A 57671-nucleotide genomic window follows, 5' to 3' on the forward strand; every position below is an offset into this window, starting at 1 on the left:
CGCCACGTGCCCCGTGTCGGGACCGGGCGGGGCGGGTTGCTGCGACTTCTCCTTCGCGACGCCGCGTGCCCAGCGTGCGCTGAAAGCGGCCGTGGTCGCCGAGCAGCTGCGCCGCGTAGCAGGGTGGGAGACCGAGGTCGAGGTCGAGCCGATCCCGTGGGGGGATGGTGCGGTCCCAGATGTGCAGGGCGGCTGGCGGACTCGGGTCCGGCTGGTTGTCGATGCGGAGGGGCGGGCCGGTGTGCATCGGTATCGCAGCACCGAGGTGATCGCGGATCTGCGGTGTCCGCAACCGGTTTCGGGTGCGGTTGACGGGATCGGCGAGCGGGCGTGGACGCCCGGTGCCGAGCTGGTCGTGGCCGTGGACGGGGACGGGTTGCGGCACATCGTGGAATTGGCGCCGTCGCGGCAAGGTGGGCGGCGCGGTGGCGATCGGCGCGACACGGCCGCGCGGCGGGCGGCGGCGCACGCGCCCCGGGCGGAGCGGGTCGTCGAGGGCAGCGGCCGGGCCGTGCAGTATGTCGCGGGCCGCCGCTGGGAGGTGTCGGCGACCGGGTTCTGGCAGCCGCATCGCGGTGCGGCGCAACGTTATTCGGATGTCGTCGCGGAATGGTCCGGGGCGTCGCCGGGCGCCACGGCGTGGGATCTCTACAGCGGCGCGGGCGTGTTCGCCGCCCGCCTCGCCGACCAGGTCGGTGCGACAGGTGCCGTACACGGCGTCGAGTCCGCCCGCTCGGCGGTCGCCGACGGCGCGGCCGCGCTACGCGATCTGCCCTGGGTGGACCTGCGCGCCCAGCGCGTGGAACGCTGGCTCGACGAGCGAACCCGTTCCGCCGCACCGGAAGTCGTCGTCCTCGACCCGCCCCGCGCGGGAGCCGGGAAGGACGTGGTCGCCGCCCTCGCGGCCGCCGAACCCGCCCGCATCATCCACATCGGCTGCGACCCGGCCTCTTTCGCCCGCGACATCGGCCTCTACCGCAACGCCGGCTACACCGTCACCCACCTCCGCGCCTTCGACGCCTTCCCCGCCACCCACCACGTCGAATGCCTCGCCCTCCTGGAGCGCGCCCGGCCCTGATCGCTGGTTCGGCCGCGTGCCACGTCGACAGCCCGCGGATTCACCTGCCCCGCCGTCACGGCGTGTGCCTTCACCGTGGCGTCCGGATGTCTCTGACGCCCCTGGCCGCGTTGATGGCGCGCTGTCCATTACGACGATCGCCTTGCTCCTGACGCGCGGGCAGTCCTGGCTCGTCGATGCAGGCCATGGCCCGCCGCGTGGGACCGATGTGGCGTAGTTGTCTTGGGCGCGCCGGAGGTTCGCTCACGCGGGCGGGTAGGCGGGGCTTGGCGCGTGGGGGGAGTTCAGTCGAGTAGCCAGGTGGCGCGGAGGGTCGCGGTGAGTTCGGACTCGCCGTATTCGATGGGGACGGGGGAGGCGGGCGCGGCCAGGGCTACGGCCTTGAACGCGGTGGGGCGGGGCGGCGCGGGGGAGGTGCTGGTGTCCTCGGTGATCTGGAGGACGCGGCCGAGGGCGCGGCCGGCGCGGGCGGCGTAGCGGGTGGCCTTGGCGTGGGCGTCGTCCCAGGCGGCGTCGCGGGCTCGGGCCAGCAGAGCCTCGGTGTCGGCGAAGGCGAGGTTGAGGCCGCCGAGGCGGACGTCGTCGCCGCCCGCTTCCACCGCGTGCACGACGACCGTAGCCGGATCGGGGTGGCCCGCGTCGACTCGATCGGTGCGCAGCGACACGGTCAGGGCGGTGGTGGCCACATATCCGGTGATGCGGGTGCCGCTGCCCTCGGTCCAGGTGGTCTCGGTCTGCACCGACAGCCCGCTGGTGCCGATGTCGGCCGAACCCACGCCGTCGGCCCGCAGCGCGGCGGTGACGGCCGCGGTCCGCTCCCCGGCCTGTCCGTACGCGAGCGCGACCGTGCTCGCCCGCGTCTCGACGGAGATCGACACCCGCATGAGATCCGGAGTCCCTTGCGCGGTCCCGTGCCCGAAGGTGGTCACCGTGGCGGGCTGTGGGCGTTCCTCGGTCATGCAAGCCTCCTGCGTCGCGTCTCGATGCGGCCCGGCCCCGTGCGCCACCGGCCCGCACTTCCGATACTGCCTGCCCCCACGGCCCCGGAGGCCGATCCCGGCCCGGCGCGCCGGAACGGCACGCCGGGTGAATAGTGCGCGCGTAGCGCCGAGCCTGCGCTTGCCGTCGCCGTCCGGATGGACGGCGATCGGTCGGCGAGGCTCTGGCGGAGGAGGCGAGTCGGCTGTGTGGTCGCCGCTCTGTCGCGGTAGCGGCGTTGTGTCCGTTCGGCCGGGTGGCGCTTTGCGTGTTCGGGCCAACGTGGCTGGGTGGGCGGGTGACCGGGTGGGTGGTCCGGGCGTCCTCGGGGGTTGGCGTTGCTGTGAGAGTGCTTGGGGCACAGGGGAGGCGGGGTGGGGTGGGGTGGTTCGGGGGTATGTCGAGGCTCACAACGTGCCGAGGTGAACAGGGGTGGGTCGCCATTCTGGTCATCAGGGCCCTGGACGGCTCCGTAGACTGTTCGAAACAGACGAGCCATCCAGAGGGAGTAATAGCGGTGGGAGTTCTTTCCCGGGTCGATACGCCCGAGGACCTGCGCCGGCTGACGGTACCGGAGCTCGAGGAACTCGCGGAGGAGATTCGCGAGTTCCTGGTCCGCAAGGTCGCGGTGACGGGTGGTCACCTGGGACCGAACCTCGGAGTGGTGGAGCTGACGATCGCGCTGCATCGCAGCTTCGACTCGCCGGCCGATCCCATCCTCTTCGACACCGGCCATCAGGCCTACGTGCACAAGATCCTCACCGGCCGCCAGGACGGCTTCGACACGCTGCGCAAGCAGGGCGGCCTGTCCGGCTACCCGAGCCGCGCGGAGAGCGAGCACGACTGGGTGGAGTCCTCGCACGCCTCGGCCGCGCTGTCCTACGCCGACGGGCTGGCCAAGGCGTTCGCGCTGACCGGCCAGCGGCGGCACGTGGTCGCCGTGGTCGGCGACGGCGCGCTCACCGGCGGCATGTGCTGGGAGGCGCTGAACAACATCGCCGCCGGGCCGGACCGTTCGCTGATCGTGGTCGTCAACGACAACGGCCGCTCGTACTCGCCCACCATCGGCGGCCTGGCCGACCGGCTCAGCGCGCTGCGCATGCAACCGGCCTACGAGCAGGCGCTCGACGCCACCAAGCGGTTCGTGCAGGGCATCCCGGGCGTCGGCAGCTCGGCGTATTCGATGCTGCACGCGCTCAAGGCGGGCATCAAGGACGCGGTGGCGCCGCAGGAGCTGTTCAGTGACCTCGGCCTGAAATACCTGGGCCCGGTCGACGGGCACGACACGGTCGCGCTCGAGGCCGCGCTGCGCCGCGCCAAGGACTTCGGCGGCCCGGCCATCGTGCACGTGGTCACCCAGAAGGGTCACGGGTACCGGCACGCCGAGGACCATGAGGCCGACCAGATGCACTCCATCGGCGCCATCGACCCCGAGACCGGCCTGCCGCGCGGCGGCAAGTCCGTCGGCTGGACGTCGGTGTTCTCCGACGAGCTGATCCGCCAGGGCGAGCAGCGCGACGACATCGTCGCGATCACCGCCGCCATGCCCGGCCCCACCGGCCTGACCCCGTTCGGGAAGCGCTTCCCGGACCGCATGTTCGACGTCGGCATCGCCGAACAGCACGCCATGACCTCGGCCGCGGGCCTCGCGCTGGGCGGCCTGCACCCGGTGGTGGCGATCTACTCGACCTTCCTGAACCGCGCCTTCGACCAGCTGCTGATGGATGTGGCGCTGCTGCGGCTGCCGGTGACCCTGGTGCTCGACCGCGCGGGCGTCACCGGCGACGACGGCGCGAGCCACAACGGCATGTGGGACCTGTCGGTGCTGGGCATCGTGCCCGGCATCCGGGTCGCGGCCCCGCGCGACGCGGCGACGCTGCGCGAGGAACTGGCCGAGGCGCTGGCCGTGTCCGACGGCCCGACGGCCGTCCGCTTCCCGAAAGGCGCGGTCCCCGAGGACCTCTCGGCGGTGGAGCGGCTGGACGGCGTCGACGTGCTGCGGATGCCCGAGGGCGGCGCCGCGCAGACCGTGCGGGGCGACGTGCTGCTGGTCGCGGTCGGGCCCTTCGCCCAGCACGCCGTGCAGGCCGCGGAACTGCTGGGCGCGGAAGGCATCTCGGTCACCGTGGTCGATCCGCGCTGGGTGCTGCCCATCTCGGACACGGTCGTGAAGCTGGCCGAGAACTACCGCATGGTCGTCACCGTCGAGGACGGCGGCATGCACGGCGGCATCGGCTGCACGCTGTCGTCGCGGCTGCGCGCGGCGGGGATGGATGTGCCGACTCGCGATCTCGGTGTGCCGCAACAATTCCTGGACCACGCCTCGCGGGCGCAGATTCACGAGGGCCTGGGGCTCACCGCCGCCGACATCGCGCGGCGGGTCACCGGCTGGCTCGCGGGGATCTGAGCGGGCCCGGTTCCGAACCGGTCGTCTCGGGCGATCGGGAGTGCGGGCGTTCGCGCGTCGCGTAGATTCTGTAACAGGTTACATTTTCTGTCGTCGTCGCCGGTAGGAGTCCGCATGTCGTTCGTGCTCGTCGAGAAGCCGCGCCCGCAGGTCGCGCTGGTCACCCTGAACCGCCCCGAGCGGATGAACGCCATGGCCTTCGACGTGATGATCCCGCTGCGCGAGACCCTGGAGGCGGTCGCCGCCGACAACGAGGTGCGCGTGGTCGTGCTCACCGGCGCGGGTGCGGGCTTCTGCTCGGGCGCCGATCTGCAAGGTGCGGGCAAGGTGCCGAATATCGGCGGGCTCACCCGAACCACCATCGCGCACCGCTCGATGGATCTGCTCAACGACGTGATGCTCGCGCTGCGCCGCATGCACCAGCCGGTGATCGCCGCGGTCAACGGCGCGGCCATCGGCGGCGGGTTCTGCCTGAGCGTCGGCGCGGACATCCGGCTGGCCGCCGAGGGCGCGTACTTCCGCGCGGCGGGCATCAACAACGGACTCACCTCGACCGAACTCGGCATGAGCTATCTGCTGCCGCGCGCCGTCGGCGCCTCCCGCGCCTTCGAGATCATGCTGTCCGGCCGCGACGTGGACGCCGCCGAGGCCGAGCGCATCGGCCTGGTCTCGCGCACGGTGCCCGCGGACGAACTGCTCGACGCCTGCTACGACCTGGCTGAACGCATCATCGGATACAGCCGTGTGGGCACCGAGCTCACCAAGCGCATGCTGTGGAGCGGGATGGAGGCGGGCAGCTTCGAATCGCACATGCAGCACGAGGGCACCGCGCAGCTCTACGTGCGGCTGACCACCGAGAACTTCGACGAGGCGATCCGCGCTCGCCGGGACCGGCGCACTCCGGTCTTCGAGGACTGACTCGGCCGTCGCCGGGCGAGTCGGCTGGTCGAACAACGCGGACCGACCCGTCCGCCGCCGGGGCGAACCGGCTAGTCGAACAGCGCGGCGGCCAGGCTCGGCACGGCGAGTTCCCGCTGCCACGGGCGGGCGCCGCCGGCCTTCAGGTAGTCGTCGATCGCCTGGGCCGGGTCCTGCGGGACGGCGCCGGAACGGAATTCCGGCAGCCCGTCCCAGCACAACCGGCGCAGCAGGTCGGGGGTCAGCAGATTCTCCACCGGGACCGCGTGCTGCTCCGACAGTTCCGACATGGCGGCGCGGGCCCGGCTCAGGCGGGCGGCCGCGGCCGGGTCGCGCCGTTCCCAGCGGTTCACCGGCGGAGGACCGTCGTAGGGCTGGGTCAGTGCCGGAAGTTCCGAATCCGGCAGTGCCCGGGCACGATCCACCGCGGCCAGCCACTCCCGCGAATACCGGCGCTGGCGCGGACCGCCGAAGACCGGCAGGGCGCGCAGCTGGCCGATGGATCGCGGATCGGCCTGTGCCGCCGCGATGATCGCCGAATCCGGCAGTACACGGGCGGGGGCCACGTCGCGGTGCCGGGCCAATTGGTCACGCGCGGTCCACAATTCGCGAACGATCGCGAGCTGACGGGTCTTGCGCAGGGCGTGGATGCCGGAGGTGCGCCGCCACCGGTCGGCCTTCGGCGCCGCCGGCTCGAGGGTGCGCACATGCTCGAATTCCTGTGCCGCCCAATCGGTTTTGCCCTGCTTGTCGAGCGAGGCGGCCACCTCCTCGCGTAACTCGAGCAGCAGCTCCACATCGAGGGCGGCGTAATTGAGCCATTCCGCCGGCAATGGGCGTGTCGACCAATCCGCCGCACCGTGCCCCTTGCGTAGCTCGCGGCCGAGCAGCTTCTCGACCATGGCCGCTAGACCAACCCGTTCGAACCCCGCCAGCCGTCCGCCCAGCTCGGTGTCGAACAGCCGCGCCGGCCGCAGGCCGAGTTCGGTCAGGCCCGGCAGATCCTGGTCGGCCGAGTGCAGCACCCACTCCAGTTCGTTGATCGCCTCGGCCAGCGGCGCGAGCGCGTCGGTCACCGGGATCGGGTCGATCAGGAAGGTGCCCGCGCCGTGTCGCCGCAGCTGGATGAGGTAGGCGCGGTTGGAGTAGCGGAAACCCGAGGCGCGCTCGGCGTCCACGGCCAGCGGCCCGCTGCCCGCGGCGAGGCGGGCCGCGGCGTCGGCGACGGCCGCGGCCGTGTCCAGCACCGGTGGCACACCGTCCACGGGCGCCAGCAGGGGCACGGCGGTTTCGTCGTTTCCCCCGACCCGTGTGGGATTTTCGGACTCGTCGGCTACGGGCATAGCCCAGAACTTTACGTGGCGGTCAGAACTGGTCGTCGGCAATCTGCGGACGCGGGCGCAAATGAGTGATGCCGGCGGGCGGCAAACCGGCCGCGTAGGCCAGTACTTCGCAGAAGGCCTCGACGTGCGGTCCGAGTTCGGTGGAACCCACCGTCCACGAGGCCCGCAGCTCCAATTGGTAGGCCCGCGGCGGTCCGGCGATGTCGCCGTAGCGGACCGAGCTGGTGGAGGTGACGGTGCCGCCGAGCGCGGTGAACGGCTCCGCCCGCGATTCCAGCGCGTCCACCAGCCAGCTCCAGGCCACCTCGGGCAGCAGCGGGTCGCCGGCCAGCGCGGCGTCGATGTCGGCCTGGATGTAGGCCACGAGACGGAACACGCCGTGCCAGGCCTCGTGGCCATTGGGGTCGTGTAGCAGGATCAGCCGCCCGAACGCGTCGCCCTCGGAATCGACCGGAACCACGGTCGCGTCGGCATGTTTGACTTCGGCTCCGATGGCGTATGAATAAGGTGCCAGGCGTTGCGGCGGCCGGATCGGTGCAAGCTCGATCCTGGGGTGCACGGATGCGCTGCCCATCGCATCGACCGCGGCGCGAAACTGGGCTGGTTCGCTGTCGGGGCCCGGGGTCGGTGCGGCGCCGTCGCGGAAGTCGAGCGGTGTCACGAATGTGACGGTAGACCGGAACCACCCGGTGCAGCGGGAGGCGCGCCGGATCGCGCCTGTCGCGGGGCGCATACGATAGCCCGTGATGAGCACTCCAACTCGCCGCCGGTTGTCCGAAGCGCCTTTCCTCGCGGCCGCCACCGGCGGTGCGCCGAGCCGGCGTCCCGTCTGGTTCATGCGGCAGGCCGGGCGGTCGCTGCCCGAATACCGGGAGGTGCGGGCCGGCGTCGGGATGCTCGAGTCGTGCTTCGACCCCGAACTGCTGTGCGAGATCACGTTGCAGCCGATCCGGCGGCACCGGGTGGACGCGGCGATCCTGTTCTCCGACATCGTCGTTCCGCTCAAGGCGGCCGGGATCGACCTCGACATCGCGCCCGGTGTGGGCCCGGTGATCGCGCACCCGGTGCGCACCACCGACGACGTGCGCGCGCTGCCCCGGCTGCGCCGCGAGGAGGTGGGCGCGGTGGCCGAGGGGGTGCGGCTGCTGCTGGACGAACTCGGCGACACCCCGCTCATCGGATTCGCCGGTGCCCCTTTCACTCTCGCCTCTTATCTCGTGGAGGGCGGGCCGAGCAAGCAGCACGAGCACACCAAGGCGATGATGCTCGCCGATCCCGAGACCTGGCACACGCTGCTCGGCGTGCTCACCGACATCACCATCGAATTCCTGCGGGCACAGCTGAGCGCGGGCGTGGACGCGGTGCAGCTGTTCGACTCCTGGGCCGGTGCGCTCTCGCTGGCGCAGTACCGCGAATTCGTGCTGCCGCACTCGGAGCGGGTGTTCGCCGAGTTGGCGACGGCGGGCGTGCCGCGCATCCACTTCGGGGTGGGCACCGGTGAGCTACTGGGCGCGATGGGCGAGGCGGGCGCCGACGTGGTCGGCGTCGACTGGCGGGTGCCGCTGACCGACGCGGTGCGCCGGGTCGGCGCCGGAAAGGCGTTGCAGGGCAACCTCGATCCGGCCGTGCTGTTCGCCGGGCCCGCCGTGATCGAGCGCGAGGTGCGCCGCATCGCCCGCGAGGCCGACGAGGCCATCGCGATGGGCGCGGCGGGCCACATCTTCAACCTCGGCCACGGCGTGCTGCCGGACACTGACCCGGGCGCGATCACCGCCACGGTCGAGCTGATCCACAGCCTGCCCACGCCGCTGTAGGCGTACCGGGCGAGTACGTTGCAGGTCACGGAATGCCGTGGCGGCGCGCGAGCACCAGGCGCGTAGCGGCGACCACAGTGTGCGGTGAGTGCGAGCGGGCGAGGAGTGATCGATGCGGGTCGCGGTGGTGGGCGCGGGCATCAGCGGGCTGGTGGCCGCGTACCGGCTGCGCGCGGCGCTGGGGCCGGAGCTCGAGCTGGTGCTGGTGGAGCGCTCCGAGCGGATCGGCGGCATCCTCCGCACCGAGGACCTCGCGGGTGACCCGGTGGATCTCGGCGCGGAGGCGTTCGTGGGGCGCAGGCCCGAAATCCCCGCTCTGCTTTCGGAATTGGGGCTGTCCGACCAGCTGGTGTATCCGGCGGGGCGGCGGCCGCTGATCTGGTCGGGCGGTCGGACGCATCCGCTGCCCGAACGCACGCTGATGGGCATTCCCGCCGACGCCGAGGCGATGGCCGGGCTGGTGGACGAGGCGACGCTGCGCCGGATCGCCGACGAGCCCCGCCGCCCGCTCGACTGGGTGCGTGGCGGCGATATCGCGGTCGGCGAACTGGTGGGCGACCGCTTCGGCGAGCAGGTGGTGCGCCGCAGTCTCGATCCGCTGCTCGGGGGAGTGTATGCGGGACTGGCACATTCGATCGGCGTGCGGGCGGCGCTGCCCACCCTGGCCGCGGCGCTCGACAAGGGTGCGCCCAGTCTCTCGCAGGCGGTCTCCGACGCCTTGCCGCCGCCGTCGACCACGCCGGTCTTCGGAGGTCTGCGGGACGGATACCGGGTACTGCTGAAGGCGCTGTTCGATGCGGCCGCGCCCCGGTTCGACACCGGCACCGTGCCTACGAGTCTTACGCGCTCCTCGACTGGTTGGCGGCTGGATCCGCTGGGGGAGGTGGACGCGGTCGTCCTGGCGACGCCCGCGCCGAGCACCGCCACGCTGCTGCGCGGAGTGGCGCCGGACGCGGCGGACGCGGTGGCCGGTATCGAGTTGTCCTCCTCCGCCGTGGTCGCAATGGCGCTGCCCGCCGACACCCCGCTGCCGGACAACTCCGGCATTCTCGTCGCCACCGGGGAACCCTTGCGCGCCAAAGCCTTCACCCTGTCCAGCCGCAAGTGGCCACATCTGGCGCATCGCGACGTGGCACTTGTCCGCGCCTCCTTCGGCCGCTTCGGCGACGACTCGTTACTGTCCTGGTCCGACGACGACCTCATCGCCGCCGCCGCACAAGACCTGTCGACCGTGACCGGCCTCGCTCTTTCCCCGCTCACCGCCAGAGTCCAGCGCTGGAGCGGCGGCCTCCCGCAATACGCCCCCGGCCACACCGACCGCATCGCCGCCCTCGAAGCCGCCGTCGCCGACCTCCCCGGCCTGGCCTTGGCAGGTGCGTACCTGCACGGCGTCGGCGTCCCGGCCTGCGCCGCCTCGGGAACCGCCGCCGCGGAACGCGTACTGGCACACCTCGGCTGACGCGCCGCACGCCGAGTGTCGGCGTGAACTGCCGTATCGCATAGCGGCGGCACTTCATTGGGCTCATGGCGCTGTTGCCGGTTCGGAATCGAGCGCGTCCAGCCGGAGTGCCTTCGCGATACGTGGCGGTCACCGGGATCGGAGGCGTGCTCGGCGTTGAGTTCGCGGCGATCTCGCAGGTTCGGGGTCGAATACAGCCAACCGGGGTGCGGCCGCCGCGTGAGGTGGCTGGCGGGAGCGGAGGCGTACTCGGCGGAATCGGGCGGCGTCGAGCCTGTGGATCCCGAGTTCGCCGAGCGGGTGTGGCCGGTGTCGTGACGGTGGTGTCGGCGAAGCTCGGGACGGGTGTGGCAGCGGTTCGGGCCGGTGGGGTCGGGTGGGGTTGCGCAGGTGGTCGATGGCATGTCGGCAGCGTGGCAGCGAGCACCGACAAGTGGAGTTTCCCGCACCCTTTGCCTTGGCGCGCACGGTGTTTCGGCGGTGTGGCGGGGTGCGGGAACATGCACGGGGTGCGGCGGTGCGGGGGTGCGGCGAGCAGTGGCAGGATGGGGACATGGCGCGACTCGATTACCAGGCCCTCAACTCGACCATCCGGTACCTGATGTTCTCGGTGTTCCAGGTGCAGCCCGGGGTGCTGGGCGAGGATCGGGAGGCGGCGATCAAGGAGGCGAAGGCGTTCTTCGACTCGCTGGAAGATCGCGGCGTGGTCGTGCGCGGCATCTACGACGTCGCGGGCATGCGGGCCGACGCCGATTTCATGATCTGGACCCATGCCGAGCGGATCGAGGAGTTGCAGGCCGCCTACGCCGACTTCCGCCGCACCACCGAACTGGGCCGGGCCAGCGCCCCCGTGTGGAGCAACGCCGCACTGCACCGGCCCGCCGAGTTCAACAAGAGCCACATCCCGGCGTTCCTCGCCGGTGAGGAGCCGGGCAACTACATCTGCGTCTACCCGTTCGTCCGCTCGTACGACTGGTACCTGCTGCCCGACGAGGAACGCCGCAAGATGCTGGCCGACCACGGCAAGCAGGCGCGCGGCTACCCCGACGTGCGCGCCAACACGGTGTCGTCGTTCGCGCTCGGCGACTACGAGTGGATCCTCGCCTTCGAGGCCCCCGAACTGCACCGCATCGTCGACCTGATGCGCGACCTGCGCGCCACCGAGGCCCGCCGGCACGTGCGCGAGGAGATCCCGTTCTTCACCGGCCCGCGCGTCGACGTCGAGAAACTGATCACCGCGCTGCCCTGAGGCCCGCACCCCCGGATTTTCGGGTCATGCGGAGGCGGGGACTCCGGTCGTAAGGTTCATCCGTCCGCTTCGCGCGGTGCGTCGTCCGAGGGGTGCAGGCGCAACGCGATGGAGTTGATGCAGTACCGCTTGTCGGTCGGGGTCGGGTAGCCCTCCCCTTCGAAGACGTGTCCGAGGTGGCTGTGGCAGTTGGCGCACAGCACCTCGACGCGCCGCATTCCCAGCGAGTTGTCCTCGCGCAGCAGCACCGCGTCGGAGTCGGCGGGATCGAAGAACGAGGGCCAGCCGCAGTGCGAGTGGAATTTCTCGGCGCTGCGGAACAATTCCGCCCCGCACGCCCGGCAGGAGTACACGCCGACGGTCTCGGTGTCGGTGTACTCGCCGGTGAACGCGCGCTCGGTGCCCGCCTCGCGCAGCACCGCGAACTCCTCGGGGCTCAGCCTGGTCCGCCACTCCTGCGGCGAGAGCTGGATCTTGGGCGCCGGCAGTGAGGTATCGGAGTCGGAACTCATGCACACAGTCTAATGGCTGCCGCTGCCGCCGCTGGTGGCCGAGCGCGAGCTGTTCACCGCCCCGGTCAGGCCGTGTAGATCGCTCTGCGCAGACATCCGGAATCGAAAATAGGCCCGGGATGTCCGCCGGGCCTATCTTCATCCACTTCGGGAATTTACGCCCGGTCGAATTCTCCGTTTTTCACGCCGCCCGTGAACGCGTCCCATTCGCTCGGGGTGAAGACGAGCGCGGGGCCGGTCGGGTTCTTGGAGTCGCGAACGCCGACCATGCCCGCGTCGAGGTGGGCCACCTCCACACAATCACTGCCGCCCGCACTTCGGCTGGACTTGAACCATTTCGCCCTGGTGAGGTCTACGTTCACTGCACATACTCCTTGGCTATCTGCCGTAGCAGATGCTTGCTGTCGGCCTCCCTCAACGCTACTCCGTGGATCGTGTTGAACGCCTTGCGATATCTCCGCACGCTGTCCGTTCGCTCCAGATACATGTCGCCGGTGTAGCTTTCGATAAAGACCACGGGCGGTTCATGGAGGTAGCCCTTGCCGTCCACCCCGAAGTCCAGCAGGGTGAAGGGCCCGGTAGCGACACCGAGCGGGAAGCCCGCGGAGTTGGGAAGTATCCGCACCCGTACGTTCGCGGGCATGTCGGCAAGGTGCCGGAGCTGCTTGGCCATGACATGCGGCCCGCCGACGACCCGGCGCAGGACGCCCTCGTCCACCACCAGATCGACCGACAGGGGAGACACCTTGCGCATGATGAGATGCTGTCGTTCCCGCCGAACCCGCACGCGCCGTTCGAGTTCGGTGACGGTGTCCTCGGGGAAGTAGAGCGCATCGAGCGCTCGCGCGTAGTCCGGTGTCTGGAACAGGCCGGAGATCATGTCCGGCCGGTAGATGCGCAGTTCCTCGGCCGCCGCCTCGAGACCCATGTACAGATTGAAGGTCTCCTTGATGATGTCCCCGTACTGATGCCACCAATTGGGCTCTTTCCCTTGCGCCGCAAGCGCTTTCAGCGCCGAGAGCATGCCGCGGTGCTCATACAGCTCGCACAGCGCCGCCAGGTGTTCGTCGTGGATCACCGAGGCCGCGCCGGTTTCGAGGCGCTGTAGCGTGCCGTCACCGACGCCGATCGCCTTGGCCGCGTTGCGGATCGACATGCCGTAGGCCTGCCGCATGTCGCGCAGGTAGCGGCCCAGTTGCCTGCGGGGCACGCCGGTGGTGGGTTCCGCATTGGCCGGTCGGCCCTTGGTCCCGCTCATCTGTGGTTCCTCCGTCGGTCGTGGATCACGTATGGCCCTACTCGTGGATCACGGGTACCGAATTCTGTGGATCACCGGGCTCGCATTTTTTGGATCATCCACTGGGACAACAGAGAAATTGGCATGAATGACTAATCGGATGATCCAGATGAGTTCCGCGTGTGCTTCGATCCCCGTTGTGTACCCGGTAGCGCGGCTGACGTTCTCTCCCCGTCCGGCGCTGCGAGCCGGGTACACCCTACATCCGGCATCGAAGCCCAGGGGGTCGTTTCGTGATCAGAGCCAAAGGCGCACTGTCGCAGGGTGTTCCGGGCAGGACGCCGGACGCTTTCGAGGAGGAGCTGTGAGCTGGGCGGAAGTGCTGAAAAGCCCGGTGGCGATCGGTTATCTGAACAAAGACGTTTCCGGATTTCGGCAGTCGGCCGACGAGGAGAGAATACGTTCGCACGCAAGGCGTTCGGGATACAACCTCGTGAAAACCGTCGTTTTCAGCAGCCGGACCGACCGGCCGATGCGGCGGTTGGTCACCGTGGTCGAGCGACTCGGGGTCGAGGCGGTTTTCGTTCCCGATCTCCGTCATCTCGACGGTTCGGGCATTCCTCGCATACTGCGCGAGATCGCCACCGTCATCACGGTGGATCCGGACCGGGCGTATCACCGATCGCGTCGAAAGCAGTGTCCGGACATTCGACGAAATCCGAGTAGATCCGTGGACGCGGGCCGGGTGAACGACAGGCAGCTGCGGCCCGTGACCGACCCGGTGACTCGGCGGGTCCAGGAACTCGCCGCGCGGGCCGGACGGGCAGGCTATCGGCTGGTGCGCGGCTGGGCTGCGCCGTATGCGTGGCAGTTGCTCGACGCCGAGGACGACGAGCCGATCCACACGGCCGCCACGCTGGACCTCATCGAGCGGATCCTCGATGAGTGAGCCAGCGCCGCGACCGAGGACAGGTGAATGCGCTCGCTTGCGATCGCGTGCGGCGACAGGTGAGTGCGCTCGCCCGCGATTGCGTGCGGGGTCAGGTGAGTGCGCTCGCTTGCGATTGGGTGCGGGGTTCGGCCCGGTCCTCGTCGTCGCCGAGCGTCTCGGAAACGGTGTTGCCGTTGTGGTGTTCGCCCGGCGTCGCCGTCGAGTCGGCAGTGGTCTGCGGTGTGTGCTCGGGCAGCAGGAACACCGGATCGATCCCGGAGTTCAGCCGTCCGTCCCGGCGTGCCGCGAGGTAGCGGTCGCCGAGCACGCAGAACACCACGAGCAGCAGCAGGCTCCAGCCGAGGGTGACGCGCAGGTACTCCAGGGTGCGGCCGGAACTCTGCCAGTGGTCGAGCAGCCACTTGTCGTAGGTCATGAAACCGAAGATCGCCAGCCAGGCGGGCCAGTTGCGCAGCACCGAGTTGCGCAGCACCACCGTCATCAGGAACGGGAACAGCAGCATCGAGTAGTACTGCTGGCCCAGCGAGGTGACCACGAACTCCGCGGTCAGCAGCACGCCCGCGGCGGTGCAGATGAAGAACAGCTCGTCGTGCAGGTAGTAGCGGTACAGCAGCCACAGCGAGGCCAGCACCACCAGGCCGAGCGCGATGCGGATGGTCCAGGTCAGCCAGGAGTCCAGGCCCCAGTAGGCGGCGCTGCCGGGGATGGAGCTGTTGAAGTAGTCGCGCGCCTTCAGCGAGTAGGGCAGTGTCCGGTGCACATAGTCCATCGGGTCCTTGATCAGCGGCCACGCGATCGCCATCAGCGCGACCGGCACGCCCAGACCAGTGATGAACACCCGCCACTGCCGGCGCGCCAGCGGAATCAGCAGCAGCGGCGCGAGCGTCGGCTTCACCGCGATCGTCAGACCCATCACGAGCCCGGCCCACAGCTCGCGCCGGTTCAGCAGCAGGTGGATGAAGACCACCTCGGCCAGCAGGATGCAGCCGTTGACATTGCCGAAACCCAGTGTGTTGATGACGGTTTCGGAGGCGAACATCAGCAGCAGCGTCAGCGGCGCCGCGTAGGAGCGCACGCTGAGCTTGAACAGCTTCAGCAGCAGGTACCAGGCCAGCACGATCGCCACCGCGTTCAGCGCGACGAACAGCCACTTCGACTTCTCCGGGTCGATCACCGCGAGCGGCGCGACCAGCAGCGTCCCGCTCGGCGGGTACAGGTAGTGCGGGTCGACCATGTCGAAGTTCTCGCCGTAGATCGGCTGGCGGTTGAGGAACGCCAGCGACGCCTTGTAGACCGGCGCGAAATCGTCGGTGATGTTGAAGTTGGTGCCCTTGACGAAGACCTGATGCAACACGGTCATGACCGCGAACGGCCACAGTGCGAAGTTCAGGACATCGGTGGTGGTCCGAGCAGTGCGAGGCTCGAGCTGACGAAGGAACACTGGGGCACGGTACACCGGAAAGCCGGGAACGGTTGCTCGGACCCGGCGTTCGGCGCGCGTTCGTGTCGCGGATCGGGGTCGCCGCCGCGGCCGATAGGGGGTCAGGCGGGGCAGGCGGTGCCGTCCAGCGGCAGCTTCGCGTCCTTGGCGTAGGCGTTGAGGTATTGCTGGGCGCAGCCGGTGTGGGTGAACACCGGATGACCCCAGCCCTGCCATTCGACCGAGGCCGTGCGCGCCCCGGCCGCGCCGAGCACACCGGTGACCGCAGGCCGCCCCTCGCCGCCCGCCACCGGGTCGGCGGCGGTGCCGAACACCAGTACCGGGCCGGTGTACTTCTCGGGCAGTTGCGGCGGGTTGGGCACGGGCCACGCGGAGCAGGCCATCAGCCGCGTCGCCGCGGCCTTGCCGAACACCGGATACTGTCCGGCCCAAGTGTTCTGGAGCTCCTTGGCGCGGGTGGGCGTGGCCGGCTGCTGGTTGTCGCTGCAGCGGGCGACGAACTGGCCGTCGGAGGCGACCGCGGCCGATTCGCGCAGCACCAGACCGCCCAGCGGGCCGCGGTCGCCGCGCCCGGCGGCGGCCAGGGCGTCGGCGAGTTCGGTGATGTGGCCGATCTGGTCGGCGCGCGGGTCGCCGAGGAAGCCGGAGATCGTGGTCAGCAGCACGTTCGCCGACAGGTCGCCCAATTGACCGGCGGCCGCGCGGTTCACCAGGTCGGTGATCGCGGCCCGCGGGTTCGCGCCGAGGGCACAGCCGATCGCGGCGCAGCGCTGGGAGAACCCGCTCAGCGCCGCCTCGGCCCCCTTGACCCGCTGCTCGGCGCGGCCGACGGAGTCGGCGTTGACCGCCTCCGGCGAGTCGAGCACCAAGCGTGAGAGGTGGTCGCCGTACTTGGCGGCGTAGGCGAGCCCGATCCGCGCGCCGTTGCCGGTGCCGATCAGCGCGAGCGTGTTCACCTGCCACTGCTTGCGCAGCTGCTCGATGTCGTCGGCGGCGTGCGCGGCGTCGAAGGTGCCCTGATACGGCTGGAGAAAATCCTGGCAGGCGATGGTGGCGTCCTGGCTCAGCTTGGCCATCGCGTCCACCGGATCGCCGCCGCCGGACGCGAATTGGCCGTTGTCGGCCACCGCCCGACGGGTCTCCGGAGTCATGCAGTCGATCGGCTGGGAACTGCCCATGCCGCGGCGGTCGACCGCGACGAGGGGATGCTCGGCCAGCACCGCGGCGGCCGGTCCGGCCGCCAGGCCCGCGAGAGTCGCGGTGGAGGAGCGGTCGCTGCCCGAGGTCAGCACGAGCGGGGCGGCGCCCGCCGGGGTCTGCTGCAACCGGGCTCGCACGGCCCCGGCGCGGAAGCTGCCGAGGATGCCGCCACCGGTGTCGATGGGGGTGGAGTATTCGGCGCATTCGAAGATCAGGCCCGCGGGCGGCGCGCCCAGACCCAGCAGATTGAAGGTCGGCGTCGCGCACTCCCGCCAGCTCAGGTCGGTCTTGGGGGTCTCCAGAGCGGGCGGTGCGGGCGCCGCCGAGGTCGTCGGCCCGGCCTGGCCGCCCGCCTCGTGCGGCCGCTCGACCGCGACGCCGGGCCGCTCCGAAGGGCCCGCGCCGCAGGCGGTGGTGAGGAGAAGCGTCAGCGATGACGTCGCCAGCAAGGCGGCCCGAGTCCAGCGCATGCGCTACAGCCTGCCAGGTCCGGCGCGCCGTTTCAGCCTTGGGTCGCGCCGCGCTCCCAGCGGGTCAGCAGGGTGCCGTCGTCGTCGGCGATCACCTGGCGCAGCGCCATCGGGGTCGGCAAGGCGTTGGGCGACATCGCGATTCGGCCCGCCGTACCACCGACGAGCAGGGGCGACAGGGTCAGGCACAACTCGTCGACGGCCCCGGCGGAGATCAGTTCGCCGAACAGCGCCGGCCCGCCCTCGCACAGCGCCCGCAGCAGTCCCCGGGCGGCCAGCGCCGCGCGCAGATCCGCGCCCGTGACGGTGGTGTCGCCGGCCTCGATCACCTCGGCGCCCGCGTCGGCGAGCAGGCGCTTGCGGTCGGCCGACGCGGCGGCGGTGGTGATCACCAGCGGCGGACGGTCGGTGTCGGTGAACAGCCGGCAGCCGGGATCCAGGGCGGCGCTCGCGCTGACGACCGCGATCGGCGGCGGCGAGCCGTCGCGCGCGCCGCCCAGGCCGTGCTGGAACAGGCGGATGCGCCGGTGGGCATCGGTGCGCGCGCCGGCGTAGTTCTCGGCCCGCGCGGTCCCCGCCCCCACCACGACCACATCGGCGAGATCCCGCAGGAGCATGAAGACGTCGTGGTCGGAAGGCGTGCCGAGGGCGCCGGATCGGCCGTCGACGGTGACGGCCCCGTCGAGGCTGGACACGAAGTTGACTCGGATCCACGGCGTTTCGAGCCGGGCGGGGTAGGAGTACAGGCGCACCAGGTCGTCGGGGCCGAGCGCTGTGAACTGGATCGCATTGGGAGCACGCTGCATAAGTTCCGATCACACCACGTCAGTACGCTACTCGAGTGCAACAACGCCTCGTCGATCGTCATCCGGAGGTTCCGGCCGATCAGCTCATCGCCCAGATGGTGCCGCCGCCCACGTTCGACGAGGTGAGCTTCGCCTCCTACATCCCCGATCCCAAGGAACCGACCCAGGCGGCGGCCGTGCAGAAGGCCGAGCAGTTCGCGGGCGAGGTCGGCAAGATTCACGCGGCCGCGGGGAAGAAGAGCCTGTTCGGGCGGAAGAAGCAGGTCACCGGCGCGGGGCTGTATCTCGACGGCGGGTTCGGCGTCGGCAAGACCCACCTGCTGGCATCGATCTACCACGCCTCGCCCGCGCCGAAGTCGTTCGGCACCTTCGGCGAGGTGACCAATCTCGTCGGCGCGCTCGGGTTCACCAACGCCGTGGAGCGGCTGTCGGGCAACAGCGTGCTGTGCATCGACGAGTTCGAACTCGACGACCCGGGCGACACGATGCTGGTGTCCCGCCTGCTCACCGAGCTCACCGCGCGCGGCGTGTCGGTGGCCGCGACCTCGAACACGCTGCCGGACCAGCTGGGCGAGGGCCGCTTCGCCGCCCAGGACTTCCTGCGCGAGATCCGCAAGCTGGGCTCGCTGTTCGACGCCGTGCGTGTCGACGGGCCCGACTACCGCCACCGCGACCTGCCGCCCGCGCCCGAGCCCACGGCCGCCGCGCGGCTGTCCGAGAAGGCCGCGGCCACAGCGGGTTCCACGCTCGACGACTTCGACGAGTTGCTCCAGCACCTGAGCACGCTGCATCCCTCGCGGTACGGCGCGCTGATCGCCGGTGTGTCGGCGGTGTTCGTGGCGAACGTGCACACCGTCACCGACCAGGCCGTGGCGCTGCGCGTGGTGGTGCTGGCCGACCGGCTCTACGACGCGGGCATCCCGGTCACGGTGTCGGGGGTCAAGCTGGACCAGATCTTCTCCGAGGAGATGCTCGGCGGCGGGTACCGCAAGAAGTACCTGCGCGCGATCTCGCGCCTGCTGGCCCTGTCCCGGTTCGAGGTGCCGGCCTGAGCGAGCGGCGGTCCGGTGTAGCGTGACGTCGACAGGATAGGGACGACCGTCCAGTTCGCGTGTGGTGCCAGCCGGTTCGCCTGTGGTGCCGACACTCCCGCGCGGCGGCCGGTGCGAGGAAGGGAAGCCCGACATGGCCCGACGTTCGACGCGTCGCACCGCGGCGGTGCTCGCGACCGCGACACTGGCGTTCGCTCCCGCCGCCGGAACAGCCCTCGCCGCCGACCCGCCCGCCGCGACCGCGTCGGTCGGCGTCGACACCGCCGATCGAGCGCTCGGACTGCAAGGCGTGCAGAACGCCCGTGACCTCGGCGGCTACCGCACCGTCGACGGCCGCACGGTGCGCACGGGCCTGGTCTTCCGCAGCGGCGAGCTGAGCAAGGCGACCGATGCCGATCTCGCGGCACTGACCGATCGGGGCGTGCGGGTCGACGCCGATCTGCGCACGACTTTCGAGCGGGCGCTCGCCCCGGATCGCGTCCCCGCCGGCGCCACCCAGCAGGTCGTGGACGTGATCGGCCAGGCTCCGCCGCAGGTCCTCGCCACCACCTTGACCGCCGGGCCGGATCTGTACCGCGCCTTCATCACCGCGCCCGGCGCGAACGAGGCCTTCGCGACGGTGCTGCACGACATCCTCGACACCCGCGACGGCGCGGTGCTGTTCCACTGCACGGCCGGCAAGGACCGCACCGGCTGGACCGCCGCGGTGCTGCTGACCCTGCTCGGGGTGGACCGCGACACGGTGAACTACGACTATCTGCTGTCGAACTACTACCGCGACGCCGCGCCGAACGACTCGCTCAACGGTGTGGTGCTGCCCGCCCTCGACGCCGCCTTCGACCAGGCAGACCTGAGCTACGGCAGTTTCGACGCCTACGTGCGCGAGGGCCTGAAGCTCACCGACGACGACATCGCCGCGCTGCGGGCGAAACTGCTGTCCTGAGAAGGGCTTCGCGACCGCCCGCGCGGCCGCCGCGTAAAACTTCTTGACGCGTCCCGGATCCGCGGCTACCTTTGTCCGCGGTATGGGAACTTTGTTGATCCTTCTGTAGTCGAAACCGGCGCGTAGAGCCTCGCTCCGCGTCGAATCCCCGCTAGGCACAACCTTTCACGGTGTCCTCTGCTGCGCGGGTTCCATCGACATCCGGCCGTGCCGGAAGACAGGAGGATTCGTATGCCTACTGCTGCCCAACTCACCCTCACCGACGTCACCAAGCGCTACGACGACCGCGTGATCCTCGACCGGGTCTCGCTCACCGTGCGGCCCGGCGAGAAGGTCGGCGTCATCGGCGACAACGGCGCGGGCAAGTCCACCCTGCTGCGCCTGCTCGCCGGTGTCGAACATCCCGACAACGGCACGGTGCTCGTGCGGGCACCCGGCGGTGTCGGCTACCTGCCGCAGCTCCTGGACCTGCCCGACTCCGCCACCGTCGCGCAGGCGATCGACCACGCCCTGGCCGATCTGCGCGCGCTGGAGCGACGCCTGCGGGCCGTCGAGGCGGATCTGGAAATCGCTGCGGCACAAGAGGATACGCTGGCGGATCGGCTGGCCGCCTACGCCGAGCTGACCGCACGTTTCGAGGCGCGCGGCGGCTACCGGGCCGATCGGCGGGTCGACGTGGCCCTGTCCGCGCTCGGCCTGCCGGGGCTGGACCGCACCCGGCCGCTGGGCACCCTGTCGGGCGGCGAGCGGTCGCGGCTGGCGCTGGCCGGGACCCTCGCGGCCGCGCCCGAACTGCTGCTGCTCGACGAGCCGACCAACGACCTCGACGACGCGGCCGTCGAATGGCTGGAGCGGCACCTGTGGGCGCATCGCGGCACGGTCGTCGCCGTCACCCACGACCGGGTGTTCCTGGAGCGAATCACCGCCACCGTGCTAGAGGTTGACGCGGGGCGCATCACCCGGCACGGCAACGGATATGCCGGTTACCTGGCGGCCAAGGCGGCCGAACGGCGCAGGCAGCGGCTGGAATTCGAGCAGTGGTGCGACGAGCTCGCCCGCAACCGCCGTTTGGCGGAGTCGAATGTGGCACGGCTGGAGGCGATTCCGCGCAAGCTGCCGCTGGCGGTCTTCGGGCACGGGTCGTTTCGCACGCGGGGGCGCGGCCACGGCGCGGTGGTCCGCATCCGCAACGCCAAGGAGCGGGTGAGCCGGCTGACCGCCGAACCTGTTGCGCCGCCGCCGGTTCCGCTGCGCTTCACCGCGCGGCCGCCGCGCGCCGACGACACCGGCGATGGACCGGTGGTGTGCCTGTCCGACATCGCGGTCGGCGACCGGCTGCGCGTGGGCGAACTGCGGCTGCACCAAGGGGACCGGCTGCTGGTCACCGGACCCAACGGCGCGGGGAAGACGACCCTGATGCGACTGCTGGCCGGTGAGCTGCGACCCGACGCGGGCACGGCGACGGTCCGCGGCCGCGTCGGTCACCTACGGCAGCAGCAGATCCCGTGGCCCGCCGCGCGCACCGTGCTCGACGCCTACGCCGACGGCCGCGCCGGATGCCCCGACGAGTATGCGGAGGAGTTGCTGTCGCTGGGACTGTTCCGGCCCGGCGAACTCGGCCTGCGGATCGGGGAGCTGTCCTACGGTCAGCGGCGGCGGATCGAACTGGCCCGGCTGGTGAGCGAGCCCACCGACCTGCTGCTGCTCGACGAGCCCACCAACCACCTGGCCCCGGCGCTGGTCGAGCAGCTGGAACAGGCGCTCGCCGGATACACCGGCGCGCTGGTGGTGGTCACCCACGACCGGCGGCTGCGGGCGACGCTGCCCGGACCGCGGCTCGAGGTGCGCGGCGGCGTCGTTCAGAGCGGCTTCTGCATGACGTAGTCGTCGCAGACGTGCGCGCCGACCGCGGTGGTCTTCGTGCCGACCGTGCGGAACCCGTGCTTGGCGTAGAAGCGCTGCGCGCGCTCGTTGCCCTGGTTGACGCCCAGCCACACGCCGGCGTAACCACCGCGCCGGGCGTCGTCGACGGCCGCCCGCATCAGGGCCGTCGACACCCCGGCGCCGTGGTGGTCGGGCAGCACGTACAGCTTGCTGATCTCGAGTGCCGGGTCGGCCAGGGCGGCAGCCACTTCGGGATCGGCGGGCGGGCTCGCGACCAGCATCGCGTACCCGACGATGTCGCCGCCGGCCACCGCCTTGAGCACGGTGCGATCGGGATCGGTGAGGTAGTCGCCGAAACGTTCGCCCGACAGTATCCGGGCGATGAACGTGTCGACGTCCTCGGGCGCCAGCTCGGGCGGACAGGCCAGGGGAAAGGTCGCTGCCGCAACGTCACTGAGTGCCTCGGCGTCCCACAGTCCGGCCCGGTCGACGATGACTGGGATGTCGCTCATTCCTCCAGTACAGCACGGCCGGGGGCGGGCGCTGACGGTTTGCCCGCCGAGGGGTGCGGCTGGAAGTACCGCGCCGACGCGATCAGCGCCAGCCCGAACGCCACCGGCAGCAGATACGCGATCCGGCGATCGGTCGCGTCGGCGACGCCGCCCACCACGCCGCCGCCGACCAGCGTGCCCACGTAGTTGAACAGATTGAGCCGGGCGATCAGCGCGTCGAGCCCGCGGCCGCCGGTGAGCCGCCCGGCCTCGCTGAAACACAGCGGCGCGATCACCGGCAGGCCGATACCGGCGACGAGGAAGCCCGCGATCGCCACGGCCGGTCCGGGCGCCGCCACGACCAGCGCCAGCCCCAGCGTGCCGATCGTCGCCGCCACCCGGACCACCGCGCGCGGGCCGAACCGGCGTACCCACAGGTCACCGGTGAGCCGGCCCGCCAGCGACGCGCCCTGGTAGGCGGCCAGCGCCAGTGCCGCGGTCGCCGAGGAGGATTTCAAGTCGTCGCGCAGATACAGGGCCGACCAGTTGCCGACGGCCAGATCGACGGCGAACACCAGCGCCATCGCGACCCCGATCGCGAGATAGGCACGCAGCGGGACGGATTCGGCGGCGGCGGCCTCCTCGGGCTCGGCCTCCGCCTGCCGCGTGCCCAGCAGCCGCGGCCCGAACGCCAGGCCACCGGCCAGCACCAGCGCGGCGGCGCTCAGCACCGCGACGGGCAACGACACGTCCAGCGCCTCGCAGCCGGAGACGAACAGCGCGCCGAGGATCGCGCCCGCGCTCCACGCCGCGTAGAACGACGACAGCACGACCTTGCCGTACCCGTGCTGAATGAACACCGCCTGCATGTTCGTGCTCGCGTCGACCAGGCCCACCGCGACCCCGTACCCGGCCAGCGCGACGAACAGCACCGCCAGCTGCGGCGCCACCGCGATGCCCGCGCCCGTCAACCCGATCAGCGCGAGCCCGGCGCGCAGCGCGGTCCGGCTGGACCAGCGCAGCGCCAGCCGCTCGGCCAGCACGCTGCCCGCCGCCGCCAGCACCGAGATCAGCACCGTCGCGAGCAGGATCTCGGTGTCGTCGAGGCCGAATCGGTCGCGCTGCTGGGGTAGTTCGGTGAGGACGACCGCCAGGAAGAAACCTTGCAATCCGAAGGCCACCGCGTTGGCCGTCCGCGCGGCCCGCACACTCGATACAGGAGTGTATCCGCCGGTGTCCATGGGCGAAGCTTAGCGGCCGTGCGAAGACCGCGCAGCCGACGGACCGGATGTCCGGAAAGTGCCAACGGCCCCTTGGTGAATTGTGCTAAATACCTGTCGAATTCGCACGTAACGATGGGTGGTGCGGTCCGATGATCACGCTGGGCTCCCGGTTGGGTAACGAAAATAGTCACGATCGTGTGAAGGGGCCCGGCCGGTGCGGCAATCTGGAAGGAGCGGGTCGACTTGGGCTCGCTGGGTGTAGTGGCAGGGGAAGTGGTCGCGTGGACACGAGGGAACTGAGCGAAAGCGAACGCGGGCATACGGCGGTGCTGTCTCCTGCGGAATCGGCGAATCTACCGGTGGTGGAACCGAATCCGCGCGGACATCAGACGGGGGAGCGGTGCCGCGAGGCCGGCTGCGGCAACTGTCACTGGGATGTGCAGCGACTGAAATACTGGCTGCGCGGGCGGCTGCTCGCGTCGGGCGCCGACGACGCCGAGGTGGACAAGGCGCTGGGTGCGCAGACCCCGTCGGTGCTGTGGCGGCGCGGCAACCGGCTGTGCGCGATCGAGGTGCGCAGCGCGCCGGTGTCGCTGGCGCACGCGGCCGAGCGCACGGCCCGGCTGCGGGCGGTGGGGTGCGGCGAGGTGCTGTGGTTGTGCCCGCCCGGGTACTGGGTGGGGCAGGTGCCGGCGTTGGGTGTGGACGATTTCGCGCCGGAGGGGTGTGATTACCGGGTGGTCTCGGGTCTGGTCGAGCCGGGAGCGTCCGGAGTGGTGGTGCCGCGGGAGAAACCCTGGGCCGTCCGGGAATTCATCGAGCAGTGGGTGTCCGGAGGACTGGCCTGGGGATACCGCGACGAGACCACGGGAGGATGGGCGACAGTGGCCGACTGGGAGCAGCACACGCGGGCACAGGCCCTCGTCATCGCGCAGCAGCGCCAGGAACTGATGAATCAGCGCACCGCGCTCGCCCTGGCGCGCAAGGCGACTCGCGACAAGGCCAAGCAGGTGCACAAACTCATGCACCGCCTCGAACGCGCGGAGGAGACCGCCGACGAACTCGACGCCACCCGCCGCCGCCTCGTCGACCACAACCGCGTCGACGCCACCCTGCGCGTCACCATCGCCAAACAACGCGAGGCCCTGCTGCACTGGCAACTCATCACCTGCTTCGCCATGCTGGTGATCGTCACCTTCATCGCAGCGGGGTTGATGCTCCACTGAGACGAGGTGGGGAATGTGGGTCCCGGCCAAAAGAGTGCCGGGGATGACGGGGTGAGGTGTGTTGGGTCCGCGCCTACGTCAGCACGCGCCCCGCTACGACCGCACCCGCTGTGCCGAGGGCCGTGCTCCCGGCGACGATCGACCATCCCACCGGCCCGAGCGGCACGCAGCCGAAGAAGCGGTTCACGCCCGGGGTCATGATGACTCCGGCGAGCAGCATCCAGCTGCCCGCGACCGTCGTCCACACCAGTGGGCTGCGGTGGCCGATCACCAGGGTCTGGCCGAGCTGGGTGCCGATGAGGGCGGCCAGCGCCATGGTCTCGGCGCGGCGGGGGCGGCCGGTCGCGCGGCCCAGCAGCCACGCCGTGCCCGCGCCGAGGGCCGTGCACCCGCCGCGCACCGCGACCGCGCGCAGGAACGCGCCGCCCAGATCGGCCTGCTCGGCCAGGACGGGCGCGCCGGAGTCGGTCGTCTCCGCACGCCCGCGTGAGAGCGCCACCGCCATCGCGGGACCTAGGTCGGTGAGCAGGTTCACCACCAGGAACTGCCGGGTTCCGATGGGCGCCTGTCCGGACAGCAGCGTGCCCAGCACGGTGAAGGTCACTTCGCCCGCGTTGCCGCCGACCAGTACACCGATCGCGTCGCGCACCCGCTGCCACATGCTGCGTCCCTCGGCGAGCGCTTGCAGCAGCACCGACGGGTCGACGCCGTCGTCGGAGCGGGTGAGGATCAGGTCGGCGGCCTCGCGCGCGGCCACCGAGCCGCGTGCCGCCAAGCCGATGCCCACGTCGGCGGTGCGGATCGCGGCGGCGTCGTTGCTGCCGTCGCCGACCATCGCCACGGTGTGCCGGTGCCGTTGCAGCGCCGACACGATGCGCACCTTGTGTTCCGGTGAGACGCGGGCGAAGACGGTGGCGCGTTCGATCAGCTCGGCGCGGCCGTCCTCGTCCAGTGCGTCGAGATCGGCGCCGGTGGCCACGGTCTCGGCGGGAATGCCGAGCTGGTCGGCGACCGCGCGGGCGGTCACGGGGTGGTCGCCGGTGATCATGCGGATGCCGATGTCGTTGCGTGCCAGCTCGCTGATCAGTTCGCGGGTCTGGGGACGGGGGTGGTCGGCGATGCCGACGAAGCCGAGCAGGGTGAGGTGTTCGATCTCGCCGTCGACGTCGTCGGGGGCGGCGGGAAAGTCACGGCGGGCCACCAGCAGTACCCGCAGACCCTGTTCGGCCAGCCGCTGCACGGCGGCCTCCGCGTCGGCGCGCGCGTCGTCGGTGAACGCCGAAACGCGGTGGCCGCCTTGGCCGTCGGCGCGCAGCACCTGGTCGCAGCGCGGCAGCAGCACCTCCGGCGCGCCCTTCACCGCCAGCCGGATGTGATGGGCGGTGTGGCCGACGGCGGCCGCGTAGCCGCGGAAGCTCTCGAACGGCACCTCCTCGATCGGGTCCCACTCGTGCGCGGCGCGCACGCCCAGCCGGGCGTCGGCGGCCTCCACCACCGCGCGGTCGGTGGCGTGCACCGGCGGCCCGTCGCTGCCGCCGGGACAGGCTCGGGCGGCCGCGCGCAGCAGTCGGCGGGATTGCGCCGAATCGACGAATTGTTCAGCGTCCCAATGCTCGTCGAGGTCGGCGAGAGCGACGACCTGCAAGCGGCCGTCGGTGAGCGTCCCCGTCTTGTCGAAACAGACGGTGTCGACGCGGCCGAGGGCGTCGATGGTGCGGCTGCTGCGCACCAGCACGCCGTGCCGGGACAGCCGGCGGGTGGCGGCGAGCTGCGCGACGGTGGACACCAGCGGCAGCCCCTCCGGGACGGCCGCGACCGCCACCGCCAGCCCGTCGGCCAGCGCGGGACGCAGCGGCAGCCCGCGCAGGAAACTCGTTGCGGTGACGGCACTTCCGCCGCCGAGGGTGAACGGCAGCACGCGCGCGGTGAGGGTGCGCAGATGCGCCTGGACGCCACCGGCAGGCGGCGGTCCCGCGGCGGCGAGCGCGCGCCCGGCCTCGGTGCTGTCGCCCACGGCGACGACCACCGCGCGGGCGGTCCCGCTGACGACCACGCCGCCCTCGAACACCATGCAGGACCGATCGGCGAGCGCCGCACCGGGTGTCGCGGCGGTCTGCTTCTCGACCGTCACCGATTCGCCGGTCAGGCCCGACTCGTCCAGCTCCAGGCCGTCGGTCTCCAGCAGGCGGGCGTCGGCGGGCACCACCTCGCCGGTGCGGAGGGCGATGATGTCGCCGGGGCACAGATCGTCTGCGGCGGTGGCGATTTCGCCGTCGTCGGTGATGCGGCGGGCCTGTAGCCGTTCGCCCAGCAGCATCCGGTGCAGCGACAGCTGGGCGCGGCGACGCTGCAACGCCGAGACCGCGGCGTTGAGCCCGAGCACGGAACCCACCAGCACGGCGTCGGTGGGGGAGCCGAGCAGCGCCGCCGCGACCGCGCCCACCGCCAGCAGCGGGGTCATCGGGTCGGCGAGTTCGCGGCGCATCTGCCGGGCCAGGTCGACGACGGTCGCGGTGGGCCCGGCGAAGCGCTCGCCCAGCCGCGCCACCGCGGCGTTGAGGAGCGGCGGCGGGGGTGACGGCCGCCGGTCCGGCGCGGGGAGGCGGCCGAGCACCTCGTCCGGTTCCAGTGCGTGCCAGGGCACCAGCGCGATGCGCGCGGGCGCCGGCGCGGTCGCGGCGCTGCGCCCGCTGCGCAGGCCGCCCAGCAGACCCAGCAGGGTCGCCGCGGCGATCGGGGTGGTGGCGCGGGCGGGCCGGGAACGCGCGGGGCCGGAGGCCAGCAGCAGTCCGCTGAGGGTGGCCGCCGACAAGGTCAGGACGCGTCCGCGCTCGCTGACCTTCCGCGCGGTGCCGACCGCGGCGAGAATTTGTCCGGCACAAGCGAGATCGGGGCACACCGCGTCGGCCTGCCACGGGATCACCGTCGCCCCGTCGGGTCCCCGGGTCACCACGCCGATGCCCAGATCCGCCGCACTCAACGCCCGGCGCACCCGTCCGCTGACCACCGCGACCACGTGCCCCTGCCGCTGCAACCGCCGCACCAGCTCCGCGTAGGACTCCGTCGCCGCGACGAATTCGTCCGCGCTGCGCCGCAATTCGCCGGTGTCCTCACCTCCGACCAGCACCACCCGCAGCCCCGCCCGCCGGGCGCAGGACAGCAGCCCGACAGCATCCGGATGCGGTTCCCGCCCGACCAGCACGCGCCCGACCGCCCGCCCACGCTCGTAGAGCACGCACCAGTGCGGATCACCGGGGTCCACCTCGCTGGGCGATGAAACCTGCTGTGCTGCAGGTTCTTCCACGTCTCGGCCGGTTCCGGAGATCGCGGAGTCGGACGCGGTGGCCGATGACCGAGCGTTGCCCGGCTCCGCTGTGGTGGGAGTGACGCCCGCTGCGGCCGGTGGCCGTGCACTGGGTTCGTTCAGAGATCCGTGCGCGTGCTCCTCCCCGGCTGCCGCCGGTTCCACCGTCAGGCGGAGGTCGCGGCGGCGGTGGCCGGGCGGTGGCGGGATGGGGAGTTCGGAATCCTCGTGGGGGAGAAGGCGTTGGGCGGCGTTCCAGACCTGCTCGGTCGGCCAGTCGCGGTCGGTGGATTCGGCGGCCAGCACCACCGGGCGGGCGCCGCGCAGGATGCGGTGGTCGACGATCACGGCGGAGGCGCGGTCCAGTCGCCGCCACAGCTGGGAATCGAGGGTCAGCACGCCGCGGGCGGACATGCTGGTGGCCAGGACGGCCGCGAAGGATTCCCGCCCGGCGCGGGCGGCCTTGGGCACGCCCGAGACCACCGCGTCGGCGGCGTCGCCGATGCCGCGCCCGCCGGCCAGCGTCGCGGCGGCGGCGAGGGTCGAGGTGCCGCCCACCTCGTCGGCGACGCGCTCGATCGGCCCGCGCGGCCGCTGCGCCGGACGGGGTTGCGGCGCACGGTATTCCACCATGTCGGGCTGATCGGACTCGGCGATCATGCCTTCCCACCGCCGCCACTGCGCGAAGCGCGCGGCCGCCTCGACCAGCCGTGCCGTGCGCAGCGTGGCGTCGGCGAGGAGCCCGGCGGCCTCCCCGTCCAGGGCCTGGCCGACGGCATTGGCGACCGTGATCACGGCCTCCGTGCGGTGTCGGCCCAGCTGCGCCTCGAGCAGCCCGCGCAGCCGCGGCTGCCCGTCCACGATCGCCACCGCGGCCCGGAACATCTGGGCGGGCGCGGGCGTGGGCAGCACCCGGCCCGTCAGCGCCGCACCCAGGCCGACGACGTCACCGGCCAATTGCAGCGCGGAGGTCAGCACCGGCTCGCGATCGGACGGGTGCTCCTGCGTCCGGCTCCACGAGCGGGTGTCGGTGCCCGCGCGCGTCTCGACGCGCTCGAGGATCGACTCCACCCGTTCCGGCGACACGCGCGCGGGATCGGCGGCGACGGTCACCCGGCCGGTCGCGGCGTTGATCCGGATCCGATCGACGCCCGGGACCTGCTCGAAGTGGCGGCGAAGCTGATGACCGACCTCGGGACCGCGGCTGGTGCGCAACCCGCGCACCTCGGCGTGAACGCGGTCGCCGTGCACGACGACGCGGCGTTGCCTGCGCAGCCGCCGCGGATCCACCAGCGCGCCGACCTCCCGGCCGACACCGTCGGCGAACTCTCTGGCCGCGGCCCCGAGCTGCGGATCGACCAGTCGCGCCGCCATTCCCATCGGCCGGCCCATCAGGCCCAGCGTCGCCCCGGTGACGGCCAGCGGCACCCGCACCGGCGCCGTCACGAGCCCGCGCAGCGACCCCATCACCGCGCGTCGGCCGCCGACCGGCGACCCGTCGTCCGAGACCCCGTTCCTTTTCGTGTGCCGGTTGTCGAGCTGGATCGCACTTCCTCCTGTGTGCTCTGTTGCTTCTTCGCGGTCGAGGTGCTTCGTCGGCTGGTTGTGCGGGGAGTGGTTTGCGAGCCTCGTCGGCCGTCCGTGCTCGAGGCACTTCGCTGGGCGGTTGTGTGGGAAGCGGTTTGCGAACCCCGCCCACTGCCTTTGTTCGAGGCGGAACTCTTCCGACTGCTCGAATTCGACATCGGCTGCTTCGTCCGGGCCTTGCCGGAGGGGCTGTCTTCTGGCGTGATGGAGGGCTTTTCGGCTGCGGAGGTGGTCTCGCCCTCGTCTCCGGTCTTGGCGACTGGCCGGGAGTGGGCGGGGGCATCTTGCGACTGCCCGGCCCGGCGCAACAGGTATGCGGCACCCGCGACCCCGCCTGCCGCGAGGGCAACCGGCCACTCGACCAGTCCCGTCAGGCCCGCCGCGGCGACGCCGAGCCCCGTTGCGGTCGGTGTGTCGATGTGGCCGCGGGCTCCGCGCACCGCGCCCTCGACGGTTCCGCGCGTGGCTCCGGTGACGGCGCCCAGGGCGGCTCCGCCCGTGGCCTCGGCGGCCCGCACGGCGGTCGACGCCGTGGCTCTCGCGATCTTCCATGTTCCCGATGCGATGCTCATGACATATTCCCCGGTTCGGACGATGGCGTTGTGCTTCGTCCTGCCCCGAAGCGGGCGAGGCAAACATCGAGCGGGTACGGCCGCTAGGGTGCGGGGACGGGGTTAGTGACCGGCGGCGAGCTGGAACGGGCCGCGTTCCCATCGCCAGCCGTGCCGCAGCACCAGCGCCGTGAAATCGACCATGTCGATCCCGGTCTCGTCGACGTAGCCACGGAATTCCGGCCAGGCGATCGGGCCGGCGGCCAAGCGATTGCGCAGGATGTTCTCGTGCCGGGCGTCCACTGTGTGGCCGCGCAGATCGGGTTCGCCCAGGCGGCCGCCGGTGAACACCAGCCACCCCCAGCCCTGCTCGTGCGCCCGCGCGCGGGTGGCCGCGAGCGCGACCCGATTGCCGTGCACGGCCAGCCGCGCGAGCGGGACGACGTCGATCAATAGCGTGCGGCCGTCGGTGAGGCGCGCGGCCACGGTGGGGTAGTGGGTGCGTTCGGCGTCGTCGAGACGGTAGTCCACGGCGAGGGGACGCTCGGTGAAGGTGTCGACCTGCTCGCTCTCGTCGAGCATGCGCAGCAGCCGCGCCTCCAAGGCTGTGTCGAAACTTGTTTCCCGGCCCAGCTTCTCGGCGAACACGGATCCCCGCGCGTCGTCGCCGGAGTCGACGGTCGGCACCGGTTCGCCGGGCAGATCGGCGGCTTTGCCCGCGGGCCAATCGGTTCGGCGCAGCAGCGGAACCAGCTGCCCCGCAACGGGTTCCGCGTGACGGCCGGTGGGCAGGTGCCAGCGCCCGCGCTGCTGCCAGCCCGCGATGCGCTGAAATACGAAGCCCGCCATCCGTTTCGCGTCGATGAGCGCGTGACCGGCCAGCCGCAGCCGCAGATAGGCGAGATCCTGAGCGGCGACATCGCTGTCGGTGGCATAGATTTCGGCCAGCAGGGTGCGCACCAGCCGTTCGTCCTGCCAGCCGACGGGATAGCGCTCGGCGAAGATCGCGGTGTCGGGGTAGCCGGTGGCCTGCACGCGGCGGACCATCTGGCCCACGGCCCGGGTGTACAACTGGCGCACCCGATCCCGCGACAGCCCGTAGCGCGCGCCCAGCATCGTGAGGGTTTCGGGGCGCTCGCCGTCGAGTCCGAGGCGCTGCACGATCAGCCGGCCGCCGCGCGGTCGTTCCTCGGCCTGCACGGCCACCATCGTCGCCAGTGTCTCGTCGGCCTCCTCGAGCCCGAACGAGAGCGTCTCGCCCGGGTCGTCGAGCAGCCCGGCTCGCACGTCGTCGATCCGGCTCGTCGTCACCACTTCTGCCCGCCTTCGCTACTCCGTTCGAAAAGCGTATCCCCGCAATCGGTCTGCGGGCGGTAACGACGGACTCGTGTCGGTCAGCCGCCGGTCCGGATGCCGAAGCCGGTCAGCGCCAGCGCGCCGAGCCACGCCACCGCCGCGGCGGCCGCGAGCAGGTGCACGGCGTCGAGGAAATGCCCGTCGGCGGGCGATCCGGCGACCGCGCCGAACACGGCCACGCCGCACGCCGTGCCGATCTGCCGCGCGGTGTTGGAGGTCCCGGTCGCCAGCCCCGACCGGTCCGGGGGAGTGGCCCGCACGACCGCGGCCACCACCGACGCGGTGATCAGCCCGCCACCGCAGCCGACCAGCAGGAACCCGGCGAGCAACCAGCCGATCCCGCCGCTCGCGGGCACCTGGGTGAGCAGCACCGAGCCGGCGGCCGACACCACGCAGCCGAGGCCGACCGCCGTGCGCGGGCCGCGCCGCGCGGTGATCCAGCCGGACACCGGCGCCAGCACGACCAATGGCACGGCCATCGGCAGCACCGCGATCCCGGCGGCAGGCGGCGAAAAGTGCCGCACCTCTTGCAAATACAGCATGCCGACGAAGAGCAGCCCGTTGAAGATCAGGTTCATGGTCAGCGCCACCACGTTCGGTGTCAGGAATTCCTTGCGGCGCAACAGGTCCAGCGGCAGGATCGGATTCGCGCTGCGCGCCGAACTCGCCAGCGCGATAGCGAGCGCCGCGACGGTGACCGCCGCCGCCACCGCGGTCGTCGTGCCCGCGTGGTGGCCCGCCGAGATGACGGTGAACACGAAGCCGCCCAACGCGATCACGAATCCCAGCAGCCCGGCCGCGTCGAGCCGACCGCCGCGCGTACCGGGACGGGCGGGCACCACGCGCAACGCCGCGACGACGACCAGCGCGGTCAGCGGCACATTGATCCAGAACACCGGCCGCCAGCCCAGCGCGCCGGTCAGCACGCCGCCCAGCAGCGGTCCGGCCGGGAGCGCCAGCGACGAGATCGCGGCCCAGGTGCCCAGCGCGCGGGCCTGCTCGTCGCGTTCGGGGTACACCTCGACGATGACCGCCATCGTGCTGGGCAGCAGCAGCGCCCCGCCGACACCTTGCATCGCGCGCCCGGCGATCAGCACGCCGGTCGTCGGCGCGAGCGCACAGACCAGCGAGGCGAACCCGAACAGCGCGAACCCCGCGACCAGCACCCGCCGGTGACCGATCCGGTCGCCGAGCGTCCCCGCCGCCAGCAGCAGTCCCGCGATCGCGACGACGTAGCCGTCGACCACCCATTGCAGCATCGACACGTCCGACTCCAAATCGCGCCCGATGCTGGGCAGGGCGACGTTCACGATCGTCACGTCGAGCAGCACCAGGAACATGCCCGCGCACATCACGGCCAGCACGCGCCCGCGCCGCGCGGTCGGCGTAGTGGTCTCGAGGGTCGTAGTACTCATGACCGCAGTGTCATCCGGGGAAGGTTCGGGATGGGCCGAAGTGTGGGTGCCCGCGTCCATGATTCGGTGGGGGCCGAAATGTCGTGGCGGCAGACTGGGGTCATGACAGACGACCGTCCCCTCTACGGCTACACCGACATCGCCGCGGTCGGTGCTCTGCTGGCCGACGCGACCAGGGCCCGGATCGTCACGACGCTCACCGACGGCCGGGCGCTGCCCGCTTCCGTGCTGGCCTCGGAATCGGGCGTCGCGGCCTCGACCGCCAGCGAGCACCTGTCGCGCCTGGTCGACGGCGGCCTGCTGACCGTGGAGCGGTCCGGTCGCCACCGTTACTACCGCCTGGCAAACAGTGAGGTCGCGGTGGCGATCGAGGCACTGGCGGTGCTGGCCCCGTCCCGGCCCGTCCGTTCGCTGCGGGAGTCCACCCGCGCCGCCGCCCTGCGCCGCGCCCGCAGCTGCTACGACCACCTCGCGGGCCGCCTCGGCGTCGCGGTCACCGAGGCGCTGCTGGAGCAGCGCGCCCTCATCCGCACCGACGGCGTCGCGGGAACCGTACGCGCACAGGATGATCCGATCTCCGCACCGCTTCGCGACCATCCCTACCAACTGGGCCCGAATGCCGAACCGCTGTTCGCCGAATTGGGCGTCGACCTGTCCGCGGCCGAGCGCGGCCGCCGCCCGCTGTTGCGCTTCTGCGTCGACTGGAGCGAACAACGCCACCATCTCAGCGGTGGGCTCGGCGCGGCGGTCCTCACCCGCATGGAATCCGCGGGCTGGGTCGAGCGCGGCCGCACCCGCCGTTCTTTGCGAGTCACCGATTCGGGTGCGCGGGTTTTGAGTGAAGTGCTGGGGGTCGAGTCGGCGGCCTGAGCGGGGCCCCGCCCGGTTCTTGTCTCGTGCCCACTGACCAGCTGTGATGATCAGCTCGATGCGGGCATCCGGGAGGGTAGGAAGACTGAAAGGTAGGACGAATACACGCTCGCCGAGCCGAAAGGACGACCCCATGTCCACGACGCTTCAGCAACCGGCCGCGGAAACCATCGAGGCCGCGCTGCGGCTCGCTCAGCGAGCCCCGTCGATCCACAATTCGCAACCCTGGCAATGGCGCTTCGAGGACGGCGAACTGCGTCTCTTCGCCGACCTGTCGCGGCACCTGACCGCCACCGATCCCGATCGACGCGCCCTCGAACTGAGTTGTGGCGCGGCGCTCCACCACGCCCGGCTCGCACTCTTCGCGCGCGGCTGGGCCACCGAGGTGCGCTACCTGCCCGACCCCGATCGCCCGGACTGGCTGGCCACGATGCGGCTGGCGCCGCGCACGCCCGCGGCGGCGGACATCAGCCTGAGCGAGGCGATTCCGCGGCGGCGCAGCGACCGTCGCCGTTTCGACAACGGCGACGTGCCGCGCAAACACCTGCGCGTCGCCGCCGACTACGCGTGCCGCTTCGGTGCGCAGATCCACGTCGTGCCCGAGGCGGGGAAGGCCCGCCTCGGCACGCTCATGCGCATCGCCGGCTCCCGCCACGCCCGTGACCTGCCGTATCAAATCGAGCTTGCGCAGTGGAGCGGCCGCCGCGGCGGCGTGGACGGAGTGCCGGCCCGCAACGCGGCCCCGGTACGCCCGGAGGACCGGATGCCCAGCCGCAAATTCGCCGACCCCGAACTACCCGATCCTCTCGTCACCGACGACGCCGAGTGGCTGCTGATCTGCACCGCCGAGGACGACCGGGTCGCGCGAATCCGTGCCGGTGAGACCCTGAGCGCCCTACTACTGGCATCGACCACGCTGGGCCTGGCGACATGCATCCAAACCGAGCCGCTGGGCATCGCGGACCTCCGCGAAGAAATCCGCTTCTCGCTGTGCGAGGGAGCGTTCCCGCAGGCCATGGTCCGCGTCGGAGCGACGACCAGCGCCACGACACCGCCGCCGACCCCGCGCCGGGATCTCGATGAGGTGTTCGCCGGGGCGGGTAGTTGACGCCGGGTTCTGCGGCAGAAGTTTCTGGCACATACAGGAAAGGCCCGGCTTCCGCCGGGCCTGAACTGCATGAATGTTGGTGCGCGATACTGGGATTGAACCAGTGACCTCTTCCGTGTCAGGGAAGCGCTCTCCCGCTGAGCTAATCGCGCGTGGTGCCTCTTAGAGGCGGCGACGGGAATCGAACCCGTGTGCACGGCTTTGCAGGCCGTTGCCTCACCACTCGGCCACACCGCCAACCAAGGCCGGGTTGGCCTTCGAGCGGATGACGGGATTCGAACCCGCGACCCTCACCTTGGCAAGGTGATGCGCTACCAGCTGCGCTACATCCGCATTTCGCTTCCGGAGGCCCTCTCGGTGCCTTCCGGCTGCGAGAGAGAACACTAGCCCACGTCCCGCGCTGTCAACAAATCCGCTGGTAGATGAGGGTAAATCTGAATGACAACGATGTGGTTCAGCTGGTCGCGGCGAGTATCCCCGCGCCGTCGTCGACTGCGGCTCCCGCGGCACCGGCGGCCGCGCGCGGACCCATGGTGACCAATGAGCGGCCGCAAGATAACTGTGCGCGAGGACCTTTCCGGTCCCAGCGATCACGACGATCCCGCCAGATCCCACCCTCCACGACCCAGTCGACCGTCACGCGCACAATTGCCCACCACCCCGTGAACGTCCGTAAACACCCAGGTAGGCCCGCGATTTGGTGTGACGCGGGTGAACCGTGTTAAAGTTCCATCCCGTCCGGACCGGCACCGCGAGCCGCCCCGGACACCTTCTCCCGGTCCCATAGCTCAGCGGGAGAGCGCTCGCCTCACACGCGAGAGGTCGCTGGTTCGAAACCAGCTGGGACCACCATGATCGTTTTATTGGAAACAGCGACCGCTCGCTCGCATTGAAGATCGTGAAGAGCGGTAAAAATCGAGTTCTTCTCGTCCGTGACCCCGACGATCGCGTCGTCCTCTAGATCGCCGATGTAGAAGCGCTGGTAGAACGCCTCGTTGAGGTGGCGTCGTACCTCAGGTCGACGAGACGGTTCTCTTTCTTGTCCAATTCTTTGAGCTGTCGGCTCAGGTCGGCGTGCATCAGACGAAGTATTCGTACCGGACGCCGTACCACGTAGCCGACGTAGTAGGGGTCGCGCAGCATGTTGTGCAGGGTGGACTGAACGCGCCTTGCCGCCGAGGTGATTCCGCAGCTGCGGTGATCCTCGGCGGTCAGCGCGGGCAGTCGGGATAGGTCTGGCCCGGCCGCGACGGCACGGTCGCGGGGACCGGCAGGGGCTGGTCCGGGCGAGCGTCGATCGGGCACAGCCGCACCACCGCCGGGGGCTGCCCGGACCGGTTGCCGCCGTTGTCGAACATGATCGGGCCGCCGGCGCCGGGCACCGCCTGGGCCGGGGCGGAGAAGCCGCCGATCACGCTGTTGACCGAGGTGCGCTCGACCGGTTGCCCGGCGGGCAGCCGGTTCACGGCGGTGGCGATGGTCAGCACCGCGTCGTAGCCGTTGACCGCCCAGTTGTCGGGCAGGTGCTCCGGATCGAATCCGGCGCCGGTGAACGCCTGCCGGTACCGGATCGTATTGGGGTCCTCGGGTCCGCGTTCGGCGCCGGCCAGCAGGCTGTACACCAGCCGGATCCGGCCGGAGGTGAAGCTGGGCGAGGTCAGCGCGCGGCGGCGCAGGTCCTCGCGTCCGGGGTCGAGTTCGGGGTGGCGCAGCCGGTCGCCGTCGGAGACGCTGACGATGTCGACCGGTTTGGCGGCGCACTGCCCGTTGGCGTACAGCTCGTCGAGGCGGACCACGAATCGCGCGAGGTCGCGGCCGCGGGCGAGGTAGGCGACGGTGACCTCCTTGGGGTCCGCGCAGACCCGCCGCGCGGTCTGGTCGACGGTCACCGGGTCGGTCGTATCGAATTTCACGTCCACGATGTCGTTGCCGGTGACGTCGCCGAATTCCCGGTGCAGCAGCGGCAGCGCGGTACAGGTGTAGGGATCGGTGCGGTCGGTGGGGACCATGACGTAGTCGGGCCGCGGGCCGACGCTGCCGTGCAGCGCCTGGATCTGCGGGAAGACGCGGTGCGCGAGCCGGTAGTAGTAGTCGGTGCCCATGCCCTGCGAATAGGTCGCTCCCCGGTCGCAGGACGCGAAGTCGGGGCGGTCGGCGCGCGAGCCCTGCCGGTCGAAGCCCTCGGCCGTCACCACGTCCGACACCATCGGAATCTTCTTGTCCGCCAGCGTATTCACCACGTCCACGGTGGCCTGGTTGCTGAGCCCGACCCCGGCGACGGCGACGACGTCGCCGCGCGCGGCGAGCCGGCGCGCCACCCCGGCCGGGTCGCCGTTGCCGTCGTAGTCGCCGAGTTGCCCGACGATCAGCCGCACGGGGTGTACGCAGCCGACGTCGTTGGCGGCGCGCTGGCCGGCGGCCATGCCCTCGAGTTCGTGCAGCGGGCGGCCGCCGGCGAACGGGTCGGTCATGGTCAGCAGGACGCCGACGGTGACCGCGGGGCCGGGGCAGTTGCGGGTGGCCTCGCCGTTCTGGCGGTCGATCGCGGCCATGATCGGGGCGAAATCGTCGATGCCGAAGGCGTAGGCGCCCTCACTGAGCCCGACGCAGCGGGTGCCGGCCAGCCAGGTGCCCTCGCCGTGGCAGTCCGGGTCGGCCTGCCACGGGCGCACGACGACCAGGGCGGCCGCGACGAGCACGGCGGCGAGGACGGTCGCGAGCAGTGGCAGCCAGTCCTTCGGATGCGGGAGCGGTCGGTCGGGACGGGGGAAGATCAGTAGTCTGTGCCGCTCACCCACGCGCAGCATCCTTTCCAGAGCAGTTGTGCCGACCGGCCGCGTCACCAGCCGTAGCGTTCGGCTCGTTCGTCGAACGGGCCGCGGTCCTCGACGTGGCGGGCGAGGAATTTGAACCCGGATCCGGCGCGGCGCCGCAGATCTCGCCAGCGGTCGGGGTCGACGAGGGTGGGGTCGTGTTCCAGACGCGGCACGACGGCGGTCAGGACCGCGATCTGCCCGCGGGTGGTGTCCGCGTCGTGGCCGGGGGTGTCGGGGACGGGCCGGTGCGGGGCCCAGGCGTAGGTCACCTCGTCGAACAGGTCGAGCCAGGCACGGGCGCCGTGTGCGTGCAACTGCGCGTCGAGCGCCCGGATCACCGCGTCGTCGTTGCCGAGCAGCCGTTCGAAATGCAGTCGGCCGGCGCGGTCGTCGTAGGAGACCGCCCTCGCCAGCAGCCGGCCGCAGGCCGCGTTCCACGTCTTGGCGTCGGCGGCCAGCACGCGGCGGCCGAGGTAGCCGACCAGCGGGTGCATGCACTCGCCGTCGGGCCCGATATCGGTCCACCGCCGCCGCGGCGTCCACAGGTACGGGGAGGTGAACAGCGGGGCGTCGCGGTCGGGCGCGGCCAGCAGGTCGGTCAGCGCCCGCGCCTCGTCGGGATTGCGGGCGACCGACGCGACGGCCAGATGCGTCTCGTCCGGGCCGCTGCCGCCGTGGCCGCGGCGGTCGGGATCGGCGAGTCCGCGAGCGATCACGCGCAGCACGGTCTCCGCCAGGGTGGTCCGGTCGCCGGGTGTGCGGGTGCCGAGCAGGGCGTCGAAATCGACGTCGCGCGTGAAGGTTTCGGTGGTGAGCAGGCCGGGGGTGCGGCGGATCTCGTCGAGCAGGGCGACGGTGGCGGCGGCGTGGCCGTGCGAGACGCCGTGCACCGCGGCGGCGACGCCGAGCCTGCTGTGCCGGTCGATGTCGTTGACCAGCAATTGCACGTCCTCGACGCGCATGGGGTCGAGATCCACGGTGATCCAGGGCTGGATCCGCGCGTCGATCCCGCCGGCGCGGGTGGCCAGTTCGGCCTCGGTGTGTGCGGTGGGGGCGGGCAGGGCGCCCAGCGCCGCCGGCAGCGTCCCGCCGGTGGTGGTCACCAGCGCCACCGGATCGGTGGTCGGGGATCCGGCTCGCGCCAGCGATTCCCGGGCCCGCAGCAGCGAGCGGGTGAAGGCGACCGCGGCGGGGGAGTCGCCGTCGTCGAGCAGGATCAGCAGGTTCGGGCGGCGCCGGCGCGCCTGGGTGACGGTCTCGCGCAGATCGGCGAGCAGGGCGAGGGTGAGCGATTCGTCGATGGACTGCTCGGTCTCGCCGTGGCGGGTGCGCGCGTCCATGCTCAGGTGCACCAGTTCCTGTACCGGATCGGCCGCCAGCCCCAGGTCCTGGTGCCCGAACCAGTCCAGCGCGTGCGACCACCGCTTGCGCTGCACGCCCCGCGCCACCACCCCGATCCCGGTCAGCGCGGCCCACATCGCCGCGCCGGGCAGCGGCGCGGCGGTCGCGACCAGTGGCGTCACCGACCTTTGCAGTTCGTCGAGGAATTCGTTGAGCTGCCGGGTGTTCCAGAGCCGTGCCAGTTCGGCGCGCAGTGCCTGCGGGCGTTCGTCCGCCGGGATCGGCGCGAGGTCGGTTTTGCAGGCGAGCAGGGCGATCGCGGTGCGGCGCAGCGCGAGGGGATAGCCGTCGAGGTGGCGGCCGAGGCCCAAGGTGATCGCGACGTGCACCGGGCGCAGCGGGCTCGGCTCGTGCCGCGGTCCGGGGCGCTCGCGGTGGACGTCGGTGACCCGCAGCGGGCGGATCAGTTCGACCCTGGTCTCCTTCGCCAGCCGGTGCAGTGCCTCCTCCAGGACGGCCGTGCGGCCCGATCCACCGGCCCCCTGCAGGACCAGGACGGGCGGATGCGGGGTGGGGTCCGGGTCGTCGCCGCTGTCCAGCGGTTCCCGCACCAGACGCCGGATGACCTGGAGCAAGCCGGCATGGCCCACGAACATGGGTGATCGTCTCCCTCCCTGGAGCCGGAATCCCGGACTCAACGGTCGATTATGGACGCGGGGCGGGCGGATTTCAGCGCAACGGGACGGAATCGTCCGGACCGCAACCTTTTTCAGCGGGTGACCGGTACGCGCTGGAACGCGTCGGCGGTCACCCGCGCGGGATCGGTCATGTGGTCGACGAGCAGCCGGGCGGTGGGCGTCGAGGTGCGACTGGTGACCGCGTGCCAGGGACGGTCGAGCGGGCTGCCCTCGAGCGAAGGGGTCGGTATCGTGCGGTGGTTTCCACAGTTGCGTGGCAAGCGAAGGTGACTCCGAATCGTTTACGGCATGACGCAATTCATCGTCGGTGGACTCCACGGCAACGCGTTCGGGACTCGGATTCGGGTGAGGCATGCCGGCTGCTCGCTCTGAGAATCGCGGGGACAGTCCGACATTTGGGTGAGATATCGGCATTTCCCGCCGCGCGCAGGCTGGCGGAAGGTCATCCGGGCCTGGTGAATGATCGAAACTCGCACGGCGGCAATAGGTTTCGTCCGACACCTATACAGGCTGTCAGTTCTCGCTGTCGAAGTCGATGAGGGCGAGGTCGCGGGGGACGAGGGTGCCCGACTGCATCAGCTGTTGGATCAGGTTGTGGTTGAGCATGTTTCCGATCGGCTGGGGTACCTCGTCGGCGGTGAGGCCGGGTACGCCGAGGCGGGACAGGCGCTGGCGGACGGCGGTGACGAGTTCCTCGACCCGGCGGCGTTTCCATCCGGCGTCGGGTTCGAGCTGGGCGAGCAGGCGCGCGGTGGCTTGCGGGAAGTATCTCGTTCCGATCAGAGCGGGGTGCGGGTTCCGCATCGGCATGATCCGGCAGGGTTCGGTGTGTGGTCATGCGGTCACGGTGATGGGGTGAGTGCGCCCGCGGCCCGTGCCCGGGGGCCGGGAGACCGGCCCCCGGGCGATACGGCGGTCAGCTGATGTACCAGTCGTAGACGGCGTTCTCCGGCGGGTATCCGCGGTGCTCGCAGGTCCAGAATCCTCGTTCGACGCCGACGGACGCGGGCTGGGGGATCTGTTGGCCCTCGTTGGCTTTGGTGCAGGGGATGGTGGGTTTGTCCGCCGGGTGCAGCAGCGGGGCGATCGCGGCGGGTGCTGTGATCGTGCGGGTGCCGTCGGGTGTCTGCGCCGCGGCGGAGCCGGCGGCGCCGAGGGTGAGCGCGGCGAGTGTCGCGAGCGAGCCGATGGTGGCGATCACGGCGGAGCGTGGGTTCATGGTTGTTCTCCTGATGGTGGTGTGGACCGAGGGGAGGTGGGGTGTGGGCCGTGCGCGGCTGTGTCAGCAGTTGTCTTTTCCGGCTCGGACGTGCGCTGTCTCGCCGTCGTGGACCTGGTAGTACACCGGGCCGTAGACGCACAGCGCGCGGGGCTGGAGGGTGGATTCGACGGTGACGAACGCGCGCATATCCGGGCCGATGTAGAAGCCGTCGGTGTCTTTGAAACCGGCCCCGAGCGAGGACGAGGTGGCGCCGGCGTCGAGCAGGGTCGCCTGCATGCCGTCCGGGTCCTTGGTGGTCGACCAGTGGTCCCAGATCAGGGTGGCGGCATCGGGATGTTTCTGGGCGTAGGTGTTCCAGTCGTCGGTGCCGGGCATGGTGAGCGGGGGATTCTCGCCGTCGGGCAGTGGCCGGTCCCAGTTGTTGAAAACGCCGATCTTGACGGCGCTTTCGTTGACGACGACGCCGCACGGTGCCGGATCGTCGAGCTGCAGGCAGTGGCCCGGCGGCCCGGCCGACGCCGGAGCCGCTAGGACGATCCCGGCGCCGGCGACGGCGGCGAACGCGGTGACCCAATGGTGTGTGGCTGTGCCCATGATGAGTGAGATCCCTTTCTGGCCAGCGGGTTCCGTTGCGCGAAACGAGGTGGGCGCGAGGAAGTGCTCCGGTAGTGAACCAGCACATGGTGGGGACCGGTCCCGGCGTCGGCTGGTAGGCGCGGCGGGCACCCGGTGTGTCGTTTCGGTGCGCGCGTGACCCCTCCCGGCCGCTGTCACTACACACAGTGGCCGAGGACCGGGACCTGCCCGGGCCGGTGTGAAGCGAGTGCGGAACATGAACGCGGTCAGGCCCACGGTCACGAGATAGCGAACTTTCCGGGACGGTGATCAGCTCGCAACCGTGACCTCTGATCCTCACGTGCAGGGACGCCGCGCGCCCAGGCGCGTCGCCTGCATACTTCTCTCGGCAGAAGGCATGACCACCCCCCGACCCGGGAGCCGCTGCGGTAAGCACAGAGTGCCGGTCGACGACAAGCCGAATCCGAACGCGCGCAACGGGTCCGATCCTGCCGGACCACAAGAGGAAGACCCGGGTATCCGGATCGTCGGCGACGGGCAGGGGCTTTCGGGACCGATCCCGGACCACCGCCTTTACGCTGCGCCGCATGTTCACCTCAATGACGCGATGGTGGCGCGAATATCGGATCCGGCGCGGCGAAACCGCGAACTGGCGCCCCGTCACCGCACGCGAACTGCAACACACCTGGGACAGAATCGGACACTGGCGGGCATAGCCGATGTGCCGCACGCAGACCCACAACCGAACCCTCGGCAAGCGTTGCGTCGCTGTCCCACAGCGTGTTTCCACGCGCCCGCGCGACGCTGGTCGAGGGATACGGTGTGCGCCGCAATCGTGCAGACGGTGTCACTCGAACGTCCGGGATCCATTCCACGCCGCGCGGTAGCGAAAGCCGACAGGGGAACTTCGTTGAGGGAGGGAGCAGATCGATGAGCGACGAGTTCGAGCGGTTGCAGCGAAAAGCGTTGGAATCGTGGTGACATGCCTTGCGCGCGTATCAGACGCTGGTGGATACACCGTCGACGAACCGGTTCGCCAGGCGGGTGGCGTCGCATCGGTTCGCGAGAGCGACCAGCATCGGCGAATCGGTCCTGTTTCGGTTGATCTGTACCGACCTCGGTGACCCGGCTCCGCGCTACGCCTACGGCGACATCGCGATGCGCCGATCGGTTCTGGCGGCCGGTGTGAGGGGCCGGATGATGTCCGAAGTCACTGTCAATGCGGCTCGGGCTGTGCTGTGGGCGTGGGACCGCCCGGAACTGATCACTCCGGACCCCGGACGGATCAGGGCGTTGACAGACGAGAATCCGGTGGAATCGCCGTTCGCGGTGGCCGATGGAACAGTCGCCGTGTTCACCGGAGCGCGCCGGGTGACATTGGCGGCACAGGCACGGTTGTTTCTGGCCGAACGGCTGATAGCAACGCAACTACGGATCAAATCCGATTCGATGACCACAAGGGATCTGGACGCGACACTGGCGGCCCGGGACAAGTTCTACAGTTCCGACGAGTGGCTGGTATGGCATTGCCGACTGGCATCGTGCCGGTCGATGGCCGCCCTGCCCGAGACCGTGACATGTCCAGAGCCGAACTCTCCGTCAGTTTCGTGCCCAGAACCACGCGAGCCGGCCCCGTCCGTGCCGGCATGGTCCGGACATCGCGGCGAGGGTCTCCGGCAGGCTCCGGCGGGTCGTGTATCGGCTCGGATTCGCGTCGTTCGTGTGAAGGTGACCCCGATTCGGGGGACAGCTGATGTTGGTCAGGAAGCGTCGAGGAAGCGGTACAGCTGAATCTGGCCGTAGGTCAGGAAGCGGTTGTCGAGGCCACGGGCGATCCGAACGGGACGCCAGCCGGTGCCGGTGTAGAACGAGAGCATCAGGATCCCCTGCTCCAGCGTTTCGATCTCTACGTCGTAGGCGCCTTCCGCGCAGTACCCTCGGATGATCCTGGTGAGGGCATCGGATAGCTCGTTCTCGGCGATCGTGCGCATACCGGCACAGCCCCACACCTCGGCCACCGCGTCGTAGTCTTGCTGCCGCTCGGTATCGGACAAGGCCGGCAGCAGCGCGGCCGCACGCGTCGCCTCCGCAACCTGCGTCGCTACATGGACTTGCGGTACCGGGAAGCCGACTTGCTCCGCCAATTGCGCGTACACGAGTGCCGCATCGTTGTGTATGTCGTCGTCCACCAAGAAACTGCACTCTTTGCAGAAGATCTGAGTCTTTCTGAACCGCCGCGAGATGCTGCGCTCTGCGTCGATACGGTAGATAGCGGTGAACGAGTGACGCTCCCGAACCAGCCGCGCCGAGCCGCACTGCTGGCATTGCCGCGCCACAGCGGTCGCCGAAGCGGCGGAGTGCACGTCGCCCCGGTGGTCGGGCGCGCGTGAGAGAGAACCGAGCCGCCGCCGGACGAACTTCATCATGATGTACTCCCGATGTTCAGCTGCACGAAGCGCAGCCGGCCGGAACGGCCAGTGCCCATTTCTCCGAAGGTAGGCGCCCACGCCGGGACCGGTCCCGGCGCGGCGGACGATCGGCGCAACGAAGACATCCTCAGCTGTGTGGTGGTGGGGGTGCTGGGTTGATCAGTGCGTCGAATGCGTTGCGTACGTCGTCGGGCGAGGATTCGACGTACACGTCCGAGGGCGGGTCTGCGGGGTAGCTGTAGGTGGTATAGGTCAATTCCTCGGGGCAGCTCGCGCCGGCGATCTGTACCGTCGTACCGGCCAGGAGACGGCCGGTGCGGATCTCGTACACGCGGACGGGAATCGCCTTGTTGCGGAACGTCACGTCGACGGTCGGCTTGGGCCGCCCGATCGGGGCGATGCGCAAATTGGACTTGTACGGGCAGGTTTGTACCGGGGCGCCGAAGGCCGTGGCCGCCGCGCAGATCACCACGACGGCGTCCGCCGCGTCGTGCGCGCGCCACTCGGGCGGGAATTGATTCGTGTCGGCGTCGTTACCGAACAGCAGTGCGCGATTCGGCCCTGGGCTGCCGTAAGGTGTTGCGGCACTGTAGGGTTGCGGGTCGGAACAGTATCGGGGTTGAGTACCGGAGGTCGGGGGTTTCAGCAAGCCGCGGACGGTTGCGAGCTGGCAGGCGACCACCGCGGCCGGTCCCAGCCTCGCCGCCGTGTCGATGGTGTGGTCGAGCACCGTGCCGGTGAGTGGTCGGTGGCTGAGTATCTGCAGGATCGAGTTGCTGCGGCAAGCGTCGTCGGTGGGTAGCCGACGCAGGAATTCGTCCAGTGTTGTGGCGACCATGTTCTGATGTCCGGGCAGCGTCGTGAGCACCGTGGACAGCCTGTCGAGGCTGTTCTGCAGGATGCGGGAGTCGCCGGTTTCCAATACCGTCCGGAAGTCGCCGGCGGACTGTCCGATCATCCGGCACGCGCGCACGGTCAGGTCGCCGCGGGCCGCCAGCGGAGCGTCGGCCACGTAGTGGGCAATCCACCGGTTGTCCAGCGCGCCGAGCGCAGCCGCGCAATCCCCGCTGCCGCGAGCGGCGGCCGCGATCTGCTCGATCCGCGTATCCTCGGCGCGCACCAGGCCGATCGCCAGCCATACCGCAGCGGTGATCGCGACGGCGACCAACATGTGTCGGCCTGTCGCGCGCCGCCGGAGCCCGGACGTCCCTGCCCCTCCGGGTTCGCGCGGCCGTGCGCTGGCCAGGTGCCAGCCGTGCATCACTACGGCCGCGCACCACACCACCACGACGACCTCGAACCACACCGTCTTCGCGACTTCGGCGAGCAGCAGGACGAGCAGCCCTGTGATCAGCCCGTTGCCGATGACCAGCCGCCGTCGGCGGAGCATCAAATATCCGGCCCCGAGCAGCGACGCATTCGCGATCGCGACGGCCACCGGGTCGACGAACCGGGTGCTCGACCCGGCCGACACCTGCTGTGAACGATTCATCCCTCCCCTTTCCGGGCGACCACGCGACGGTGGCGCATACGCATCCTGCGGAGAACCCGTCGGGACCGGTCCCGTCTCAACTCCGGGAAGGACGTCCGTGCTGGTGGAGTGGGCGGGAAACCCGGGGAATGTGGCGCGCTTTCCGGTCCCTGTCCGCCCGGTCCCGATCGCGTCCTTGCCGCTGCATATCTGGAGAACGTGCCAGCGGCCCGCTTCCATGGAAGCTCGAGCCGAGACATCGATGAGCAACTGTCGCGGTCTGGCCGGGCCCCGGCCTCGGTCGAGAACGCAATCGGCCGGACGTCCGGGGCGCCGCGGCGGCCTGCCCTCAGGTCGAGCGGCGGCGGCTGCTTGCGTCGTCGAATGGATACCGGCGCTTCAGCATGGCCGCGCGGGCACCGCAACGGGGTGCGCGCCGCGCAGCATCATGGTGTATTCGAGAGCTGTTGAACAACAGCATGTTTCCGTGTTCGTGGTCGTGTGGAGGATGTCGTTTCGGTCTCGTTCTGCGGGTGTCGTTGCGGTGTGAATACCGGCCGCCGCGGCGGGTACGCGCTCGCTATGGAGAACGACACCGCGTACGGCCCACCACGACGGGTGGTGCACGCGCTGTCGCGGACCGAAGCTTTGCGGTTGCTGGCCTCGGTGTCGTGGGGCCGGTTGATCTTCGCGTTCCAAGCGGTACCGGCCACCTGCCTGGCCACGCACTACGTCACCGAGGACGGCGGCGTGGTGGTGCGTGCCGGGCTCACGGCACCGGCGACAACCGTGGTGCGCCCCGGCCGGCATGACCACAGCCGCCGGGTGGCCTGGCATCGTGTGCGGGCAGCCCTCTTCATACGAAGCGAGGGGAGTGAGCCCTCGTCGCTGTGATGCCATGATCGGTTCATGGGTACCGAGTTCGTCGGATCGACACCGTGGAAACGCGTCAACGCCGTCCTGGCCACCGCGGGCCCCCGCGTCGCGGCGATCGCCTATCTCGGCATCGACGGACCTCGGCTGCTGCGGGGGGTTGCGGCGCGGGGATCTGTTGGTGGTCAACGCATCCAAGGAGGCAGTCGCTTCGCACGCCACCTCACCGGCGGCCATCGCCGCGTTGATGGCTCGCGGTGTCACCGTGAAGACGGCGGCTCGGCTCCACGCCAAGGTCGCCGCTACCGCCGGCCATGCGGTCATCGGTTCGGCCAGGCCTTTCGCATGATGACACCTGCGTGTTCCCGGCGCGGGCGTGGTGTTGGCCGCTGCGGCTTCGCTCTGACCCGTGTGATGTTGTCGAGCGGGAAACATTGGGGCACAAGGGGTGTCGTGAACAGAGGCAGCAAGCGAGCGGGTCACGGTTTCATAACGACCGTCGAGGGGTGCATCACAAACGGGAGTCGTGCAGCGCTCGCGCGGCGAGGGAACGAGTCGGGCACAGACGAGGAGTTCGTGATGCGGGTCGACGAGGTGAACCAGACCGCCGGGCAAACAGACGTCGAGACCACACTGCCGTTGTCGGGTATGCGGCTGCAATCGCGGGCCGCGGACAGAAGTTTCCGCGTGGGCCATCCGGCGCCGGACGACATCGTGACCGAGGCGTCGGAAGACGAGCTGCTGTGGCGGCCGGTCCGGGCGCGGCGACATGGCCGTCGGAGTCGCCAGCGCCGTGGACGCCACGGAGGAGGCGGCGTGGTGCACGACTGAGCGGTTATGTACTCGCTCAGCAGGATTCGGTAGGCAGGCAAGGATCCGTCAGCGATTGTGCGCCTGATCGTGTCCTTGCCAACATTCGCGCGCTCAGCAGCAACCACGTACCGGCTCGGTCTTTGCCGACCAGGCTGATCCTCTTTGCGCTTACCGGTCTTCGGTGCCGCAGACTACTCGACGCGCCTGTCATCTTCCCCGCAGTGGGTTCACTGTGCGTCGTTCCGTGACCGCAGGGCGGTGCGGAGGGTGTCGCGCAGCCAGCGCTGGGCTGGGTCGGCGTCCAGGCGGGCGTGCCAGAGCAGCCGGATCTCGATCTCGGGCAGCTCGGCGGGAATGGTGAACCAGCGCAGGCCGAGTGCGCTGCCGTAGTGTTCGGCGAGGCGCTGCGGGACCAACCCGACGAAACCGCTCGCGGCGACCAGGAACGCGGCCAGGGCGAAGGTCGGCACCACGGCGGTGACCCGGCGGTGCAGGCCGCCTTGCGCCAGCACGTCGTCGAGCGGGCCGCGGGCGCGTCCGCGGCGGGAGACCGAGACGTGCGGGTGCCGGCACAGCTGCGCCAGCGTCGGGCGTCGACCCAGCGGGCTGTCGGCGCGCACCACCCCGACCAGCCGCTCCCGATACAGCGTGGCCGTCCGGATGTCGGGCGCGGCCACGTCGCCCACGCCGATGTCCAGGTCGATGGAACCGTCGCGCAGCGCCTCGGTGCTCTCGCTGCCCTCCGCGACGAACCGCAGCATGACCCCGGGTGCGACCGCCGCCGTGGCCGCAACGGCCGCCGGAGCCAGCGTCGCGGCCACACCATCGTTGATGCGAATGGTGAACGTGCGCTCCAGTTCCGCGACGGAGATCTCGCGATCGGCGCTGATCAAAGCCGATGCCTCGTCGAGCAGTGACCGCACCCGCGGCGCGGTCCGCAGCGCGAACGGCGTCGGCGCCATCCCGCGGCCCGCGCGCACCAGGATCGGATCGTTCATCGCCCGCCGCAACCGGCCCAGCGCGCGACTGGTCGCGGGAACGGACAGGTGCAGGCGCTCGGCCGCGGCAGTGACACCGCCCTCCCTCAACAGCGCGTCGAACACCCGCAGCAGGTTCAGGTCGAGTTGCTCGGGCACAGTTGCATCGTACGCAAGTGAGCGTTGCCAAAGTTGCGTGGCACGAAGTACACCCAGCTCCATAGCGTCGTAGCCATGCTTTCCAATGTCTCCAGCCGCGGCCGCGCGGTGTCAGGCGGACCCGGGCCGGTCGGGCGGCGCGGTCTGCTCGCCGTGATGTGTGCCTGTGTCGTCCTCGTCGTCGGCATGGTCGCCGCGGTCAACCTGGCCGTCCCACTGCTCGCCGCGAGTTCCCTGCGGCCGTCCGCTTCGGCGCTGGTCTGGATCGTCGACACCTACGTCATCTTCTTTGCCTGCCTGGTGATTCCGGGCGGCGCGGCGGGAGATCGCTTCGGGCGCAAGGGCGTACTGCTCGCCGGGCTGGCCTTGTTCGCGGCGGGCGCGCTGCTGTCCGCGACGGCGCCGGCCATGGTCCTGCTGCTGGCCGGGCGCGCGCTCACCGGCGTCGGCGCCGCGGCCGTGCTACCCAACACGCTGGCCGTGCTGCTACACGCCGTCCCCGCCGAACGCCGGGGCGCGACGATCGCGACGTGGGCCTCGATGACCGGAATCGGCGGTGTGGCAGGCAATGTCGGCGGCGGTGTGGTGCTGACGGGCGGGTCGTGGCGCTGGCTGTTCGCCGCCGCCGTGCCCCTCGCGTTGCTGCTCGCCGTGCTGACCGCCCGCATCGCGCCGGTGTCGCCGCGCAACGCCCACCGCCTCGACCCGCTCGGCGCGACACTGCTCGTCGCGGCGTCGCTGGCGCTGCTGATCGGCATCGTGGAGGGCCCGGAGCGGGGCTGGGGCAGCCCGCTGGTCGTCACTGGATTCGCCAGTGCGGCAGTGCTTTTCGCGGTATGGACGATTGTCGAACTGCGGGTCGAGCAACCGCTGCTGGATCCGCGGCTGTTCCGGCTCGCGGGCCTGCGCAGTGCCTGCCTCGGCATGGTGGCGGTGTTCTTCGGGATGTTCGCGCTGTTCTACGTCAACGCGTCGTTCCTCCAGTACGCCAAGGGATTCGGGGTGCTGCGGACCGGTTTGGGCATCGTCCCGCTGACCGTCCCGATCGTGCTCGGCGCCCGCCACGTCGGACGGCTGTCGCAGCGCATCGGTCTCGACGCCACCGCCGCGGCGGCCTTCGTCTGCGTCGGCGGCGGACTGCTCGGACTGTCCACGAGCGGCGCCGCGACACCCTACGTCGCCTACGCCGCGTGGCTGGTGGTGACGGGAATCGGTGTCACGCTGGCACTGCCGACGCTGTCCGGGGCCATCGCCGGCGCGCTGCCGCCCGCCCAGGCCGGCGCGGGCGCCGGATTGCAGGCCACGACAAGGGAATTCGGCAGCGCGCTGGGTGTGGCCGTGATCGGCACGGTACTCACCGCGCGCTTCGTCGCGGCCCTGCCGGCGGACATCCGGGCCGGCCACGACCCGCACACCGCGGCGCAGGCGCTCGCCGCCGCACCCGCGCGGGCCCCGGAGGTCGTCGCTGCGTTCGTCACCGGCGCGGACGCCGGGCTGCGTCTGATCGGCCTGCTCGTGCTGATACTCGGCGGCCTGGTCGTGCTGGAGTCGATGTTCGCGCGTCGCGCCCGGCGGTGACCGCCGGTGCCCGGGCCGCGCGGCCTACTCCGGCGAGTTCTGGCGAGCAGCAACCCCGCCCTGCACTGCCGGCGAGGTTGATGTCTTGCGCGTACTGAACATGAGCCGGGCCGTCATGGCGGCCCATGCGCAGCAGACCACGCTGCAGGACAACAGCAGACAACGCAGTTCGAGATCTGCTGCGGTATCTAACATAAGCCGTAGCGATCAATTCGATCGGTAACCATCGCTTTTTATAATATCGCTGCCGACCTAGCGTCGTTGCCATGACGAACGTGAGCGCGATCAGTCCGGCGGCGGCCACGGCAATCCTGCGCCGACCGTGCCGGCCGCGCCTGGGGTTGCCCAAACTGGTGTGGGCCCTGGCGGCCACGTACTTCGTCGGTCGGGCCGGTGGTGTCGTGCGGTCGTTTCTGGTGCTGTATCTGACGCAAACGCAGCATCTCTCGACCGCGACTGTCGGCGCGGTGGTCGCGGCTGTCGGGGTGGGAGATATCGGATCCCAGTTGTTGGGTGGCTGGTTGGGAGACCGGATCGGCCGGCGCAACACGATGCTGGTGGGGTTCGTGGGCGCCGCTGGGGCGCTCGCCGCGCTCGGCGCAGCGGATTCGATGCCCGAGATCTGGGCGGCCGCCATAGGTGTCGGACTGACGATCGAGCTGTTCCGCCCTGCCGGGTCGGCCGCGGTGGCTGATCTGCCCACCCGGCAACGGATCCGTGCGTTCGGATTGCTGTACTGGGCAGCCAACCTCGGCTTCTCGGTCGCCACGGTCACGGCCGGGATCCTGGCCGAGTACGGATACGGTCTGCTGTTCTCGATCAACGTGGCGGCCTCGCTGACCGCGGCGCTGATCGTCTGGCGTCAGGTGCCGGAAACCCGTCCGACCAGGTCGACGCGGACGCGGCAGGCGCTGCTGCCCGTTGTGCTGCGTGACCGGTTGATGATCGCGATGATGGCGACACACATCGGCTACTTCACGCTGTTCCTGCAGACGTTCACGACGCTGCCGCTGTTGATGACGGCCTCCGGTCTCGGTCCCGCGACGTACGGCGCGGTGCTGGCGCTGAACGGGATCGCCATCGTGGCCCTCCAGCCATTGGCGGTCCGACTGCTCGCCGACCGCAACGGCAACGCGGTGGCGGCCGTCTCGATGCTGCTGGTCGGAGTGGGCGCGGCGCTCGGTGCCAGCAGCCACGGCACCGCCGGCTTCGCCGGATCGGTCCTGATCTGGACCCTCGGCCAGATAGGCATCGCCGTCCGGTTCGGCGACACCTTCGCCGAGCTCGCACCCGCCGAGCTGCGTGGCAGGTACATGGGCCTCGCCTCGACCACCTGGAGCATCGGCGCGGTGCTCGGCCCGTTGGCGGGAACCGCGCTGCTCGTTTCGGCCGGACCAACCGTCCTCGCAACGGCATGCGCGACCAGCGGGATCGCGCTCTTCGCCGCTCAGCGGGCACTCGCACCGGCACTGCGCCGCCGAACCACAGCGCACGAGGGATCCCACGAAACGAACAACGACAGGAAAGGCATTGCCGCATGAGCACGTACCTGTTGATCCACGGTGGCGGAGACGTCGGCTGGTCCTAGCACCTGGTCGCGGCCGAGCTGCTGGTTCTGGTGGCCGGCATGATCGGTGCACGACGCCGACAGCGAGCACCACGAGCCGGTGCCGGGCGCGGGTGAAGCGGAGCGGCCTGTGGCGAAGGAGTCATCGTGTTCGGGGGTGGCGGTGGTGGAGACGCACATCGCGACCGCCGGAAGTTGTTGTGTGCGTGCGTAGTCCAGCACCAGGTTCTCCGCGGCGAGCCGGGACGCGATGTAGGCGCCGCCGTCCCAGTTGTGCGGGTCGTCCTCTGTGACCGTGCGTTCGGTGCTGACGGCCATCGTGCCGGTGGTGCTGGTGAACACGAACTTCTCCGGTGCGATCGCCACCGCGGCGTCGAGGACGTGGCGCAGGGCATCGACGTTGGTGCGCCACAACACTGTTGGGTCACGCACCCACATGCGCGCGTCGACCACGCAGTAGTAGACGACGTCGCAGCCCGTCATTGCGGTACGCAGGACGGCGTCGTCGAACAGGTCACCGTAGTGGCGTTCGACGTCGAGGTCGTCGAGGCGCGGGTGGAGCTGGTGGGGCGCAATAGGACTCGCACGGACTCGCCGTCGGCGACCAACCGGCGGGTCACCTGGCTGCCGAGGAATCCACTGGCGCCGATGACGAGTTTCTTCGGGTGGGCCATCGCGGTGCTCTCCGATCAGTCGGCCGGACCAACGAACTCGGTGATCAGCCGGGTCAGCTCTCCACACCCTCCGCGCGTTCACCGCTACGGGTAAAGAATCGAATATTCGATAACTGGTATCGAACTTCTTTCGGTAGGCCGAACGTAAGGCAAGGCAACGTGGCAGTCAAGGCCCGCCGGGAAAGCCAGCGCCCACCCTGTCGTCGTTCCACTGACCGTCTCGGTCACCTCACAGCGGCATGGCCCGAGCTGAGCGGGCCGGATGTTGACGAGCCCGTGCCGGACACTTACCTTGCTAAGCAATAGTCGATGAAGTTAATCGAATATTCGATAAAAGTACGAGTGGGCGGCTCCACGTGCCGAGGTCCGAAATCTGGAACAGCGCGTCGCGCCCGAAGAGGAGAGCAGATCATGACCGCGGACAAGCACCGTCGATTCCCTGGCACAGCAGGCCCGCATCGCGCAGCACGCGCCGTCTTGGCCGTGGGAGCTGTGGCGTTACTCGGAGCCGTCGGCACCGCGATCGGCCACGCCGAGCCGCCCGCGGGAGCGCTCACGCCGGGTGGTTTCTCGGCGGCCGACACCGGTACCGAGGTCGACGCGATGGAGCAGCTCAAGGCGGGCTACTGCGCCGACATCGACGCCAAGAACTGGGACGGCCTGCGTCAGCTGCTGGCCGAGGACGTCGTCGTCGACACCACCGCCAGCGCGGGCCCCGTCATCGTGGGCCGCGATCCCTTCATCGCATTCCTGAAAACCACTCTCGGCGCCGCCAACACCCACCACCAGGTCTTCGACCCGCAGATCACAGTGCACTCGGCGACGAGCGCCGAAGGTGTGTGGCGCATGGAGGACGTCCTGATCTTCGGCGGGACCCTCGGCGTGCACGGCTACGGCCACTACACCGAACGATACGAAAACAGCGGCAGCGGCTGGGTGATCGCGTACTCGAAACTCACCCGGACCCGCATCGATCTCATCAATCCCGCCGACGGTTCGGTGATACAGTCCGACGTTTCTGTCGACGAGGTCGCCGCGAAAATCCGCGCGATCATCGGCGGGTAACCGCTGCCACACGCGTCGCGGCACAACACACCGGTATCGAGCAACCTTGCGGCCACTACTCGTTCGGCATGCGCCCTGCCGCGTCGTCCCGCTTGTGGCTTTCGAGTACTCATCAGACGATGAGGTAAACCGATAGGGATGTATGGGATCCGTGGGTGGAGGAGTCGAGTTGCGAGGATCGGGTTCAGCGCCGACGGCGAGGGTGATCGATGTCGTCGAGTTGCTGTCACGGCCGGGCAGTGACCGGTTGCGCTACAGCGACATCGCCCGAGAGCTGAACCTGACACTGGCCACCACGCACGCGATTCTCAAGACGTTGTGCGATCGCGGCTGGATCAGCCGCGATCCGGCGACCAAAACATTCGCGCTGGGTCCCGGGCTGGCCCCCGTGGCCGCGGCGGTCGACACCCGGCCGTTCGTCGCGAGCGCTCGGGCGGCGGCCATCGAATTGGCCGCCGAATTCGGTTACGCCGCTTCGGTGACGGAGAAGCTGGCAGAGGGATCGCTTGTCATCAGCGCGTTCGTCGGCGGCGAACGCTTGTGGCCCGGTGATCGTATTCCCTACGCGCCTCCCTTCGGGGCGGCGTTCGCGGCATGGGACACCGAAGCGGGCCGCCAAGGCTGGATCACCCGGGCCGCACCGGCGCACAGCGAGATCGCCCAGCAGCTGGCCGATGTCCTGCGAGAAACGCGCGCCCGCGGATTCGACGTGGACTGCACATCACCGGCAGTGGGCCGCGCGGCGAGCCTGCTGACCACGCTCGACACCGGCACCATCGCGTTGCCGCAGAACATTCGCGAAACCCTCGACCGATTGCGCGTCGAATTCACCACTTTGGGCACACCGGCCACGCTGTCGGGCACCACACAGCCGGTCGCGGCGATCACCGCCCCGGTCCTCGATCGCGCAGGTCATGCCGTGCTCCTGGTCGCCGTCCACCCTTTGGTCGACCTCGGCCTCGACCGGATCGAGGCGATCGGCCGCCACGTGGCCGGGAAGGCGGCGGCGATCACCGAATCCGGCGCACTGATATCGAACAGTCGATAGTTCACGATCTCCGTGCCGCACGAACTGCCGAATCTACGCGGGGCGCTGGACGGCCTGGGTCCACTTTCTTTGTGCAGGTCAGGCACAGGCTGGCCGTGGGCAGGATCCGCGGCCGGATGTGTGGCGAGGCGGTACGGCAAGTTGTTAGCGGGTTGAGCCGGGTGTGGTCAGTGGTAGGCGAGGGTGCCGTCGGCGAGCAATTCCAAGGTGCGGGTGGTGAAGGTGCCGTCGTCGGTGACGCCGATGATGTCGATGATGCGGGGGCCGCGGGTGGCGAGGGCCAGTGGTCTGCCGGTGGAGAACGGGGCGGTGGCCGTGGTGGTGTCGGACCAGCGGTTGGCGGACCAGGTCGACCAGGCCAGTTGTCCTTCGCTGGTGACGCCGACCAGGAGTACGGCGTCGGCGACGGGGGTCAGGTGCAGGGTCATCCACCAGGCCGCGGCGGGCTGTGCGGGCCCGGCTCGCAGCACCCATTCCGATTCGACCTGGACGGCGTGGACGAGCGCGGTGCGGGCGCGGTTCTGCACGAGGCAGTGCAGGGTCCCGGACGTGTCGGCGGCCAGGCCTACGCCGGTGGCCGCGGCGGCGCCGCCGGGAATGTCCAGTGTGGTGACGCGCCACTCCGTACCGGCGGTCCACATGGCGAGGGCGAGTTTCCAGTGTTTCGCCCAGTCTCCGGAGGGCGGCGGCAGCGTGTAATCGAATGTGACCCAGCCGATGTCGAGGCGCTCGGGGGTGGTGGCGAGCGCGGCCAGGTTCGTGCCGCCTGCCGCGAGCGGAGCGGCGAAGAGGCGGCGTTGCCGGTCCCACCGCTGTTCGGTGGGATGCCACCACTGCTGCACCACGTGCTGGGTGCGGTCGACGTAGAACAGGTCGATGCGGTCGGTGAATCGCGAAACCGCCGCCAGCGGAGTGCCTTTGCGCGCGGGCGCGGTCGGGTTCAGTGGCCACGGGTGTTTCGGGTGCTTGTCGCGGGGCGTCACCCACGAGGTGCGCACGAATCCGTCCAGGCCGGCGACGAACAGGTCCTGGTGGTCGGCGCGCCGCGACACGATGGCGGCATTCGCGGCGTCGAATCCGTCGAGTTCGGTGGCGGGCGTCGGCCCGATGTCGGCGGGGCGGAGATTCAGGTCGGCGGGCCCGGTGAACGCGCCGGTGCGGTCCCGGCCACCGGTCTGCAAACCGGTGGAGCGGGCGAGGCACAGGTAGACCCGGTCCGAGACGCCGCCGTCCTCGGTGGCGGCGACGGCCACGGCGGCGCGTGGATGGGTGGGATCGAAGGCGATGGCGGCGTCCCAATCCGCCGATCTGGCAGGGCCTTTCGTGCGTTTGCCGGTGGCGTCGGGCCAGTCGATGCTCTCCTGCGCGACGGCGCGCTGCTGCGCCGCGGCAGGGTCGGTGCGGCCCTTGCGGTACCAATCGTATTGGCAGCCGACGACTTCCGCGGCGCTCGCCCAGGCCGGGTCGGTGTCGGGCACCGGCCACCGCGACGGTGGCGCGGGCGGCAGCGTGAAGGTGTCGCGATCGAAATGCGCTCTGGTGTGCCCGGCGATGGCGTACGGGAACAGCTCCGGGGGCCGTAGTGACCGGAAGTCCGCGGACAGCAAGCCATTCGGCGTGACATCGCGGTAGCTCAGATACGCGCCGGCGCGATATCCGGCGGCCCGCACCGCCGTCATCCAGTCGGCCACGTAACGCCCGACCTTGTCCCGGGCGCCCTTGACCAGGGAGGGTTCCTCGATGTCGAGGTAGATCACCGCGCCTTTCTCCAGACGGGCGGCGACCGCCAGTTGCGCCGCTTTCCTCCCGTGCCGCGCGCCGTCGGCGTTCGCCATCGCCCGCCCCACCGCGCCCGGGTGGTCGCGGTTCGAGGCGAAGGAGACCCACAGCGGGAACCGGCCCCAGCCGAGATCGCACAGGTCGAACCAGTGACTCGTCCATGAGGTGGAGTCGTCGCCCGGGCCGCCGGCCAGGTAGAAGCCGCAGAACCGGAGGTTGGAGTGCTGCCACAGCCAGACCATGCGGTCGTCCCACTTGTTGATGTCCAGGCCCGGATAGACCGGATCATCCGGTGTCGCAACCACTGTCGCTCCTTCAGGAGACCTGGCCCAGGTTGCTGCTGACGGCGATGTCGGTGCCCGAGGTCGGGGTGTATTCGTTCCACTCGGCGATCAATTCGCCCTTCTCGCCGGGTTGGACGATCGGGAAAGGGGCGGCGGCGGTGCCCACATGCTGGTAGGCGAGCTTCGACAGCACGAGGTGGGTGCCGTCGGCCGGGATCGAGACGATGGTCTGCACCTCCTGGACGTGTACCAGGTCGCGCACCGAGTCGACGACCACCCGGCCGCCGACGGTGAACCCGGCGCTCGACTCCACCTGCACGCTGACCGGCCCGGTGCTCGGGCCGACCGTGACCGGTGCGTTGGTGAACACCGAATCCTGCAGGCGCGCCGCGCTTCTCCCGGGATTGGCGGGCGGGATGCCCGGGTAGTTGCGGTCGTCGTAGGCGGCGATCTCCTGCGCGATCGACCAGTACCGCGACGGTGTGCTCGGCTCGGTCGGGTCATCGATCACGCCGCGCTCGACGAAGTTCGCCCAGCGAGTCTCCCAGCCCTTGCGGATCGTCAGCACCACCCGGGCGCTGCCCGCGCGCAGGAACGCCTGCCGGTTGGCGTCGGGATGCTTGATGCCGCGAATGAACGCCCAGCTGTCGGGGATGTCCCAGAAGTAGGAGTACAGGAAACTGGTGACGTTCTCCCACTCGATGGCCTGGTTGACGAACCGCACGTGGTCCTCGAATTCGCGCACCACGCTCCACAGCGTCGAGTCCGGGCCGATCACCCGGCTGTCGAAGCTGGTGCCGTGCGCGACGTCGATGCCGTTGTCCACGAACTCCTTCACCACCGCGGCCGGCATGGTGGGGAACTTGCCACCGAGCAGGTAGCGCAGGACGCCCTTCATGACCTCGTCGTTCTCCTCGCGGCGCAGCGTCAGGGTGTCGACGTGCGCGAGCCGGTCCTCCAGGGCGGCGATCCGGCCCGCGATGTCCTGCTGATCGGCGTAGTACTGGGTCTGCAGCGCGTTGTAGAAGCCGTTCCACACGTCGGCACGCCACTGCGCCATGGCCTCGACGGTCGGCACACAGGTCACCGTGAATTCCAGTGCCGCGGTGGCGACATCCTCGAACACGAGGACGATCGGCTGGCTTCCGGTGCTGCCCGCCATGAAGTCCGCGCCGGCGGGCGTGACGAGTTTCTCGTCGTGGTAGTCCCGGTAGTCCCACGGGTCGAAGGCGAGGGTGGTGCCCTCGATGGTGAACCGCCCGGACGGGCCGGTGGAACTGGACATGTGCCCGTTGAGGACGACCGATCGGATCTCGTACCCGTCGCGCACGTTCACCGTCGCCTTGCCGCTGGAGCGGCCGCGCCCCGCGGTGGATTGTTCGGGGATGACTCGCAATGTGACGACGGGGCGCGGCGGTGGCGGCGGC

General features: G+C 70.4%; 45 protein-coding genes, 4 tRNA genes and 1 pseudogene (2 of these 50 running past the window's edge). 21 read left to right on the plus strand and 29 right to left on the minus strand.

What is annotated here, in order from left to right; translation table 11 throughout:
* Positions 1-1078, plus strand: the 3' portion of a protein-coding gene (locus tag IU476_RS26955; RefSeq protein WP_195104651.1) for a class I SAM-dependent RNA methyltransferase. It extends 218 nt beyond the left edge of the window; 1078 of the gene's 1296 nt are visible here — the last part of the coding sequence; its start codon lies beyond the left edge, outside the window; it ends in the stop codon at positions 1076-1078.
* Positions 1079-1362: 284 nt separating this feature from the next.
* On the opposite strand, the gene IU476_RS26960 is transcribed toward IU476_RS26955, so the two are convergent.
* Positions 1363-2037 (minus strand): SIMPL domain-containing protein, encoded by a 675-nt coding sequence (locus tag IU476_RS26960; protein ID WP_195104653.1) that lies wholly within the window; start codon positions 2035-2037, stop codon positions 1363-1365.
* A 536-nt stretch (positions 2038-2573) separates the two neighbouring features.
* Here IU476_RS26960 and dxs point away from each other — a divergent pair.
* Positions 2574-4463 (plus strand): 1-deoxy-D-xylulose-5-phosphate synthase, encoded by a 1890-nt coding sequence (gene dxs / locus IU476_RS26965; protein WP_195104656.1) that lies wholly within the window; start codon positions 2574-2576, stop codon positions 4461-4463.
* 114 nt (positions 4464-4577) lie between these two features.
* On the plus strand, positions 4578-5381 hold the full coding sequence (locus IU476_RS26970) for an enoyl-CoA hydratase (RefSeq protein WP_195104658.1): 804 nt from the start codon (positions 4578-4580) through the stop codon (positions 5379-5381).
* A gap of 71 nt (positions 5382-5452) precedes the next feature.
* Here the strand turns inward: IU476_RS26970 and IU476_RS26975 are convergent, their stop codons facing one another.
* Both IU476_RS26975 and IU476_RS26980 read right to left on the minus strand, forming a co-directional pair.
* Complete coding sequence (locus tag IU476_RS26975; protein WP_195104661.1) at positions 5453-6724, minus strand: HRDC domain-containing protein; 1272 nt, start codon at positions 6722-6724, stop codon at positions 5453-5455.
* Between the two features lie 22 nt (positions 6725-6746).
* Positions 6747-7298: a DUF3000 domain-containing protein gene (locus IU476_RS26980; protein ID WP_228824413.1), complete on the minus strand. Its 552-nt coding sequence runs from the start codon at positions 7296-7298 to the stop codon at positions 6747-6749.
* Positions 7299-7470: 172 nt separating this feature from the next.
* Here IU476_RS26980 and hemE point away from each other — a divergent pair, with 172 nt between their 5' ends.
* The 3 genes from hemE to hemQ all read left to right on the plus strand — a co-directional run bounded on the left by hemE (position 7471) and on the right by hemQ (position 11246).
* On the plus strand, positions 7471-8538 hold the full coding sequence (gene hemE, locus IU476_RS26985) for a uroporphyrinogen decarboxylase (protein ID WP_195104663.1): 1068 nt from the start codon (positions 7471-7473) through the stop codon (positions 8536-8538).
* Between the two features lie 112 nt (positions 8539-8650).
* Positions 8651-9997 carry a protoporphyrinogen oxidase gene (locus IU476_RS26990; protein WP_195104665.1) on the plus strand — a complete coding sequence of 449 codons (1347 nt, stop codon included), beginning with the start codon at positions 8651-8653 and terminating at the stop codon, positions 9995-9997.
* Between the two features lie 553 nt (positions 9998-10550).
* Positions 10551-11246: a hydrogen peroxide-dependent heme synthase gene (gene hemQ, locus IU476_RS26995; RefSeq protein WP_195104668.1), complete on the plus strand. Its 696-nt coding sequence runs from the start codon at positions 10551-10553 to the stop codon at positions 11244-11246.
* A 56-nt stretch (positions 11247-11302) separates the two neighbouring features.
* On the opposite strand, the gene msrB is transcribed toward hemQ, so the two are convergent.
* The 3 genes from msrB to IU476_RS27010 form a co-directional block, all read right to left on the minus strand.
* The gene (gene msrB, locus IU476_RS27000) at positions 11303-11758 is read right to left on the minus strand and encodes a peptide-methionine (R)-S-oxide reductase MsrB (RefSeq protein ID WP_195104670.1); all 456 of its coding nucleotides are present in this window, start codon (positions 11756-11758) and stop codon (positions 11303-11305) included.
* 155 nt (positions 11759-11913) lie between these two features.
* Positions 11914-12120, minus strand: a complete 207-nt coding sequence (locus IU476_RS27005) for a DUF397 domain-containing protein (protein WP_195104672.1) — start codon at positions 12118-12120, stop codon at positions 11914-11916.
* Positions 12117-13016: a helix-turn-helix domain-containing protein gene (locus IU476_RS27010; RefSeq protein ID WP_195104674.1), complete on the minus strand. Its 900-nt coding sequence runs from the start codon at positions 13014-13016 to the stop codon at positions 12117-12119. The genes IU476_RS27005 and IU476_RS27010 overlap by 4 nt, the downstream gene beginning before the upstream one ends.
* Before the next feature lie 139 nt (positions 13017-13155).
* On the opposite strand from IU476_RS27010, the gene IU476_RS27015 reads away from it, so the two are divergent.
* Positions 13156-13944: a hypothetical protein gene (locus tag IU476_RS27015; RefSeq protein ID WP_195104676.1), complete on the plus strand. Its 789-nt coding sequence runs from the start codon at positions 13156-13158 to the stop codon at positions 13942-13944.
* Positions 13945-14035: 91 nt separating this feature from the next.
* Here IU476_RS27015 and IU476_RS27020 read toward each other — a convergent pair whose 3' ends face one another.
* The 3 genes from IU476_RS27020 to IU476_RS27030 form a co-directional block, all read right to left on the minus strand.
* Positions 14036-15388: a glycosyltransferase family 87 protein gene (locus IU476_RS27020; RefSeq protein WP_324194342.1), complete on the minus strand. Its 1353-nt coding sequence runs from the start codon at positions 15386-15388 to the stop codon at positions 14036-14038.
* A 101-nt stretch (positions 15389-15489) separates the two neighbouring features.
* Positions 15490-17058, minus strand: coding sequence for an alpha/beta fold hydrolase (locus tag IU476_RS27025; protein ID WP_195104680.1), 1569 nt, complete (start codon positions 17056-17058; stop codon positions 15490-15492).
* Positions 17059-17090: 32 nt separating this feature from the next.
* Positions 17091-17864 (minus strand): pyrimidine reductase family protein, encoded by a 774-nt coding sequence (locus IU476_RS27030; RefSeq protein WP_195104682.1) that lies wholly within the window; start codon positions 17862-17864, stop codon positions 17091-17093.
* 35 nt (positions 17865-17899) lie between these two features.
* Between IU476_RS27030 and zapE the strand changes: the two genes are divergently transcribed.
* The 3 genes from zapE to IU476_RS27045 all read left to right on the plus strand — a co-directional run bounded on the left by zapE (position 17900) and on the right by IU476_RS27045 (position 21743).
* Positions 17900-18916 (plus strand): cell division protein ZapE, encoded by a 1017-nt coding sequence (zapE, locus tag IU476_RS27035; protein ID WP_195104684.1) that lies wholly within the window; start codon positions 17900-17902, stop codon positions 18914-18916.
* Between the two features lie 133 nt (positions 18917-19049).
* On the plus strand, positions 19050-19859 hold the full coding sequence (locus IU476_RS27040; RefSeq protein ID WP_195104686.1) for a tyrosine-protein phosphatase: 810 nt from the start codon (positions 19050-19052) through the stop codon (positions 19857-19859).
* A 231-nt stretch (positions 19860-20090) separates the two neighbouring features.
* Positions 20091-21743, plus strand: a complete 1653-nt coding sequence (locus tag IU476_RS27045) for a TlrC/CarA/OleB/SrmB family ABC-F type ribosomal protection protein (protein ID WP_195104689.1) — start codon at positions 20091-20093, stop codon at positions 21741-21743.
* On the opposite strand, the gene IU476_RS27050 is transcribed toward IU476_RS27045, so the two are convergent.
* The gene (locus tag IU476_RS27050; RefSeq protein WP_195104821.1) at positions 21719-22246 is read right to left on the minus strand and encodes a GNAT family N-acetyltransferase; all 528 of its coding nucleotides are present in this window, start codon (positions 22244-22246) and stop codon (positions 21719-21721) included. The genes IU476_RS27045 and IU476_RS27050 overlap by 25 nt on opposite strands.
* 5 nt (positions 22247-22251) lie before the next feature.
* Positions 22252-23475 carry an MFS transporter gene (locus IU476_RS27055; protein ID WP_195104691.1) on the minus strand — a complete coding sequence of 408 codons (1224 nt, stop codon included), beginning with the start codon at positions 23473-23475 and terminating at the stop codon, positions 22252-22254.
* A 419-nt stretch (positions 23476-23894) separates the two neighbouring features.
* On the opposite strand from IU476_RS27055, the gene IU476_RS27060 reads away from it, so the two are divergent.
* Entirely contained in the window at positions 23895-24683 is a 789-nt protein-coding gene (locus IU476_RS27060; protein WP_195104693.1) for a competence protein CoiA family protein, read from the plus strand.
* Positions 24684-24756: 73 nt separating this feature from the next.
* Here IU476_RS27060 and IU476_RS27065 read toward each other — a convergent pair whose 3' ends face one another.
* The 3 genes from IU476_RS27065 to IU476_RS27075 all read right to left on the minus strand — a co-directional run bounded on the left by IU476_RS27065 (position 24757) and on the right by IU476_RS27075 (position 32896).
* Positions 24757-29454: a cation-translocating P-type ATPase gene (locus IU476_RS27065; protein WP_195104695.1), complete on the minus strand. Its 4698-nt coding sequence runs from the start codon at positions 29452-29454 to the stop codon at positions 24757-24759.
* Between the two features lie 794 nt (positions 29455-30248).
* Positions 30249-31439 carry a hypothetical protein gene (locus tag IU476_RS27070; RefSeq protein WP_324194343.1) on the minus strand — a complete coding sequence of 397 codons (1191 nt, stop codon included), beginning with the start codon at positions 31437-31439 and terminating at the stop codon, positions 30249-30251.
* Between the two features lie 80 nt (positions 31440-31519).
* Positions 31520-32896, minus strand: a complete 1377-nt coding sequence (locus IU476_RS27075; protein WP_195104697.1) for an MFS transporter — start codon at positions 32894-32896, stop codon at positions 31520-31522.
* Between the two features lie 102 nt (positions 32897-32998).
* Here IU476_RS27075 and IU476_RS27080 point away from each other — a divergent pair, with 102 nt between their 5' ends.
* Positions 32999-33766, plus strand: a complete 768-nt coding sequence (locus tag IU476_RS27080; protein WP_195104699.1) for an ArsR/SmtB family transcription factor — start codon at positions 32999-33001, stop codon at positions 33764-33766.
* Positions 33767-33899: 133 nt separating this feature from the next.
* A complete protein-coding gene (locus IU476_RS27085; protein WP_195104701.1) occupies positions 33900-34874 on the plus strand; it encodes an Acg family FMN-binding oxidoreductase in 975 nt (324 codons plus the stop codon).
* A gap of 77 nt (positions 34875-34951) precedes the next feature.
* On the opposite strand, the gene IU476_RS27090 is transcribed toward IU476_RS27085, so the two are convergent.
* The 3 genes from IU476_RS27090 to IU476_RS27100 all read right to left on the minus strand — a co-directional run bounded on the left by IU476_RS27090 (position 34952) and on the right by IU476_RS27100 (position 35207).
* Positions 34952-35026 (minus strand) — tRNA-Val (locus IU476_RS27090).
* Between the two features lie 14 nt (positions 35027-35040).
* Positions 35041-35111, minus strand: a tRNA-Cys gene (locus IU476_RS27095).
* Positions 35112-35134: 23 nt separating this feature from the next.
* Positions 35135-35207, minus strand: a tRNA-Gly gene (locus tag IU476_RS27100).
* 444 nt (positions 35208-35651) lie between these two features.
* On the opposite strand from IU476_RS27100, the gene IU476_RS27105 reads away from it, so the two are divergent.
* Positions 35652-35726, plus strand: a tRNA-Val gene (locus tag IU476_RS27105).
* Between the two features lie 359 nt (positions 35727-36085).
* Here IU476_RS27105 and IU476_RS27110 read toward each other — a convergent pair.
* The 6 genes from IU476_RS27110 to IU476_RS27135 all read right to left on the minus strand — a co-directional run bounded on the left by IU476_RS27110 (position 36086) and on the right by IU476_RS27135 (position 41545).
* Positions 36086-37672: an ABC transporter substrate-binding protein gene (locus IU476_RS27110; protein ID WP_195104703.1), complete on the minus strand. Its 1587-nt coding sequence runs from the start codon at positions 37670-37672 to the stop codon at positions 36086-36088.
* A 41-nt stretch (positions 37673-37713) separates the two neighbouring features.
* Positions 37714-39687, minus strand: coding sequence for an amino acid adenylation domain-containing protein (locus tag IU476_RS27115; RefSeq protein ID WP_195104705.1), 1974 nt, complete (start codon positions 39685-39687; stop codon positions 37714-37716).
* A 113-nt stretch (positions 39688-39800) separates the two neighbouring features.
* Positions 39801-39989: a hypothetical protein gene (locus IU476_RS27120; protein ID WP_195104707.1), complete on the minus strand. Its 189-nt coding sequence runs from the start codon at positions 39987-39989 to the stop codon at positions 39801-39803.
* 253 nt (positions 39990-40242) lie between these two features.
* Positions 40243-40539, minus strand: a complete 297-nt coding sequence (locus tag IU476_RS27125) for a hypothetical protein (protein WP_195104709.1) — start codon at positions 40537-40539, stop codon at positions 40243-40245.
* Positions 40540-40645: 106 nt separating this feature from the next.
* Positions 40646-40948, minus strand: a complete 303-nt coding sequence (locus IU476_RS27130; RefSeq protein ID WP_195104711.1) for a hypothetical protein — start codon at positions 40946-40948, stop codon at positions 40646-40648.
* A gap of 63 nt (positions 40949-41011) precedes the next feature.
* Positions 41012-41545, minus strand: coding sequence for a hypothetical protein (locus IU476_RS27135; protein ID WP_195104713.1), 534 nt, complete (start codon positions 41543-41545; stop codon positions 41012-41014).
* A gap of 969 nt (positions 41546-42514) precedes the next feature.
* Here IU476_RS27135 and IU476_RS27140 point away from each other — a divergent pair.
* The gene (locus tag IU476_RS27140) at positions 42515-43318 is read left to right on the plus strand and encodes a hypothetical protein (protein WP_195104715.1); all 804 of its coding nucleotides are present in this window, start codon (positions 42515-42517) and stop codon (positions 43316-43318) included.
* On the opposite strand, the gene IU476_RS27145 is transcribed toward IU476_RS27140, so the two are convergent.
* Positions 43288-43953 (minus strand): hypothetical protein, encoded by a 666-nt coding sequence (locus IU476_RS27145; protein WP_195104717.1) that lies wholly within the window; start codon positions 43951-43953, stop codon positions 43288-43290. The genes IU476_RS27140 and IU476_RS27145 overlap by 31 nt on opposite strands.
* 130 nt (positions 43954-44083) lie before the next feature.
* Complete coding sequence (locus IU476_RS27150) at positions 44084-45448, minus strand: hypothetical protein (protein ID WP_195104719.1); 1365 nt, start codon at positions 45446-45448, stop codon at positions 44084-44086.
* 561 nt (positions 45449-46009) lie between these two features.
* On the opposite strand from IU476_RS27150, the gene IU476_RS27155 reads away from it, so the two are divergent.
* Both IU476_RS27155 and IU476_RS27160 read left to right on the plus strand, forming a co-directional pair.
* On the plus strand, positions 46010-46321 hold the full coding sequence (locus IU476_RS27155; RefSeq protein WP_195104721.1) for a hypothetical protein: 312 nt from the start codon (positions 46010-46012) through the stop codon (positions 46319-46321).
* Positions 46322-46879: 558 nt separating this feature from the next.
* On the plus strand, positions 46880-47131 hold the full coding sequence (locus tag IU476_RS27160; RefSeq protein WP_195104723.1) for a hypothetical protein: 252 nt from the start codon (positions 46880-46882) through the stop codon (positions 47129-47131).
* Between the two features lie 209 nt (positions 47132-47340).
* Here the strand turns inward: IU476_RS27160 and IU476_RS27165 are convergent, their stop codons facing one another.
* Entirely contained in the window at positions 47341-48249 is a 909-nt protein-coding gene (locus tag IU476_RS27165; protein ID WP_195104725.1) for a LysR family transcriptional regulator, read from the minus strand.
* Positions 48250-48324: 75 nt separating this feature from the next.
* Here IU476_RS27165 and IU476_RS27170 point away from each other — a divergent pair, with 75 nt between their 5' ends.
* Together IU476_RS27170 and IU476_RS27175 are read left to right on the plus strand one after the other, a co-directional pair.
* Positions 48325-49827 (plus strand): MFS transporter, encoded by a 1503-nt coding sequence (locus IU476_RS27170; protein ID WP_228824378.1) that lies wholly within the window; start codon positions 48325-48327, stop codon positions 49825-49827.
* A gap of 266 nt (positions 49828-50093) precedes the next feature.
* The gene (locus tag IU476_RS27175) at positions 50094-51368 is read left to right on the plus strand and encodes an MFS transporter (protein WP_195104727.1); all 1275 of its coding nucleotides are present in this window, start codon (positions 50094-50096) and stop codon (positions 51366-51368) included.
* Here the strand turns inward: IU476_RS27175 and IU476_RS37245 are convergent.
* A pseudogene (locus IU476_RS37245) lies at positions 51275-52068 on the minus strand (NAD-dependent epimerase/dehydratase family protein). The gene IU476_RS27175 and the pseudogene IU476_RS37245 sit on opposite strands and share 94 nt — an antisense overlap.
* 492 nt (positions 52069-52560) lie before the next feature.
* Between IU476_RS37245 and IU476_RS27185 the strand changes: the two are divergent.
* Positions 52561-53133 (plus strand): nuclear transport factor 2 family protein, encoded by a 573-nt coding sequence (locus IU476_RS27185; protein WP_195104729.1) that lies wholly within the window; start codon positions 52561-52563, stop codon positions 53131-53133.
* Positions 53134-53335: 202 nt separating this feature from the next.
* Positions 53336-54181, plus strand: a complete 846-nt coding sequence (locus IU476_RS27190; RefSeq protein ID WP_195104731.1) for a helix-turn-helix domain-containing protein — start codon at positions 53336-53338, stop codon at positions 54179-54181.
* Positions 54182-54348: 167 nt separating this feature from the next.
* Here the strand turns inward: IU476_RS27190 and IU476_RS27195 are convergent, their stop codons facing one another.
* The gene (locus tag IU476_RS27195; RefSeq protein WP_195104733.1) at positions 54349-56265 is read right to left on the minus strand and encodes a glycoside hydrolase domain-containing protein; all 1917 of its coding nucleotides are present in this window, start codon (positions 56263-56265) and stop codon (positions 54349-54351) included.
* A gap of 10 nt (positions 56266-56275) precedes the next feature.
* Positions 56276-57671, minus strand: the 3' portion of a protein-coding gene (locus tag IU476_RS27200) for a hypothetical protein (protein ID WP_228824379.1). It continues 1277 nt past the right edge of the window; only the last 1396 of its 2673 coding nucleotides appear in the window; its start codon lies off the right edge, out of view; it ends in the stop codon at positions 56276-56278.

The sequence above is a fragment of the Nocardia blacklockiae genome, from assembly GCF_015477355.1.
Classification (GTDB): domain Bacteria; phylum Actinomycetota; class Actinomycetes; order Mycobacteriales; family Mycobacteriaceae; genus Nocardia; species Nocardia blacklockiae.

Excerpts from the sequence above, each read along its gene's own strand:
- IU476_RS27115 (WP_195104705.1), bottom strand. The coding sequence starts at position 39,687 with ATGTTCGTGGGCCATGCCGGCTTGCTCCAGGTCATCCGGCGTCTGGTG.
- IU476_RS27125 (WP_195104709.1), bottom strand. The coding sequence starts at position 40,539 with ATGCCGATGCGGAACCCGCACCCCGCTCTGATCGGAACGAGATACTTC.
- IU476_RS27010 (WP_195104674.1), bottom strand. The coding sequence starts at position 13,016 with ATGAGCGGGACCAAGGGCCGACCGGCCAATGCGGAACCCACCACCGGC.
- IU476_RS27080 (WP_195104699.1), top strand. The coding sequence starts at position 32,999 with ATGACAGACGACCGTCCCCTCTACGGCTACACCGACATCGCCGCGGTC.
- IU476_RS27045 (WP_195104689.1), top strand. The coding sequence starts at position 20,091 with ATGCCTACTGCTGCCCAACTCACCCTCACCGACGTCACCAAGCGCTAC.
- IU476_RS26970 (WP_195104658.1), top strand. The coding sequence starts at position 4,578 with ATGTCGTTCGTGCTCGTCGAGAAGCCGCGCCCGCAGGTCGCGCTGGTC.
- IU476_RS27085 (WP_195104701.1), top strand. The coding sequence starts at position 33,900 with ATGTCCACGACGCTTCAGCAACCGGCCGCGGAAACCATCGAGGCCGCG.
- IU476_RS27025 (WP_195104680.1), bottom strand. The coding sequence starts at position 17,058 with ATGCGCTGGACTCGGGCCGCCTTGCTGGCGACGTCATCGCTGACGCTT.
- msrB (WP_195104670.1), bottom strand. The coding sequence starts at position 11,758 with ATGAGTTCCGACTCCGATACCTCACTGCCGGCGCCCAAGATCCAGCTC.
- hemQ (WP_195104668.1), top strand. The coding sequence starts at position 10,551 with ATGGCGCGACTCGATTACCAGGCCCTCAACTCGACCATCCGGTACCTG.
- IU476_RS26960 (WP_195104653.1), bottom strand. The coding sequence starts at position 2,037 with ATGACCGAGGAACGCCCACAGCCCGCCACGGTGACCACCTTCGGGCAC.
- IU476_RS27075 (WP_195104697.1), bottom strand. The coding sequence starts at position 32,896 with ATGAGTACTACGACCCTCGAGACCACTACGCCGACCGCGCGGCGCGGG.
- IU476_RS26990 (WP_195104665.1), top strand. The coding sequence starts at position 8,651 with ATGCGGGTCGCGGTGGTGGGCGCGGGCATCAGCGGGCTGGTGGCCGCG.
- IU476_RS26975 (WP_195104661.1), bottom strand. The coding sequence starts at position 6,724 with ATGCCCGTAGCCGACGAGTCCGAAAATCCCACACGGGTCGGGGGAAAC.
- IU476_RS27155 (WP_195104721.1), top strand. The coding sequence starts at position 46,010 with ATGGAGAACGACACCGCGTACGGCCCACCACGACGGGTGGTGCACGCG.
- IU476_RS27065 (WP_195104695.1), bottom strand. The coding sequence starts at position 29,454 with ATGGGGTCGCTGCGCGGGCTCGTGACGGCGCCGGTGCGGGTGCCGCTG.
- IU476_RS27015 (WP_195104676.1), top strand. The coding sequence starts at position 13,156 with ATGATCCAGATGAGTTCCGCGTGTGCTTCGATCCCCGTTGTGTACCCG.
- IU476_RS27055 (WP_195104691.1), bottom strand. The coding sequence starts at position 23,475 with ATGGACACCGGCGGATACACTCCTGTATCGAGTGTGCGGGCCGCGCGG.
- IU476_RS27030 (WP_195104682.1), bottom strand. The coding sequence starts at position 17,864 with ATGCAGCGTGCTCCCAATGCGATCCAGTTCACAGCGCTCGGCCCCGAC.
- IU476_RS27170 (WP_228824378.1), top strand. The coding sequence starts at position 48,325 with ATGCTTTCCAATGTCTCCAGCCGCGGCCGCGCGGTGTCAGGCGGACCC.
- IU476_RS27040 (WP_195104686.1), top strand. The coding sequence starts at position 19,050 with ATGGCCCGACGTTCGACGCGTCGCACCGCGGCGGTGCTCGCGACCGCG.
- IU476_RS27130 (WP_195104711.1), bottom strand. The coding sequence starts at position 40,948 with ATGAACCCACGCTCCGCCGTGATCGCCACCATCGGCTCGCTCGCGACA.
- IU476_RS27160 (WP_195104723.1), top strand. The coding sequence starts at position 46,880 with ATGCGGGTCGACGAGGTGAACCAGACCGCCGGGCAAACAGACGTCGAG.
- hemE (WP_195104663.1), top strand. The coding sequence starts at position 7,471 with ATGAGCACTCCAACTCGCCGCCGGTTGTCCGAAGCGCCTTTCCTCGCG.
- IU476_RS27175 (WP_195104727.1), top strand. The coding sequence starts at position 50,094 with ATGACGAACGTGAGCGCGATCAGTCCGGCGGCGGCCACGGCAATCCTG.
- IU476_RS26980 (WP_228824413.1), bottom strand. The coding sequence starts at position 7,298 with ATGGGCAGCGCATCCGTGCACCCCAGGATCGAGCTTGCACCGATCCGG.
- IU476_RS27150 (WP_195104719.1), bottom strand. The coding sequence starts at position 45,448 with ATGAATCGTTCACAGCAGGTGTCGGCCGGGTCGAGCACCCGGTTCGTC.
- IU476_RS27135 (WP_195104713.1), bottom strand. The coding sequence starts at position 41,545 with ATGGGCACAGCCACACACCATTGGGTCACCGCGTTCGCCGCCGTCGCC.
- IU476_RS27145 (WP_195104717.1), bottom strand. The coding sequence starts at position 43,953 with ATGATGAAGTTCGTCCGGCGGCGGCTCGGTTCTCTCTCACGCGCGCCC.